This window comes from Bacteroides sp. AF29-11 (assembly GCF_003602895.1).
Taxonomy (GTDB): Bacteria; Bacteroidota; Bacteroidia; order Bacteroidales; family Bacteroidaceae; genus Bacteroides; species Bacteroides uniformis.
This window is the reverse complement of record NZ_QTLY01000008.1, coordinates 173,014-228,614: the sequence shown is the minus strand read 5'-3', so window position 1 is coordinate 228,614 and position 55,601 is coordinate 173,014. Positions and strand designations below refer to the sequence as shown.

65 protein-coding genes (2 of these 65 only partly in view) are annotated in these 55,601 nt (G+C 47.4%); 27 read left to right on the top strand and 38 right to left on the bottom strand.

From position 1 onward, the window contains the following. The 8 genes from DWZ03_RS15075 to DWZ03_RS15040 all read left to right on the top strand — a co-directional run. Positions 1–1,356: the 3' portion of a peptide chain release factor 3 gene (locus tag DWZ03_RS15075; protein ID WP_005835727.1), read on the top strand. 219 nt of this gene lie to the left of the window's left edge; the window shows 1,356 of its 1,575 coding nt (coding positions 220–1,575); its start codon lies off the left edge, out of view; the stop codon is at positions 1,354–1,356. 221 nt (positions 1,357–1,577) lie between these two features. After that, complete coding sequence (locus DWZ03_RS20395) at positions 1,578–1,712, top strand: hypothetical protein (protein ID WP_005826323.1); 135 nt, start codon at positions 1,578–1,580, stop codon at positions 1,710–1,712. Between the two features lie 451 nt (positions 1,713–2,163). Continuing rightward, a complete protein-coding gene (locus DWZ03_RS15065; protein WP_120130353.1) occupies positions 2,164–2,655 on the top strand; it encodes an HU family DNA-binding protein in 492 nt (163 codons plus the stop codon). Between the two features lie 192 nt (positions 2,656–2,847). Further along, on the top strand, positions 2,848–3,105 hold the full coding sequence (locus DWZ03_RS15060; RefSeq protein WP_005826326.1) for an OadG family protein: 258 nt from the start codon (positions 2,848–2,850) through the stop codon (positions 3,103–3,105). Between the two features lie 39 nt (positions 3,106–3,144). After that, positions 3,145–4,983 (top strand): biotin/lipoyl-containing protein, encoded by a 1,839-nt coding sequence (locus DWZ03_RS15055; protein WP_005826327.1) that lies wholly within the window; start codon positions 3,145–3,147, stop codon positions 4,981–4,983. Then, the gene (locus DWZ03_RS15050) at positions 4,983–6,218 is read left to right on the top strand and encodes a sodium ion-translocating decarboxylase subunit beta (RefSeq protein ID WP_005826328.1); all 1,236 of its coding nucleotides are present in this window, start codon (positions 4,983–4,985) and stop codon (positions 6,216–6,218) included. Before DWZ03_RS15055 ends, DWZ03_RS15050 begins: the two co-directional genes overlap by 1 nt. Before the next feature lie 417 nt (positions 6,219–6,635). Continuing rightward, on the top strand, positions 6,636–7,859 hold the full coding sequence (locus DWZ03_RS15045; RefSeq protein WP_117865891.1) for a site-specific integrase: 1,224 nt from the start codon (positions 6,636–6,638) through the stop codon (positions 7,857–7,859). Positions 7,860–7,881: 22 nt separating this feature from the next. Next, complete coding sequence (locus DWZ03_RS15040) at positions 7,882–9,183, top strand: site-specific integrase (protein WP_120130352.1); 1,302 nt, start codon at positions 7,882–7,884, stop codon at positions 9,181–9,183. Positions 9,184–9,252: 69 nt separating this feature from the next. On the opposite strand, the gene DWZ03_RS15035 is transcribed toward DWZ03_RS15040, so the two are convergent. From DWZ03_RS15035 to DWZ03_RS14890, 30 genes are all read right to left on the bottom strand, one after another. Beyond that, positions 9,253–9,564 (bottom strand): helix-turn-helix domain-containing protein, encoded by a 312-nt coding sequence (locus DWZ03_RS15035; protein WP_117865889.1) that lies wholly within the window; start codon positions 9,562–9,564, stop codon positions 9,253–9,255. Beyond that, positions 9,561–9,857, bottom strand: a complete 297-nt coding sequence (locus DWZ03_RS15030) for a helix-turn-helix domain-containing protein (RefSeq protein WP_117865888.1) — start codon at positions 9,855–9,857, stop codon at positions 9,561–9,563. The genes DWZ03_RS15035 and DWZ03_RS15030 overlap by 4 nt, the downstream gene beginning before the upstream one ends. Positions 9,858–9,877: 20 nt before the next feature. Beyond that, positions 9,878–10,195: a helix-turn-helix domain-containing protein gene (locus tag DWZ03_RS15025; protein ID WP_117865887.1), complete on the bottom strand. Its 318-nt coding sequence runs from the start codon at positions 10,193–10,195 to the stop codon at positions 9,878–9,880. 216 nt (positions 10,196–10,411) lie between these two features. Next, positions 10,412–10,828 carry a hypothetical protein gene (locus DWZ03_RS15020; protein ID WP_182012941.1) on the bottom strand — a complete coding sequence of 139 codons (417 nt, stop codon included), beginning with the start codon at positions 10,826–10,828 and terminating at the stop codon, positions 10,412–10,414. A 355-nt stretch (positions 10,829–11,183) separates the two neighbouring features. Beyond that, positions 11,184–12,500 (bottom strand): sigma-54-dependent transcriptional regulator, encoded by a 1,317-nt coding sequence (locus tag DWZ03_RS15015; protein WP_117865886.1) that lies wholly within the window; start codon positions 12,498–12,500, stop codon positions 11,184–11,186. Continuing rightward, positions 12,475–14,802, bottom strand: coding sequence for a hybrid sensor histidine kinase/response regulator (locus tag DWZ03_RS15010; RefSeq protein WP_117866018.1), 2,328 nt, complete (start codon positions 14,800–14,802; stop codon positions 12,475–12,477). The genes DWZ03_RS15015 and DWZ03_RS15010 overlap by 26 nt, the downstream gene beginning before the upstream one ends. A gap of 218 nt (positions 14,803–15,020) precedes the next feature. Continuing rightward, positions 15,021–15,932, bottom strand: coding sequence for a permease (locus tag DWZ03_RS15005; protein ID WP_117865885.1), 912 nt, complete (start codon positions 15,930–15,932; stop codon positions 15,021–15,023). 20 nt (positions 15,933–15,952) lie between these two features. Then, positions 15,953–16,483, bottom strand: coding sequence for a MerC domain-containing protein (locus DWZ03_RS20045; protein ID WP_165859867.1), 531 nt, complete (start codon positions 16,481–16,483; stop codon positions 15,953–15,955). A gap of 49 nt (positions 16,484–16,532) precedes the next feature. Then, the gene (locus tag DWZ03_RS14995; protein WP_117865883.1) at positions 16,533–16,835 is read right to left on the bottom strand and encodes an ArsR/SmtB family transcription factor; all 303 of its coding nucleotides are present in this window, start codon (positions 16,833–16,835) and stop codon (positions 16,533–16,535) included. A gap of 99 nt (positions 16,836–16,934) precedes the next feature. Further along, positions 16,935–17,276 carry a thioredoxin family protein gene (locus DWZ03_RS14990; protein ID WP_165859866.1) on the bottom strand — a complete coding sequence of 114 codons (342 nt, stop codon included), beginning with the start codon at positions 17,274–17,276 and terminating at the stop codon, positions 16,935–16,937. A gap of 126 nt (positions 17,277–17,402) precedes the next feature. After that, positions 17,403–18,437, bottom strand: coding sequence for an ACR3 family arsenite efflux transporter (gene arsB / locus DWZ03_RS14985; protein ID WP_120130349.1), 1,035 nt, complete (start codon positions 18,435–18,437; stop codon positions 17,403–17,405). Positions 18,438–18,459: 22 nt separating this feature from the next. Further along, positions 18,460–18,915, bottom strand: coding sequence for an arsenate reductase ArsC (locus DWZ03_RS14980; RefSeq protein ID WP_099290201.1), 456 nt, complete (start codon positions 18,913–18,915; stop codon positions 18,460–18,462). 21 nt (positions 18,916–18,936) lie between these two features. After that, positions 18,937–19,935, bottom strand: coding sequence for a hypothetical protein (locus DWZ03_RS14975; RefSeq protein WP_117865881.1), 999 nt, complete (start codon positions 19,933–19,935; stop codon positions 18,937–18,939). Positions 19,936–19,941: 6 nt separating this feature from the next. After that, positions 19,942–21,282: a permease gene (locus DWZ03_RS14970; protein WP_120130348.1), complete on the bottom strand. Its 1,341-nt coding sequence runs from the start codon at positions 21,280–21,282 to the stop codon at positions 19,942–19,944. 9 nt (positions 21,283–21,291) lie between these two features. After that, complete coding sequence (locus tag DWZ03_RS20260; protein ID WP_243634967.1) at positions 21,292–21,528, bottom strand: thioredoxin family protein; 237 nt, start codon at positions 21,526–21,528, stop codon at positions 21,292–21,294. 170 nt (positions 21,529–21,698) lie between these two features. After that, positions 21,699–22,406: an aromatic aminobenezylarsenical efflux permease ArsG family transporter gene (locus DWZ03_RS14960; RefSeq protein WP_117865875.1), complete on the bottom strand. Its 708-nt coding sequence runs from the start codon at positions 22,404–22,406 to the stop codon at positions 21,699–21,701. Between the two features lie 5 nt (positions 22,407–22,411). Further along, on the bottom strand, positions 22,412–22,846 hold the full coding sequence (locus DWZ03_RS14955) for a nitrophenyl compound nitroreductase subunit ArsF family protein (RefSeq protein WP_117865873.1): 435 nt from the start codon (positions 22,844–22,846) through the stop codon (positions 22,412–22,414). An 11-nt stretch (positions 22,847–22,857) separates the two neighbouring features. Continuing rightward, positions 22,858–23,364, bottom strand: coding sequence for a TlpA family protein disulfide reductase (locus DWZ03_RS14950; RefSeq protein ID WP_165859865.1), 507 nt, complete (start codon positions 23,362–23,364; stop codon positions 22,858–22,860). A 59-nt stretch (positions 23,365–23,423) separates the two neighbouring features. Further along, positions 23,424–23,750, bottom strand: a complete 327-nt coding sequence (locus tag DWZ03_RS14945) for an ArsR/SmtB family transcription factor (protein ID WP_117865869.1) — start codon at positions 23,748–23,750, stop codon at positions 23,424–23,426. 93 nt (positions 23,751–23,843) lie between these two features. Further along, on the bottom strand, positions 23,844–24,632 hold the full coding sequence (locus DWZ03_RS14940) for a PRTRC system ThiF family protein (RefSeq protein ID WP_117865867.1): 789 nt from the start codon (positions 24,630–24,632) through the stop codon (positions 23,844–23,846). Continuing rightward, entirely contained in the window at positions 24,629–25,348 is a 720-nt protein-coding gene (locus DWZ03_RS14935; RefSeq protein WP_117865865.1) for a prokaryotic E2 ligase family D protein, read from the bottom strand. The genes DWZ03_RS14940 and DWZ03_RS14935 overlap by 4 nt, the downstream gene beginning before the upstream one ends. A 7-nt stretch (positions 25,349–25,355) precedes the next feature. After that, positions 25,356–26,438 (bottom strand): hypothetical protein, encoded by a 1,083-nt coding sequence (locus DWZ03_RS14930; protein WP_120130346.1) that lies wholly within the window; start codon positions 26,436–26,438, stop codon positions 25,356–25,358. A 34-nt stretch (positions 26,439–26,472) separates the two neighbouring features. Continuing rightward, complete coding sequence (locus tag DWZ03_RS14925; protein WP_120130345.1) at positions 26,473–26,694, bottom strand: PRTRC system protein C; 222 nt, start codon at positions 26,692–26,694, stop codon at positions 26,473–26,475. Between the two features lie 4 nt (positions 26,695–26,698). Then, positions 26,699–27,634 carry a PRTRC system protein E gene (locus DWZ03_RS14920; RefSeq protein ID WP_120130344.1) on the bottom strand — a complete coding sequence of 312 codons (936 nt, stop codon included), beginning with the start codon at positions 27,632–27,634 and terminating at the stop codon, positions 26,699–26,701. Positions 27,635–27,670: 36 nt separating this feature from the next. Beyond that, a complete protein-coding gene (locus tag DWZ03_RS14915) occupies positions 27,671–27,895 on the bottom strand; it encodes a hypothetical protein (protein ID WP_120130378.1) in 225 nt (74 codons plus the stop codon). A 50-nt stretch (positions 27,896–27,945) separates the two neighbouring features. Continuing rightward, the gene (locus DWZ03_RS14910) at positions 27,946–28,245 is read right to left on the bottom strand and encodes a hypothetical protein (protein WP_207805214.1); all 300 of its coding nucleotides are present in this window, start codon (positions 28,243–28,245) and stop codon (positions 27,946–27,948) included. A 12-nt stretch (positions 28,246–28,257) separates the two neighbouring features. Then, positions 28,258–28,494, bottom strand: coding sequence for a hypothetical protein (locus DWZ03_RS14905; RefSeq protein ID WP_120130343.1), 237 nt, complete (start codon positions 28,492–28,494; stop codon positions 28,258–28,260). Positions 28,495–28,695: 201 nt separating this feature from the next. Further along, a complete protein-coding gene (locus tag DWZ03_RS14900) occupies positions 28,696–30,792 on the bottom strand; it encodes a type IA DNA topoisomerase (protein WP_207805213.1) in 2,097 nt (698 codons plus the stop codon). Between the two features lie 105 nt (positions 30,793–30,897). Beyond that, positions 30,898–31,158, bottom strand: coding sequence for a DUF4099 domain-containing protein (locus tag DWZ03_RS14895; protein ID WP_120130341.1), 261 nt, complete (start codon positions 31,156–31,158; stop codon positions 30,898–30,900). A 40-nt stretch (positions 31,159–31,198) separates the two neighbouring features. Beyond that, positions 31,199–32,968 carry a DUF3945 domain-containing protein gene (locus tag DWZ03_RS14890; RefSeq protein ID WP_117865847.1) on the bottom strand — a complete coding sequence of 590 codons (1,770 nt, stop codon included), beginning with the start codon at positions 32,966–32,968 and terminating at the stop codon, positions 31,199–31,201. Between the two features lie 1,103 nt (positions 32,969–34,071). Between DWZ03_RS14890 and DWZ03_RS14880 the strand changes: the two genes are divergently transcribed. Both DWZ03_RS14880 and DWZ03_RS14875 read left to right on the top strand, forming a co-directional pair. Beyond that, positions 34,072–35,316: an AAA family ATPase gene (locus DWZ03_RS14880; protein ID WP_117865846.1), complete on the top strand. Its 1,245-nt coding sequence runs from the start codon at positions 34,072–34,074 to the stop codon at positions 35,314–35,316. After that, positions 35,303–36,394: an RloB family protein gene (locus tag DWZ03_RS14875; RefSeq protein ID WP_120130340.1), complete on the top strand. Its 1,092-nt coding sequence runs from the start codon at positions 35,303–35,305 to the stop codon at positions 36,392–36,394. The genes DWZ03_RS14880 and DWZ03_RS14875 overlap by 14 nt, the downstream gene beginning before the upstream one ends. A gap of 190 nt (positions 36,395–36,584) precedes the next feature. On the opposite strand, the gene DWZ03_RS14870 is transcribed toward DWZ03_RS14875, so the two are convergent. The 8 genes from DWZ03_RS14870 to mobA form a co-directional block, all read right to left on the bottom strand. Continuing rightward, positions 36,585–36,875 carry a DUF4120 family protein gene (locus DWZ03_RS14870; protein ID WP_117865842.1) on the bottom strand — a complete coding sequence of 97 codons (291 nt, stop codon included), beginning with the start codon at positions 36,873–36,875 and terminating at the stop codon, positions 36,585–36,587. Between the two features lie 11 nt (positions 36,876–36,886). Then, on the bottom strand, positions 36,887–37,384 hold the full coding sequence (locus DWZ03_RS14865; protein ID WP_117866016.1) for a hypothetical protein: 498 nt from the start codon (positions 37,382–37,384) through the stop codon (positions 36,887–36,889). Positions 37,385–37,395: 11 nt separating this feature from the next. Continuing rightward, the gene (locus tag DWZ03_RS14860) at positions 37,396–37,650 is read right to left on the bottom strand and encodes a DUF6926 domain-containing protein (RefSeq protein ID WP_117865840.1); all 255 of its coding nucleotides are present in this window, start codon (positions 37,648–37,650) and stop codon (positions 37,396–37,398) included. 11 nt (positions 37,651–37,661) lie between these two features. Next, positions 37,662–37,928 (bottom strand): hypothetical protein, encoded by a 267-nt coding sequence (locus tag DWZ03_RS14855; protein ID WP_117865838.1) that lies wholly within the window; start codon positions 37,926–37,928, stop codon positions 37,662–37,664. 19 nt (positions 37,929–37,947) lie between these two features. Continuing rightward, complete coding sequence (locus tag DWZ03_RS14850; protein WP_229032167.1) at positions 37,948–38,247, bottom strand: hypothetical protein; 300 nt, start codon at positions 38,245–38,247, stop codon at positions 37,948–37,950. A gap of 225 nt (positions 38,248–38,472) precedes the next feature. Beyond that, a complete protein-coding gene (gene mobC, locus DWZ03_RS14845) occupies positions 38,473–40,494 on the bottom strand; it encodes a conjugal transfer protein MobC (protein ID WP_120130339.1) in 2,022 nt (673 codons plus the stop codon). 36 nt (positions 40,495–40,530) lie between these two features. Further along, complete coding sequence (mobB, locus tag DWZ03_RS14840; protein WP_120130338.1) at positions 40,531–41,784, bottom strand: conjugal transfer protein MobB; 1,254 nt, start codon at positions 41,782–41,784, stop codon at positions 40,531–40,533. A 1-nt stretch (position 41,785) separates the two neighbouring features. Then, positions 41,786–42,244 carry a conjugal transfer protein MobA gene (gene mobA / locus DWZ03_RS14835; protein WP_117865833.1) on the bottom strand — a complete coding sequence of 153 codons (459 nt, stop codon included), beginning with the start codon at positions 42,242–42,244 and terminating at the stop codon, positions 41,786–41,788. Between the two features lie 406 nt (positions 42,245–42,650). Here mobA and DWZ03_RS19895 point away from each other — a divergent pair, with 406 nt between their 5' ends. The 17 genes from DWZ03_RS19895 to DWZ03_RS14755 all read left to right on the top strand — a co-directional run. Then, the gene (locus tag DWZ03_RS19895) at positions 42,651–42,890 is read left to right on the top strand and encodes a hypothetical protein (RefSeq protein WP_130089231.1); all 240 of its coding nucleotides are present in this window, start codon (positions 42,651–42,653) and stop codon (positions 42,888–42,890) included. A 19-nt stretch (positions 42,891–42,909) separates the two neighbouring features. Next, positions 42,910–43,674, top strand: a complete 765-nt coding sequence (locus DWZ03_RS14830; protein WP_120130337.1) for a ParA family protein — start codon at positions 42,910–42,912, stop codon at positions 43,672–43,674. After that, the gene (locus DWZ03_RS14825; protein WP_120130336.1) at positions 43,671–44,102 is read left to right on the top strand and encodes a DUF3408 domain-containing protein; all 432 of its coding nucleotides are present in this window, start codon (positions 43,671–43,673) and stop codon (positions 44,100–44,102) included. Before DWZ03_RS14830 ends, DWZ03_RS14825 begins: the two co-directional genes overlap by 4 nt. Before the next feature lie 2 nt (positions 44,103–44,104). Then, positions 44,105–44,560, top strand: coding sequence for a DUF3408 domain-containing protein (locus DWZ03_RS14820; protein WP_120130335.1), 456 nt, complete (start codon positions 44,105–44,107; stop codon positions 44,558–44,560). A gap of 2 nt (positions 44,561–44,562) precedes the next feature. Continuing rightward, on the top strand, positions 44,563–45,336 hold the full coding sequence (locus DWZ03_RS14815) for a DUF4122 family protein (RefSeq protein ID WP_120130334.1): 774 nt from the start codon (positions 44,563–44,565) through the stop codon (positions 45,334–45,336). Between the two features lie 244 nt (positions 45,337–45,580). Further along, positions 45,581–45,877, top strand: a complete 297-nt coding sequence (locus tag DWZ03_RS14810) for a DUF4134 domain-containing protein (RefSeq protein WP_117865829.1) — start codon at positions 45,581–45,583, stop codon at positions 45,875–45,877. Between the two features lies 1 nt (position 45,878). Next, positions 45,879–46,211: a DUF4133 domain-containing protein gene (locus DWZ03_RS14805; RefSeq protein WP_120130333.1), complete on the top strand. Its 333-nt coding sequence runs from the start codon at positions 45,879–45,881 to the stop codon at positions 46,209–46,211. Next, the gene (locus tag DWZ03_RS14800; RefSeq protein WP_120130332.1) at positions 46,208–48,706 is read left to right on the top strand and encodes a TraG family conjugative transposon ATPase; all 2,499 of its coding nucleotides are present in this window, start codon (positions 46,208–46,210) and stop codon (positions 48,704–48,706) included. The genes DWZ03_RS14805 and DWZ03_RS14800 overlap by 4 nt, the downstream gene beginning before the upstream one ends. A gap of 32 nt (positions 48,707–48,738) precedes the next feature. Next, a complete protein-coding gene (locus DWZ03_RS14795) occupies positions 48,739–49,359 on the top strand; it encodes a hypothetical protein (protein ID WP_025834059.1) in 621 nt (206 codons plus the stop codon). Positions 49,360–49,397: 38 nt separating this feature from the next. Beyond that, the gene (locus DWZ03_RS14790; protein WP_025834061.1) at positions 49,398–50,027 is read left to right on the top strand and encodes a DUF4141 domain-containing protein; all 630 of its coding nucleotides are present in this window, start codon (positions 49,398–49,400) and stop codon (positions 50,025–50,027) included. An 18-nt stretch (positions 50,028–50,045) separates the two neighbouring features. Beyond that, positions 50,046–51,050 (top strand): conjugative transposon protein TraJ, encoded by a 1,005-nt coding sequence (traJ, locus tag DWZ03_RS14785; protein WP_025834064.1) that lies wholly within the window; start codon positions 50,046–50,048, stop codon positions 51,048–51,050. Positions 51,051–51,071: 21 nt separating this feature from the next. Beyond that, positions 51,072–51,695: a conjugative transposon protein TraK gene (traK, locus tag DWZ03_RS14780; RefSeq protein WP_120130331.1), complete on the top strand. Its 624-nt coding sequence runs from the start codon at positions 51,072–51,074 to the stop codon at positions 51,693–51,695. Positions 51,696–51,707: 12 nt separating this feature from the next. Further along, entirely contained in the window at positions 51,708–52,001 is a 294-nt protein-coding gene (locus DWZ03_RS14775; RefSeq protein WP_120130330.1) for a TraL conjugative transposon family protein, read from the top strand. 4 nt (positions 52,002–52,005) lie between these two features. Further along, positions 52,006–53,310, top strand: a complete 1,305-nt coding sequence (traM, locus tag DWZ03_RS14770) for a conjugative transposon protein TraM (protein ID WP_120130329.1) — start codon at positions 52,006–52,008, stop codon at positions 53,308–53,310. Positions 53,311–53,333: 23 nt separating this feature from the next. Next, a complete protein-coding gene (gene traN, locus DWZ03_RS14765; RefSeq protein WP_120130328.1) occupies positions 53,334–54,314 on the top strand; it encodes a conjugative transposon protein TraN in 981 nt (326 codons plus the stop codon). Positions 54,315–54,316: 2 nt separating this feature from the next. Then, on the top strand, positions 54,317–54,889 hold the full coding sequence (locus tag DWZ03_RS14760; protein WP_120130327.1) for a conjugal transfer protein TraO: 573 nt from the start codon (positions 54,317–54,319) through the stop codon (positions 54,887–54,889). Positions 54,890–54,901: 12 nt separating this feature from the next. Next, positions 54,902–55,601: the 5' portion of a toprim domain-containing protein gene (locus tag DWZ03_RS14755; protein ID WP_120130326.1), read on the top strand. 173 nt of this gene lie beyond the right edge of the window; the window shows 700 of its 873 coding nt (coding positions 1–700); it begins with the start codon at positions 54,902–54,904; the stop codon falls past the right edge of the window.

The window sequence follows — 55,601 nt, the reverse complement described above, 5'->3', positions numbered from 1 at the left end:
TTCGACTACCATGACTACAAGGTCAACATCCTTGATACTCCGGGTCACCAGGACTTTGCTGAAGATACCTACCGCACGCTGACGGCTGTGGACAGTGTTATCATCGTGGTGGACGGTGCGAAAGGTGTGGAAACGCAGACACGCAAGCTGATGGAGGTCTGCCGTATGCGTAATACGCCGGTGATTATCTTCATCAACAAGATGGACCGTGAAGCCAAAGACCCGTTCGACCTGTTGGACGAGCTGGAGGAGGAACTGCACATCCACGTGCGTCCCTTGACGTGGCCTATCGAGAGCGGTGTCCGTTTCAAGGGTGTCTACAATATCTACGAGCATAACCTCAACCTCTACCAGCCCAGCAAGCAGGTAGTGACGGAGAAGGTGGAAGTGGACATCCATACCGAGGAATTGGACAACCGGATTGGTGCCCAGCTGGCCGATAAGCTGCGTGGCGAACTGGAACTGATAGACGGTGTTTATCCCGAATTCGATAAGGAGGAATATCTGAAGGGTGAGCTGGCTCCTGTGTTCTTCGGTTCGGCACTGAATAATTTCGGTGTGCAGGAACTGCTGGATTGCTTTGTGGAGATTGCTCCCAGTCCCCGTTCCGTGAAGGCGGAAGAACGTGAGGTGGAGCCGGAAGAACCTAAATTTACCGGATTCATCTTCAAGATAACCGCCAATATCGACCCGAATCACCGTTCATGTATCGCTTTCTGCAAAATCTGCTCCGGGAAGTTTGTACGCAATGCCCCGTACTTGCATGTACGTCATGGCAAGACGATGCGTTTCTCGTCGCCTACGCAGTTCATGGCGCAGCGCAAGACAACTGTCGATGAGGCTTGGGCGGGAGATATTATCGGCCTGCCGGATAACGGTACGTTTAAGATTGGCGATACGCTGACCGAAGGCGAGGCGCTTCACTTCAAGGGACTTCCGAGTTTCTCTCCGGAGATGTTCAAGTACATTGAGAATGCCGACCCGATGAAGCAGAAACAGCTTGCCAAGGGTATCGACCAGTTGATGGACGAAGGTGTGGCGCAGTTGTTCGTCAACCAGTTCAACGGGCGTAAGATTATCGGTACGGTGGGGCAGTTGCAGTTCGAGGTCATCCAGTATCGTCTGGAGAACGAATACAGTGCGAAGTGCCGTTGGGAGCCGCTCAGTCTGTATAAGGCCTGCTGGATTGAGAGCGATGATGCGGCGGAGTTGGAAGCCTTCAAGAAGCGCAAATACCAGTACATGGCGAAAGACCGCGAGGGTAGGGATGTGTTCCTGGCCGACAGCGGATATGTGTTGCAGATGGCGCAGATGGACTTCAAGCATATCAAGTTCCACTTTACGAGTGAGTTCTAAGCTATATGATTTTTGCTGACTCACGGCTATAAATGATGCAAGTCGAAGAAAAAGAGGAGGTACAAAGTAATGAAAAACTTTGTACCTCTTTATTTATTGTGGGAAGAAAGTGTTACCTTTGTTTCTGCAACGATTAATATGCATTGATTATGAAAACTGTTGAAGTAAGCTCGTTCCTTACCGATTTTACACCTTACTTATTATAAACACAAAATTTCAAGATGAAACATACCTTCCTTTTTCTCCTGCTGATTCTCCTTCTGGGGCTGACAGCCTGCTCGAAACCTGCCGATAGAACTTTGGTGTATAGTGTGGTGAAAACCTATCAGGATTTGTATAATGCGGTAACAAAGTAAAATCAGCCAAACACGTAGAGAGGCACATTCTCTCTATGTGTTTATTCTTTCTTTTCACTGGCATAAACTCATAAATGATGTCATATTGCAAAGAATAACTTATAACAATTACCTTGTAGAGATAGGAAGATACAGGTGGCTTCATTATCAGGGGTTTGCGTGTGTCGCTTGTAGAGATTATCACCTTATTCCTCTTATTTAAGCTTTATTTCCCCCCTTCTTCTTGTAGAGATATGGTTTTTGTAATCCTTTGTTTTTGAGTGATTTGTGAAAATCGGTTGTAGATGCCATTTTCTTGTTTTCCCTTGTTTCCCACCCTAACTTTGCAACATCGAATTTGAGAAAAGCAGACGGCTGAATCGTTGAGGCCTCACGATGAAAACTTCTGCTTCTCGGGTGAGACAAGAGAAACAGAATATACCTATTATTAATCATTTAAAACATTACGATTATGGCATTTTTTAAAAGAGTTCAGAAAAAAGTAAACGATTTGTGGTATCCTCAATCAGTAACCTGGGGCAAGGCGGTTACTACCCGTGAAGTGGCAGACGAGCTGTCTGTTCTTTCTACCGTGACCCGTGGTGACACGTATGCGGTGATGGAGAACTTGGGACGTGTATTGAGCAATTTCATGGGGCAGGGACGTACTGTGAAGATAAATGGTGTAGGCACCTTCTACTATACTGCCACCTCTACTAAAAGAGGAGTGCCGACGGCTGCGGAGGTAAGCGCTTCGCTGATTAACGGAGTACGTGTCCGTTTTTTGCCCGAAGTGGAGCGTAATAGTGGCCGTCAGGTGATTACCCGCAGCATGGTGAATACGAAGATTGTTTGGGAAGAGTGGGGCAAGACTTCTACCTCCACCGGTACTACTCCCGGCGACAATACCTGTGGAACCCCCGGCGGCAACGACGGCGACCAGGGTGAGAATCCGTTGGGCTGATTCTCCTTCCTTGAAAGCAATTGATGACTGACACCGTTTTATGCTAAAAGTTTCCCGTACCACCTCATTGGTTGTGCGGGAAGCTTTACTTTTTAGCATCTTTTATCATTCTTCTCTGCCTTTCTTTAATGGATTATCGCTAATTTCGAGCGATTTTTCGTAAATTCGGCTGAATAACTAATAATTTATAATATGGAAAACTTGAATACAGCACTTCTGCTGATGGTGGTAGGTATGGCAACAGTCTTCGCTATCCTGCTGATTGTTATTAACTTAGGAAAAGCTCTTATTGCATTGGTGAATAAATATGCGCCCGAAGAGGTGACACCGGCTAAAGCTGCGGCAAATGGTCCCGCACCTGTCCCCGGTAATATTCTGGCAGCTATCAGTGCAGCCGTAACAGTAGTGACACAAGGTAAGGGTAAAGTTGCTAAGGTAGAAAAAATCTGAAATAATAATCTTATATAAAAACACACCGAATAATTTAGTATGAAAAAGGAAATTAAGTTCAGTTTGGTATTCAGGGACATGTGGCAGAGTGCCGGAAAATATGTACCCCGTGTTGACCAACTGGTGAAAGTAGCTCCCGCCATCATTGAGATGGGTTGTTTTGCGCGCGTGGAAACCAATGGCGGAGGTTTTGAACAAGTAAATCTGCTGTTTGGGGAGAATCCGAATAAAGCCGTGCGCGAGTGGACGAAGCCGTTCCATGAAGCCGGTATCCAGACTCACATGTTGGACCGTGCCCTGAATGGCCTCCGCATGAGTCCCGTGCCCGCCGATGTGCGCAAGCTGTTCTATAAGGTAAAGAAAGCGCAGGGTACGGACATCACGCGTACCTTCTGCGGTCTGAACGATACCCGCAATATCATCCCTTCTATTGGCTATGCACACGATGCCGGAATGATTTCCCAATGCTCGCTCTGCATCACCCATTCACCCATCCATACCGTAGAATACTACACGGAGATGGCACTGAAGCTTATCAAGGCAGGTGCCGACGAAATCTGCATCAAGGATATGGCAGGTATCGGACGTCCGGTTTCTTTGGGCAAGATTGTGGCCAATATCAAGGCGGCGCATCCCGATATTCCTATCCAGTATCATAGTCATGCGGGTCCCGGTTTCAATATGGCAAGTATTCTTGAAGTGTGCGAAGCGGGTTGCGACTATATCGACGTAGGCATGGAGCCGCTTTCCTGGGGTACGGGACATGCCGACTTGCTCAGTGTGCAGGCCATGCTGAAGGATGCAGGCTTCCAGGTGCCCGAAGTCAATATGGAGGCATATATGAAGGTACGCGCACTCATCCAGGAGTTTATGGACGACTTCCTTGGCTTGTACATCAGCCCGCGCAACCGCCTGATGAACTCCCTGCTGATTGGTCCCGGACTGCCGGGTGGCATGATGGGCAGTCTGATGGCAGACTTGGAATCCAATCTGGAGTCCATCAACAAATACAAGGCAAAACGCAACCTGCCCTTCATGAAGCAGGATGAACTGCTCATCAAGTTGTTCAACGAAGTGGCATATGTTTGGCCGCGCGTGGGTTATCCCCCGTTGGTGACTCCGTTCAGCCAGTACGTCAAGAACCTTTCCATGATGAACGTCATTGCTATGGAGAAAGGCAAGGAACGCTGGGGTATGATTGCCGATGACATTTGGGATATGCTGTTGGGCAAGGCAGGTAAGCTGCCGGGTCAGCTGGCTCCCGAAATCATAGAGAAGGCCGAACGCGAAGGACGCAAGTTCTTCACCGGCAATCCGCAGGACAACTATCCCGATGCTCTGGACAAGTACCGCAAGCTGATGAAGGAGAACAAGTGGGAACTGGGCGAGGACGACGAAGAGCTCTTCGAATACGCCATGCACCCGGCTCAATACGAGGCTTACAAGAGTGGTAAGGCCAAGCAGGACTTCCTGGAGGATGTGGAGAAACGCCGTGCCGAACGTGACAAGTCTCCGCTGGACGATGCCAAACCCAAGACGCTCACTGTGCAGGTGGACGGTCAGGCTTACCGCGTGACGGTGGCATACGGTGACATCGACCTGCCCGCTTCGGCCACCGAAAAGGTGACAGCTCCCCCCGTAGGCGAAGGTCAGGACGTTCCGGCTCCGCTCGAAGGCAAGTTCTTCCTGACAAAGAATGCGCAGGAAACCCCGTTGAAAGTGGGTGACAAGGTGAAGAGTGGCGACCTCCTCTGCTATATCGAAGCTATGAAGACATACAATGCCATCCGCGCAGACTTTGATGGAACGGTTGTTGCCATCTGTGTCAATCCGGGTGACTCTGTTTCTGAAGATGATGTATTAATGAAGATAGGATAATGGAAGATATATTTGCAAAACTCTATGATATGACGGCCTTCAGTAACATCATTGCTGATCCGTCGTTCCTCGTGATGTATGCCATCGCTTTCATCCTGCTTTATTTAGGTATCAAGAAACACTATGAACCATTGTTGTTGGTACCCATCGCTTTCGGTGTGCTCATTGCCAACTTTCCCGGCGGCGAGATGGGGGTGATTCAGGCAGATGAAAACGGAATGGTCATGGTAGGCGGGGTGATGAAGAATATTTGGGAGATGCCGTTGCACGAGATTGCGCACGACCTCGGACTGATGAACTTCATTTATTATATGCTGATTAAGACCGGCTTTCTGCCGCCTGTTATCTTTATGGGTGTGGGTGCGCTGACAGACTTCGGTCCGATGCTCCGTAACTTGCGTCTCTCCATATTCGGTGCGGCTGCGCAGTTAGGTATTTTCACCGTACTGCTTTGTGCTGTGATGATAGGGTTCACTCCGCAGGAAGCAGGTGCGTTGGGCATTATCGGTGGTGCCGATGGTCCTACGGCTATCTTTACTACCATCAAGCTGGCTCCCCATCTGTTGGGACCGATTGCCATTGCTGCTTATTCTTATATGGCGCTGGTACCGGTCATCATTCCGATGGTGGTGAAGCTGTTCTGTACCAAGAAGGAATTGATGATTAACATGAAGGAGCAGGAGAAGCTGTATCCTTCGAAAACCGAGATTAAGAATCTGCGTGTATTGAAGATTATCTTCCCGATTGCAGTGACTACGATTGTTGCTTTATTTGTGCCCACAGCAGTACCTTTGATTGGTATGTTGATGTTCGGTAACTTGATTAAGGAAATCGGTTCGGATACAAGCCGCTTGTTTGATGCTGCTGCTAATAGTATCATGAATGCAGCTACCATCTTCTTAGGATTGAGCGTTGGCGCCACGATGACCAGTGAGGCATTCCTGAATTGGACGACTATCGGTATTGTGATTGGTGGTTTCCTGGCATTTGCATTGTCCATTACGGGAGGTATTTTCTTTGTGAAGCTGTTCAACCTATTCAGCAAGAAGAAGATCAATCCGCTGATTGGTGCTACCGGCCTGAGTGCCGTACCCATGGCAAGCCGTGTCTGCAATGAAATAGCAACGAAGTATGACCCGAAAAACCATGTGCTGAATTACTGTATGTCCAGTAATATCTCCGGCGTAATCGGCTCGGCTGTTGCGGCGGGTGTGCTGATTTCATTCCTGGGATAAACGGTCAGTAGGAAAAATATAAAGAAACTCGCCCACATACGGATGGATTTCGGAGGAATAATGCAAAGTGTTTGGAATCGAATGGGATATGTAGCGTTGTACCATATTCTTCCTTTAGCGGCTTTTAGCCGTTTTTGAGGGAGTCAGGAGAACAAATCGCTACTTATCCGTTGCCTTTTCGGGATTAAAAATCGGTATGGATTTTACTTCCAAAACTGTTTTATTCTCCTGTTCGCCTCCGCAAGGAACGCTGTTTCTGTCTATCTTTTGCTAATGCAAAGTTAGTCAAAATTTTCCGTATAGGAAAAAATACAGGCTTTGCCTGCGAACCGAGGGGCTTTTTTCCATGTTCCGCTATATTTTTCATGCCTTTCATTTGCTCGCTATATAATAATTTTGCAAACAAAGGAATTGGTTATGAATCAGGCAAATGTGAAGGTGTCGTTCTACCTGAAAAAGAGCGAGGCGGATGCCAATGGGAATTGTCCCGTAATGGCCAAGTTGAACATCGGAAAATATTCCGAAGCGGCATTCAGTGTGAAGATGAAAGTGCCGCAATCTCGGTGGGCTTCGGGGCGTGCCTCTGGCAAGAGTGTGGCGGCGAAGGAAATCAATAACCGGCTGGATGAAATTCGTGCGATGGCATTGAGTATCTATAGCGAGCAGTCTGCCGTCCGTGACGGTGTGACCGCCGAGGAAGTAAAAAGCATTTTGCTTGGAATGGCAAGCGAACAGGAAACGCTTTTGAGCTATTTCAAGCAATTCATCAACAACTTTGAAAAGCGAGTCGGGGTCAACCGCACAGCCAAAAGCCTGCAAGCATACCGCAATACATACAGGCATATAGAGAACTTCCTGCAAGAAAAATACAGGCTGACGGATATTCCTTTTTCGGCATTGGACCGTTCCTTCATCGACAAATACGACCTGTACCTCCGTACCGAACGCCATCTTGCTCCCGGGACAGTCATTAACCTGACCGTCCAACTGAAAACCATCGTGGGCGAGGCCATTGCGGACGGCATCATTACCGCTTATCCGTTCATGGGTTACGAACCGATTCGTCCGAAAGCGGTACAAAAATACCTTACCGATGTGGAACTGCAACGGCTCATGACCACTCCGCTTCACAAGCAGACTCTTTACCTTGTCCGTGACATGTTCCTGTTTTCTTGCTTCACCGGTATTTCATACAGGGATATGTGCTCGCTGACAAAAGAAAACCTGTCGCTTGCGGAAGACGGTACATGGTGGATTAAAAGTGCCCGACAGAAAACCAAAATAGAATTTGAGATACCCTTATTGGACTTGCCTTTGCTGATTATTAAAAAGTATAGCGATACCGCCTCTGATAGCAGGCTGCTACCGATGTATTGTAATTCCAACATGAATCTTTACCTGAAAGAGATTGCACGCATTTGTAAGATCAATCGTCCGCTGGTATTTCACGCGGCCCGACATACCTACGCCACTGAAATCACCCTTTCACATGGGGTTCCTCTTGAAACCGTAAGTAAGATGCTTGGACACAGACAGATTGAAACCACACGTATTTACGCGAAAGTGACAGACAACAAGATTGATTCAGATACAAAGACTTTGAACCGGAAAATATCGGAACACTTCACCGTAGTAATTTGATTATCTCTTAAAAGACAAGAACATGGGAAAAAATGCAGAAAACCAGAATACCAAACGGCGTAGCACTTTTGCCGTATTATTTTATATCAACCGCACGAAAGTTCGCAAGGACGGGATGTGCCAACTCTTGTGCAAGGTAAGCATCGATGCGGAATGGGTACAGATAGGGACTAAAGTTTCCGTCAATCCCACCATCTGGAATCCAGATAAAGGCCATGCCATCGGGCGAAGTGAAAATGCTGTTATCGTGAACCGCGCCATAGATGATCTGACAAACGAGATAACCGGACATTACCATCGGATAAAGAATAGTCTGGGTTTTATCACGGCGGAACTTGTCAAGAATGCCGTCAAAGGCATAGGTCAGAAACCGCTTACGCTGCTTGCCTTGTTCAGGGAACATAACGAGGAGTTCAAGAAGCGTGTTGGGATAGACCGCATACAGGAGACATACGATTCCTACCAGCGGTCATACAAGCATCTTTCCGCTTTTATTCAGAAAAAGAAAGGCGTGGAGGATGTGACTTTGCGGAGCCTTGACCGTGTGTTTTACGATGATTTCGAGCTGTTCCTGCGCACGGACCGCAACCTGAAACCCAAGAGCGTGCATGAACACTTGTACCGTCTGAAGAAACTCACGATGCGGGCGGTCAGCCAGGGGACATTGCGCCGTGACCCATATTGCCGCCTGCATCCCGAACTGCCCAAAAGAAAGAGCCGCCACATGAAACTGGAGGATCTCAAGACATTGATGACCACACCGGTGGAGAAACCACAACTGCAATTCGTGAGGGATATGTTCATATTCTCAACTTTCACCGGACTGGCGTATGCGGATTTGAAGAAACTGTCAATAAATGATATTACGCAGGCAGAGGACGGCACCTGGTGGATTCATATCCACAGGCAGAAGACCGACACGCTTTCTTCTGTCCGTCTGCTGGATATTCCCCTCCGGATCATCGAGAAATTCCGCGGCCAAAGAACCGGGGATAAAATATTCAACATTTACACACGCGGATATTTTATCATGCTGACGCGTGAGTTGGGAAAGGCCTATGGCTTTGATTTGACCTTTCATCAGGCGAGGCATAATTTCGGCACCCATGTTACCCTCTCGCTCGGTGTGCCAATAGAGACGGTCAGCCGCATGATGGGACACACGTCCATTTCCACCACTCAACTCTATGCGCAGGTAACGGATAATAAAGTGGATGAGGACATGAAGAAATTGAGATCCACAGGCTTTGCAAGTCAGATTGACCTTTGCGAAGAGGATTTCACCGCAAAAAAGAAACGGAAAAGAAAACCACAGACCGTATGAAATGAAAAAACGGAGAAACGACTTGCAGTTCGGGCAGTCGTTTCTCCGTTTCTGTCTGAATGTACGTGGCTATACCCAGCGTTGTTCCTCCCGGCAGCGTTTGTAGGCATCGTCCAGAATCTTCATAATGTCGGATTCTTTATAAAGAGCCTTCCCTTGTACCATGTAATAGGGAATCACCCCGAAAGTACGGTATTCCTGCAATGTGCGCCTGCTTACCCGCAGTATTTTGGAAAGTTCCTCGTCCGTGAGGAAGCGTTCCCCGTTGAAGAGGGATTTGGGGACATCTTCCATTCTGGCGAGCATCTTCTCCATCTTTTCCATCCCTTGAAACATCACGTCGATGCGCGGGTCTTTCTTGTCTATAAAATGATAACTCATGATTTGTTCTTTATTAAAGGATGATAATTCAATTCCAATAATCTCTGTATATCTTCAGGCTTGTAGAAGAGTTTGTTCTTGATGCGGCTGAAAGGCAGGATGCCTTTGGCACGGTACACCTGAAGGGTCTTTTTGGATATGCGCAGCACCTCGCATACCTCTTGGTTATCCAGCCAGTTTTTCAGTCCGAGATCTTTATCCGGACGGCATACACGTGTCAACCGTTCCTCGAACTCGCAAAGGCGGACACGCAGTTCTTCAAAAGTCTGTCTGTCGATACATATGATTTCCATAATCCTTGTTCCTGTTTTAATTAAACATTTGCCTGGGGCCTGTATTTCGCCGGTAGCGACTTACCCTTCTGGTAAAGGAAGGCTTCCACTTCGGAGGCCTTGTAGTAGGTCCTCCCATCAATCATGTAATAGGTGACGAGTTTCTTCTGGCGGTAACGCGCCAGCGTGCGTTTGGTGATGCCAAGCAACTGGCACAGGTCGTAGTTGTCTAAAAGCGTGTCTCCGTCCAGACAATCCTTCAGCTTGTTCATGCGTTCCAATGTCCGGTCTATCTTGTCAAACCGTTCCATGATCTGGAAGAACATCTTGTGGGCGGTCTCATTGTTTATTTGTAACATGACTAAACTGTTTTGAGTGTAAATAATCGTTTGCTTACACCTTGTCGCGCAACAGGTTATATCATATTAAAGGGCTAACAGCATACCAATGACACCGATAGGCACCAAAAAACACTGATACAATATTGTATATCAATGAAATAAAGTTTTTATAGTGTAAAATGGTGATTTGGAGAATCTTGCATTTTGCAAGATTTCCTTGCAGGATGCAATGGACTATCGCGAGGATTTACAGTAAACCAAACGGCAGATGCCGTTACGGGTGATGGTGGATTCATGCAGCCGCCAACGGGTGGCGGGCAACTGCCGGAGGACGGCACTCCCTTTCCCGTATGTCAGGGGAAGGATATAGACTACAATTTCGTCAATGAGATGATAGATGGAAAGGCTATGCAGTAATTCAAGACTTTCCTTGTCTGAGATTTCCGCTGTATAGATACAGGAAGCGTCTTTTTCGTCCTTTTCACAAATCAGATCCAACATGGGATAGCCGATGGGCAGCATGAAAGTACTTCTCCCGCGCCAGAACGGGAAACCCCGTTTGTCCGTCTTTACCCATTTGAACAGTTCCTCGTCCTCACCGGGAAGAAAGCCGTCCAATGTCATTGCCGTTATGATTTGCACTTTTGCCATACTTCCTCCTGTTATAAAGAAAAGCGTGAAACTCACGCGGTTTCGGACGGAGGCTCTGACAAAGCCCAATACAGAAACTTGCATGAGCTCACGCTATAAAGCATAGCATAAGCTACACGCAAAAGCCTCTGTATTTTTGAATTTGTCAGATTCCCGTCCGAGACGTTTTACGACTTATGTATATAATCAGCAGGGCGATTAGACTCCGCTGTTATTTTTTTTATGTTCAGATTTTACGAGCCCATGACCCGTTCAATCTTTTGCAAAATTACGAATTTTCATCCATATAGAAAACAGTTTCAATCGTTATTGTATTCTATTTGTCCTATTAAATGTCACAATCATAAATACTTGTTCATTTTAACCTGTACTTATTCATTTTCCGGTACAGTGTTGACGGATTGATTTTCAACAGCCGTGCCGCTTGTTCACGATGTCCGTTGCAGGCTTTTAGTGCATTGATGATAGTTTCTTTTTCGTTCTCCTCATCTTTCAACGGGGATATGACAGGAGCAGGAACCAAGGCCACCTTGTCCGGCTGTCTATTCATTTCCAAATCCGCAAAATCCAGTAGCGGTCCTTCGGCAAGCAGCACGGCTCTTTTTACTATGTTCTGCAACTCTCTGACATTGCCAGGCCAGGAATAAGAACGCAACCTGCACATACCCGCATCAGAGAAACCGGTAGTATCCCGTTTCAGTTCTTTCGAGAAGCGTTTACGGAAAAATTCGGCCAAAGGTATGATGTCTTCCGGGCATTCCGCCAAGGATGGCTGCCGGATTTCAAACTCGTTTAAACGGTGATAAAGGTCTTCCCTGAACCGGCCTTCCAAAATCGCTTTTTCAATATTTTCATTCGTCGCGGCCACAATGCGCACGTCCGCGACACGCTCCTTGTTCCCACCGATGGGAATATAGGTATTTTCCTGCAATACCCTAAGCAGCATGGATTGTATCTCGAAAGGCATCGTCCCGATTTCATCTAAAAACAAAGTACCGCCTTTCGCCATGTCGAAAAAGCCTTCTTTTGCCGTGTCAGCACCGGTAAAAGCTCCTTTTGAGTGCCCGAACAACATGGAAGCCGCAAGTTCACGGGGCAGCACACCGCAGTTGACAGCCACGAAAGGCATCCCTACACGTTCGCTGCCCTCGTGAATGCTCTGTGCCACGGATTCCTTTCCCGTCCCATTTGCACCGAGTATCAGTACTGACATATCGGATGGGGCAACCAATTTTGCGCACCGTTCCACTTCAAGCATCTTGGGGCATGTACGTTTGAGCAATTCCCTTTTCTGCTCCCATCTGGTCGCGATTGGACGGAATATATCCTCAGCCAGTTCCAGCAGGTGTTCCCTGTGTACAGGCTTGGGCAGATAATCCCTTGCACCCAATTTGATGGTGCGTACCACATCGGGCACAGAGACATATTCCGTCGTGATGATGAACGGTATATCCATCTTTTCCTTTTTCAGCCATTTCAGAAGGGAAATTCCGTCCCCTTCGGGCAATCTCACATCCGATATGATGAGGTCAAAATTGTTTTTGCGTATAAGCGACCTGGCGATGGGTTCATTCATCGCCGTTATGGCATCATATCCGGCCTGTCCGAACCAGTCTTTCTGCATCTGCGACAGGCCTATGTTGTCTTCAACTATTAATATCTTCCGTTTCATTCGTCAGCTTTTTTATCTCATCCTCTGTCTCTGTGATAAGTACAGAGGCGGTATCTATTACTTTTTGGATATGAGTGGTCAACTCGTTGGCATTGTAATCGTCTTTTTTCAATAAGGAACGTAAGCCAAGCAGTACATCTTCGGTTTGCAATAACTCCCACATCGGCTGCATCCGGTGTGTAAGCTCACGCAGGCTCTGTCTGTCACCATGTCTCATGGCAACCTCAAGTTCCTTGCGGTCATTTTTCAATTGGGCAATGAAAGACCTGAGTGTCTTAGGTTTGTCGCTGACCTCCGCGAGTATCATGCTGAAGTCCGCTTTCTGTTTTTCTTCCGTTCGACCTGTTTTTATTGTAGAAAGCAGGCTGAGCAGTTCCGTTGAAGAGAACGGCTTGTAGATGCACTCTGTAAAACCAGCATTAAGGAACGCATCTTTTTCCCTGTCGCCCCGTGCGGTCATGGCTATGACCGGTATCTCACGGGAGTTCCCGACATTCGAGTTACGGAGCAGGTCCAGCAAATCGAAACCGCTGGTTCCTGGCATCAGTATATCAGACAACAATAGGTCATAATCTTTGCTTCGTATTGCTTTGACTACCTCTTTGGCTGTCCGGCATAAAGTACAGGTTATGCCGTTACGCTCCAGCATTTCCTTTATCACGTCAAGAAACATCGTGTCATCGTCGATTACAAGCACATTTTGGGGCAGATGTTCCGGGTGCGGAAGTATCTTGTTCTCGCTCTCCACCGGTTCATCTGTTATATTGAGAGGAAGGGTCACGCGGAAAGTTGTACCTTGTCCTATATCACTCGTTACGTTTATTTCCCCGCCGAGCAGTCTGACAATCCCTTTCGTGATAGGCAATCCAAGCCCGACACCATCCACGTTCGTTGCGGAAGTCAGGCGTTCAAACGGTCGGAATATGCGTGAAAGCGTTTCCGGGCTCATACCGATGCCTGAATCCTTTACCTCTAATAACAATACACCGTCATGATAGCAGGCATTCAGTTCGATGGCTCCGGATTCAGTAAACTTGACTGCATTGGTCAGCAGGTTATCCATTATTTGTTCGATGCGGTCCACATCTCCATACAGATTGACATCGGTATCTTTGAAATCCGGCCTGAACAGGATTCCCTTGTTAGTGACTACATGGGAAAAGCCCGATGCGACACGTTCGAGCAAGTCATTAAGGCTGAACGGGACATCATTCCGGGTTTCTTTTGCCTCGTTCAGACGGTACACGTCCAACAGGTTGTTGAGCAGGTGTACCACGTGCTTGCAGACAATCCTGATATTATTCAGGTGGGAGTTCCTGCGTTTCTTCTCACGGGTATCCATGGCCAGCTCGGCACTGCCGCTGATGATGTTCAGCGGGGCCCGGATATCATGGGATATGGTCAGGATAATGTTTTTGCGCATTTCCAGCAATGCTGTATTCTGCCCTATCGTTTCTTCCAGACGTTCTTTATTTCTCGCCTTTTCCCGTATATCGCGCTGAATAATCAGGTACGAGACAATCAACAGGATGATGGAGAAGATTATCAGACCAGTTATTACAAGGGTGGAATGTTCGTATGAGTCCTTCAAACGGATCTCCTTGTTCTGGAGTGCGATCAATGCCTGCTCGTCCAAACTTATAAGCAACGAGCGTAATTTCCGGTTGAGTTCACGGTTGTGTAACCGCAAACTGTCCGTGTAGGTCTCTATGTTTTTTCTACGTTCTTCCTGCAAGGAAATAAGCTCGTTACCCCGTGCTTTCATTCTTGTATTGGCAGGCGGCAGTTGTACGGTTTCCTTGCCTCCGAACCATCCGGCTATCCCTTTCTTTTTCCGGATTATTGTACGGGGTTCGTTAGCTTGTGATGTAACGAGTGAATACTGGTTGGCCAACAGGCTGTCGATGTGCTTCTGTTCCCGGTATATCCTGTTCATCTGAAACAAATGTTCCTCTTTGTTGAGCAGCAGGGTACTGAGGGAATCCACCTGTTCCGGTCGTACAAATTCCTTGCATTGTTCACGTAGGATTTGCAGCAGTGAATCCGCTTTCAAACGGCGTGTGTGATATATGTCACAATCTTCATCGCTCCACATCATAACGGACTCCCCAAGGGTCGCAAGCACTGTGATATGGCGATGCGTGGTGTTGATATTGCTTTGAGTCTGAAATATGGTTATCGACTCTTGCTCTATCTCCGCCACACGTTTGCGTTCGTGTAAAACTATGGCGACCATACAACCGATGACCACCATCAATAATAAATATCCTGTAACTATCTTATGTTGTAGCAGAATTTTCATATTCAAAATAATTGATTGCAAATAATTACAATATCATTTATTACATTTTTCATTACTACAACATCTTCAAAACAATTTTTGTCGCCACTATTAGAATTATCAGATGCTATTCCTTTAACATCCGATAATTCTTATGAAATATTTGTCCTTCAAGAACATAAATATGATTTTGGAAGAAATAATAAGGTTCAAAATTCATTCATCCCTTCCATATTGAATCACAACAAAACATTAAACAAATATCCTGATACGACCGCTGTTAGGAAAATAACAAGTACAATCATAGCGACAAGTTTTTTCTTGAATATACTTGCCAGCATGGTCATTTCTGGTATGGCCATACCTGCTCCTCCAATAATGAGCGAGATAACAGCACCTATACTCATACCCTTGCTCATCAGAGCTAATCCGATTGGAATTGCAGTCTCTGCACGAATATACAGAGGAATGCCCAAAACGGCAGCGATTGGAATAGCGAACGGATTGTTCGGTCCCGCAATTTTCATTACGAAATCCTGTGGCATATAACCGTATATGCCGGCTCCAAGAGCTACACCGATAAGTAGATATCCCATTATGGGGCGAAGACTTTCCCATGCGCTTGAAAATGCAAGTTTGATTTTCATTTTGAATGGGAGTGAACGCTTGTTAATATTCTCGTGTCCGTTTGCGGAGCAGCAAGTTGTTGTTTTTAGGCGTACATTCTTCACATATTTTTGCATTCCCATCTTTTCCATGATAAAACCGAATAGGACAGAGCAAAGGAATGCTATGACAAAATAAGCCACCATAGCCTTTATTCCAACCATTGCGCCGAGCATTCCTATAATGATTGGGTTAAGTAACGGTGACGCTATCAAAAAAGACATGGTTGAGCCAAACGGCACACCGGCATTCAGGAATCCGACAGTCATCGGGATTGTTGAGCAAGCACAAAAAGGAGTCAGGGCACCGAATCCTGCGGCTATAACATTTCCGAACACTCCAGCTCCGGACAACCTTTTACGTATTTTCTCTTCCGGTACATACATGAGAATTATTTCCACCAATGCGCTAATAAACATGAAAAGCGCAATTAATTCGATGGTTATCAGTACGAAATACTGTAAAGTTTCAATTAGTGTATTCATATTATTTATGTTTAAATAGATCAGTTATCACAGCAGCTTTCTTGAACTTTTTCTTGTTGTGTAGAGCAACATCCTCCAGAGGGTTGCTGGCTTTCTGAAGAAGATGAACAACATGCTGAATTTTCTGTATTGCATCTTGAACCGCAAGGATTTGAAACTTGCGAAGGACAACATTTAGATGTTTCTAGTCCTGCGTTTTCAGGAGTCTCCATAAACAAAACCAATAATGTGATTATTGTACCGATCCACAGAAATACTTTGGGTAAAACGGATTTCTTTTTTGCTTTTTCTTTTGTGTCAGATGAAGCACAGCAACTTTTCCCTTTTTTAAAGTATGCTTGATAGAATCCGTAAATTAGGGATACTATTGCAAAAGCAATAAACAATCCCTTGTATTCCGCAAAAAAACTTAGTTGTGAGGCTCCAATGCCCAATGCTGCCAATACTCCTGCAAGAATAGGCATACCGCAACAACTCACTATACCTAAAAATGCAAATACCGAAGATAAAATCCCGGCAATAACCGACCAAATTGTTTTCTTATCGCTCATCTTTTCTGTTATTGTATATCGTATATATACGATACTTGTGAATAAAAAATTAAATAAATAAATTATCAAAATACAATTTTGCCATATCGTAATTCACTCTATTGATGCAATACCGGACTTTGGGAGGTGTGATTTCTCCTTCAATCAACCCAGCATCTTTTAATTCCTTCAAATGTTGCGAAACAGTTGCCTGCGCGATAGGTAACTCCTGCACCAAATCGCCACAATAACAAGCGGTCTGCTTGGCAAGTAACCGCAATATTGCTACACGTGCCGGATGGCTCAACGCTTTGGCAAAACGGGCTACTACTACATCCCGTTCTTCAAAATCGCTTGCTTTACTATATGCCATTTACTCTATACGTTTAATTTATCGCAAAAATACGATGAATCGTCTAAACGACCAAACCTTTCATATAAAAAACAATTAAGCATGACAAGTTTTTCTTTTTTACTTGAAATGTTTTGATAAATCATCCGCGGACAAATACCCATTGTGCCTGAAATATTCTTTTCCTTTCTTATCGAGTAGAACCTGTGTGGGTATCGTCACGATTCCAAAGTAATCGACCAATTCCCTGTTTTCTTTTTGGCTTACATTTATAAATACCACCTTTACCCGGTTACTGTATTTTTGCTTAATTTCAGCCATAACAGATTCCATTTGGCGGCAGGAATTACAACCAACCGAACCAAATTCGAGAAATGTACATTCGTATCCTTTCGTGTTTTTGCTATAATCATATTGTTCCGAAATGATATTTTCAACAATACTCTTTTCTTCCGGTTCCATTCCATTCGTCATGATACAGGAAGCATATCGGGTCAGACTTCCCCGAAATAATATTATGGAACGGAATGATATAAGGATAAGAATTACTGGGATATAGCAACTGTATTTTCTCATGGAATATCTTTTTTACTTGAAATACTGACGTGTATTATTCGCAATCCTAACTAACAACAGCATAACGGGAACTTCGACCAGTACACCGACTACGGTTGCCAGTGCCGCTCCTGATTGTAAGCCAAACAGCGAAATCGCAACAGCAACCGCCAGCTCGAAGAAATTGCTTGCTCCAATCATTCCGGCAGGAGCGGCAACATCGTGTGGCAATTTCAGATACCGACTCCATCCGTATGCCACGAAAAAAATCAATATGGTCTGTACAATCAACGGCACGGCTATCAGTAATATATGTAACGGATTGGCAAGGATTGTTTCCCCCTGAAAAGAGAAAAGAATAACAAGCGTAAGCAGTAGTCCGATGATGGTTACTTTATTGAATTTGTGAATAAAAACATTGTTGAAATAATCAATGCCTCTTTTTCGGACTACACATATACGTGTCACGATACCTGCTGCCAGCGGAATAACTACAAACAACAAGACAGAGAGCAGCAAAGTAGCCCACGGAATAGCGACTCCGCCCACACCAAGCAACAACGCTACGATAGGGGCGAAAGCTACCAATATAATCAAATCATTCACAGCTACCTGTACCAGCGTATAGGCAGCGTCTCCTTTCGTCAGATAACTCCATACAAATACCATCGCCGTGCAAGGAGCCGCTCCAAGCAACACAGCTCCCGCCAGATATTGATCTGCGAGATCGGCAGGTATCCAGTTCTTGAAAAAGACGAAAAAGAATACCCAAGCAATAGCGAACATCGTGAAAGGTTTTATTAACCAATTCGTGATGCATGTCACGAGGATGCCTTTGGGACGTTTACCCACATTCTTTACACTCTGAAAATCCACTTTCAACATCATAGGGTAAATCATCAACCATATCAACAAGGCGATGGGAATGGAAACATTGGCGTATTCCCAGCGTCCTAATACATTGGGAAGAGCGGGGAACCATTGTCCTACTGCAATACCTGCTATAATGCACAACGCTACCCAAAGTGTCAGATAACGTTCAAAAAAACCTATACCTTCTTTTTTCATATATATATTTGGATGTCTAATATTAACAATTTCCTCCGCAGGTACATTTCGGAAGTTCCTTTTTCTGAATCTCTGTAATGTAAAACTCTGCGAATTTCTCTCGGATTTCATCTCTTACACGACGAAATTTGTCGGTTATTTGTTCATCCGTACCTGTGGCTGTTGCCGGATCATCAAAGCCGATATGCAGACGATGGCGTACATTTCCCGTAAACATCGGACATGATTCATGCGCTCCACCGCAAACGGTTATCACATAATCCCATTCCTGATGGAGGTATGTGTTTACATGTGTTGGCACATGCGAACTGATATCTATTCCGACCTCCTTCATTACTTCCACAGCTTTGGCATTTACTTGTGTTGCCGGAGCTGTTCCTCCCGAATATACGTTGATATTTTCATCAAATGATTGTAAGAAACCGTGTGCCATTTGGCTGCGGCAACTATTTCCTGTACAAAGAATCAATACTTTCATGACGTTCAAATAATATAATTTTCAAATTTTACACTCGACGCTTAAAAGCAGAAAATTCTCTCGTTTACCCTTTGAGGATTTCCAGCTTTGATAGTTCGGTGATATTCTTATCTGCTTAATGGGAGAATATTCAAATCCACAAATAATGGCGTGTCCCTCGTTATCATATTTCATATTCCCGGCGGTATCAAAATAGTCAAAGCGACCATAAATGTGCATCTTTGGCGTTATATTGATTGTAGTGTAAGCAGAGTATCCATTCGCATCCTGTTTAGAATCGAATTTATAATTAAAGACTCGGTTATACTCCGCTCCAATGGAAAAATATTGATTCTGGTAACCTACGAAAGTTGCGAGAGAATATTGATCTTTCTGAATAATATCCCCGTCAGTTAAAAACTTAGGTATATTGTATATATCTCCGTACAATCTGAATATAAGACCATCTATCGGCTTTACAGTTACACCTGCGCCATATTTGTAATGATTGTCCATATTCTTAAACTTACGACCTTCACCATTCGTCAATGCAATATCAGCAGATATAACCGGAGAAAATTCATATCCGGCTACTACACCTATATCCTCACAAAATGCAATTCCATACTCTTCCTGAAAAGACTTAAAAACATATCGGTGTCCCCAGAAATTTTCCTGTTCGGAAAATTGTTTCAAGTTTACCAAGCCGACTGACACGAAAAAACCATATCCTCTCCAATCCACCTGTGCGTTTTTCAAATATCCGTTGAATTTGGTATTCCCGTTATCATCGCTCTGGGTTTCTACGTTCATTACAACTTTAGCGGAAAAACCTTTGGCAAAAAATCCTTCATACCCGACAAAAGCACGGTCAAGATTAAATCCGGATACATTATTGACATTTCCCAATCCGGCTTTATAATTGGTAAATACCGTCAAGATAGGCTTTCCTGTAATCGGAAAGGTTTGTTCCGCCTTTTGAGCGGAACAAACCTCGAATCCAATAAATAGACTTATGATGAATAGAACTATCTTTCTCATTGCAAATCAAAAGAAATTGCCAAATACAAATCCTGAAACTGTTGCCATAACGATAACGAGAGCCACATACACAACCGTTTTCTTTGTTCCCAATACGCCACGGATCACCAGCATATTCGGCAGGGACAATGACGGACCTGCCAGCAGCAAAGCCAAAGCCGGACCTTTGCCCATACCCGAAGCCAACAGACCTTGAATAATAGGCACTTCGGTCAAAGTGGCGAAATACATGAATGCTCCGGTAAAGCTGGCGAAGAAGTTGGATAACAACGAATTACCTCCGACGGCCCATTCTATCCAACTGTTCGGGATGATACCGGCGATAGCCGTATTGTCATGCGTCGAACCGAGCAGGAAGCCCGCCGTTACCACACCGATAGCCAGCAACGGCATTATCTGTTTGGCAAATCCCCACGAAGCGAACGCCCATTCCCGGTTTTCTTCATCGCGCTTATCAAACAAGAGAATGACGGAAAGAGCGGTAATCGCTACAATCATCGGTACAAGCGGAACCAGTTTCGCATTGCCGATAAACAGATTGGCAAGGAGTGCGGACAAAGCTGTCGCTACTGCACCGAGTGCCACCCACAAAACACGAAGTTTCAAGATTTTGACAAGCGACCAGCACAGCAAAAGCGATAAAGCCCCAGTTATGTACCATTTATAAGTGAAGATACCGTACCACAGTCCTGTATCGGAAGCCGCCGGTGCGCCCCAATTCGCAAATACGAGAATGAGAACCAGTGTAAAGAAATGGAACGAAGTCTGCCACATCGGGCGTTTTTCGGGCGGCGGAACGATATTCATCTGTTCTTCTTTCTTGGCTTTCTCTTCCTTGCGGAAAATGAATGACATTGCCAATCCTATAATGACGGAAAAAAGTACAGCACCGATTATTCGCGCAACGCCCATTTCAAAGCCAAGAATCCGTGCCGTCAGGATAATCGACAGGATACTGATTGCCGGACCGGAATAGAGAAAGGCGATAGCCGGACCCAATCCCGCTCCCCGTTTGTAGATACTCGTAAAGAGCGGCAGAATGGTACATGAACATACAGCAAGAATACCACCAGAAACGGCTGCAACCGTATAGGAGATCCATTTCTTGGCGTTCGCACCGAAGTATTTAAGCACGGAGCCTTGACTGACGAATACGGCAATTACACCCGCAATAAAGAATGCGGGAAGCAGACACAACACGACGTGTTCCTGTGCATACCATTTTGCAAGGTCAAGGGTAGCATCAACGGCTGTCATAAACCGTTCGCTTCCGAGCGGGAGGAAGAAGACCGCCGCGAAAACTGCGATCATCCAAAAGAGGATTTTCAATTCTTTCCTTGTATCCATAGCCACATCTTATATGCCAAATATTTGTTTTATCTCGCTCTCTGAAGGAACGTGTCCTTTTATTTTCACGGTTCCATCCACTACGACTGCGGGGGTTCCCATGACATTATAGCTCATGATTTCTGTAATATCCTCGATTTTCGTGAGCTTCACATCGAGATTGTTCTCGTTGATTACTTTCTCGATAACCTGATAGGTTGTCTTACATTTGGCGCAGCCCGGCCCCAGTATTTTTACTTCTTTTATGCCCGTTTTTGTCGTAGCTGCATTGTCTCCGCAACAACAAGAGGCTGTCGGTTTTTCCTCTTCCTCTATAATCAGGTTGTCTCCGCATGAGCAAGAGCAAGGTTTCGGAGAGAATAACGATGCCCAAAATCCCTTTTTGTTTTCTTTCTTGTTTTCCATATTCTTACCTTTTATAAATACATAACCACACAATAATATACACCGATGGCCGTAAACACGCCTCCGACAATCCAATTCAGCCACTTTTGAATCGTCTGCATCTTACCGTAAAAGCTACCGATGTGCTGTACACTGAATGCCAATATCCAAGCCACTATCAAGACTGGCAATGCGGTAGCGACAGCGAAAAGCACAGGCAACAGATAGCCTGCGGTTGCCGTTGCGGACATTGGAATCAGCATACCGAAATAGAACACGCCGCTGGTCGGACAGAATGCCATCGCGAACAATATTCCGAGCAATAAGGCGCCCCAGCCGCCCTTGCGGGCCAGTTCCTCACCATTCCCTTTGAAACCGAAAGAGGGCAGTTTGAGTTTGCTGCCGAACAACATGAACAAGCCGATACACAGCAAAGCCGGCCCAAGAATGAGTTCTCCGTATTTTCCGATAAACTTCTGGATACCGAACAGGCTTGACCCTTCTCTCAATACCAAAATCAACACGACACCCAATACCGTATAGGCAATGACACGACCGAGCGTGTACAAGAGTCCGTTTCGGAAAATCCGGCGGCGATTTTCAATGTCTTTACTGATGAATCCGATAGCGGCTATGTTCGTAGCCAAAGGGCATGGAGATATTGCCGTGAGCAACCCCAATAGGAATGCAGTCAAAGCAGGAGTTGTGCTGCTATCCAACAATGTCTGTAACCATTCCATAAGTTCTATTTTAATGACGTTTTGACTTTTTCAATCACTCCGCTCTTGAACGTATCGGGGGCAGTTCGGGCATTGGCGAAAGCGTATTCGGTCAGATTCTCGTGCGTTTCCTTTCCGTTTTTCCATTTGCAGATGAACAAAGACGACCAAGTAACCTCATACTTTTCGGCAATCTTCTCATTCTCCGCTTTGGAAATGTCGATTGACTTGAAAACGACTGTTCCGTTTTTCAGTTCATCGGCAAATTGTGCTTCTACCGCTTCTTTGGCATTCTTTTCTATCGCCATACAGGTAGCGCAACGCTGTTTGCCGTGAAAATAGAGAACTTCCACACGATCTTTTTGTGGTTGTTCTTCTGTTGCCTTGTTACTTTTTGCATTACTGTTACCACAGGCAAACATTCCGAGGCACATAGCCATCATTAACATTACTTTTTTCATTTTTTCTTGTTTTAATTGGTTTTATTCATTTCAGTTATCAATTCGTCAAAATATATGGCAGAATCCAATGTTCCGTTCGTTACCTTGCTTCGGTATATGATTTTTCCAAAAGAATTAACAGCTACCCATTGTGGCGGCATTGTGATATGATATATTCTGGCTAAATCTCCATTTTTATCCATAACAACATCCCATACCCAGCCATTACTGCCGACTATCGGTCTGACCCGTGATGCAGTACGTTGGTCATCAACAGAAACCAATACTATTTTTATTGGTTTTTCCAGATTCTCATACTCCTGCCAGACTTCATTCAATTCATCTATCATTGTGATATTCTTAGGGCAACAGGTTTCCCAAAAAACGAATAGCGTAACTCCTTTTTCAGAAGCATAGTCCGAGAGCGAATGAGTACGACCTCTCAAATCTTGTACGGAATGTTCCGGCCAGTGATTTTGAGCCATTCCCGTAATTGTTGCCATTACCAATCCAATTGATAAATAAAATGCCTTTTTCATTGTATTATAAATATTTGTATTTCGCCAAACTACGAACATTGATTCCAAAAAAATTGCTGCTATTCGCAACAATTTCCTTTTTTATACATACGTTGCCCGAAAAAATCGGAAAAAAGCATAGACGCTACTTCCCAATTCTCCCGATTGATACAATATTTTACTTTCGGTGTTTCTATCTCTCCCTGTATCAGTCCTGCATCTTTCAACTCTTTCAGATGTTGAGAAACTGTCGCTTTCGAGATAGGCAACACTTCGTGGATGTCGCCGAAAAAACAGCAACTCTGCCCCGCTAAAAACTCAAGGATAGCCACTCTTGCCGGATGCCCCATCGCTTTGGCAAAACGTGCAAGTTGTTCCTGTCTTGTTGTATATTCTTTATTTTCCATCTTCACTGTTGTTTGTCGTTCGCAAAATTACAAACATTATTTGAAATAGACAAGAAAAAAACGTTTTTATTCGCTCGAAGAGAAGAATTGTTTTTAGACTAAAATCGGATTAACTTTCATCGTACCCAAATTCAGGTACAGCCCGTGATGTTCAATCATACCATTCCGAAACATTTTCCAAAGGATATTGCATCCGAGTTGCGCCAGCGTGGAGTTGATGAACAGATCCTGTTTTTCCAATGCCTCCGCCAACGAACAACTCGGTCCGGAATCCTCTTCCTTTACCCTCGCATATTTTACGAAGCGGGTGATGACCTTTAGGGAACCGACCGTTTCGTATAGCGTGGAAGCCGGTTGCCTGATTTTCTTCGGTACGGTTCCAAGCACAACCTGCCCGGAAGTCTGTGTGTTCCCGAAGTCCATCCAGTAGAGAGGTGTGTTATTGTCCGTGTAGGAGGATGGCGGCACTTTCCCCAGCACATTCCACAGGTCCAGTCTTGACTTGATATTGTCCGTGCAGGTGATGGTGATGTTTGTGATTTCACTCCGTTTTACTTCTTTCAATACCGATGGATAGAGCCTTGCCTCCGCTTTCCAGTCGTTGCCGAAAAAGTTGTTTATCCTCGTTACCAGGCATTGTGCCTTGTTCAGCCCCAAGTCCATCGGTCCGAAAAACTGCCGTCCGATATTCGCCTCCGTCACGATGTCAGGGTCGTAAAGTGTCACGAACAATCCCGGATGCCCAAGCGCACGGAGAGTGACGTCCAGCCTTGCCATACAGGTCAGCACTTGCGAGCCTGTGCCGCCTGCACCAATGATATTCACCGTCACCGGATGTTGTGGGTTCATCAGGTAACTGTCTGTATAATGTACTCTTTTCATTTCAATATGTCCTTTAGTTTCATTTTATTCAACGGTTTCAACTCTTCAAGGTCGAAAGGCTTGTCCTTTGCCCCTTTCGTTACCAGTACAAGATTGGATTTCGTGGGGTTTCCACCGCTGCCGAGATGGGAAAATTCCGTCAGCCAGAATTTCTTCTCCCAATACTCCAGCAGATTCATGTAAGTCAGGTCTTTCGGCTTTTCTATTTTTGCGGAACCTAAACAGACGCTTGCTCCAGTCACATTGAAGAACGGAGCTGCAAAAAGTTCCGTCTTGTCCGTAAGTTCAATATCCTTGTAGGCATAGACATTCAGACGGTTTTCTCCCGCTTCATAGATGATTCCCGGCAAGTGATACTCTGCATTCTCTATCTTGAGGGCTTCCTTGAAGAACATCATCCTCTTCCGTGGAGGATTGTACCAGATGTATTTCTCACTGCCCTTGCGCGGGTCGCACCACAACAGGTTGGACGGAATCCTGCCGTATGGTGTAGTGCTATGACTTTCTGAATATCCCCGTACCAGCTCGTTCATGAACTCCACCGTCACCGGACGGCCTTCGCCCATTCTTCCGCTTTCGTCTATGTCCCTGACCTCGATAAAATAACTGTTGTCATTCATACTATGACTATTATTCTCTTGGGTATATACAATCAATGCCGCCCTCGGATGGAGCAGCGTCCTCAGTTTTCTTGTAAGTTCATTCGTTTCTATCATATTTCTTTCAATATATAATGTTTATAAATTCATCCGCCCATTTGAAGAACCGTTCCGGGTAATCATCCATGATGAACAGGCGGTCGGTTTCAGGTGACAGAGCACAGGTGGTGATAGGGATAATATCGTATGTTTCCTGTCTGCTTGAATTGTAATAGTCAACAAGATACTCGGATACGATATCACTGGTGTCATAGACCACCCTTATCTGCTGCTCCAGACGCATCGGTTGGTAGTCCGGTTCTTCCTCGTAAAAGGCATCATAGCCGTATTGCATGATACCGTGTTCCGGGTTGAGGAACGGCAGTCCCTTTTTCATCAGTCCGACAATGGAACGCTCGAAGTCGTTTTGCGGGGCATAGTTTTCAAGTGCCCTCGGTAAATCCTTGTAATAGGACTTGTCCCCCACACGCTTGAGCAGCCTGCCAATTTTCCCCTTTCCGTATGACTGTACCAGTTTCATCCGTTTTTTTGTATCCTCCTCTTCCTCCTGCGGATCATCCTCTTGCAGCCACATGAGTACATAATCCGTATCATCTTCCTCCAAAATGGTGGAGATTCCGTTCGCCCTCATCAGGTTGTGGATAAATGTGATGGAAATCCTCCTGAGCGTGGGATTGAGGGATTCCAGAAATTTCACCGGGAAATAATACAAGGTCAGCTCTCCCCAATTGTGACACTTCCACAGATTGAAATAAAGCCTGCCGTTCTTCTGCTCGATATTCAGATTCATCCCGTCCCCGACAAGTTCATCCATCTCATTGTACAGTTTGGCGATACTTTCCCCGATGCTGTTGCCCGGAGTATGCGTCGCTTCCTTTTTCAACAAAAGAGCATAATTGAAAAAGGAATCACGCAGGAACTCGTAATTTTCCCGCGTGATCACGTTGATGCCGTTACCGTCGTATGTATCCACGACGAGGTTTCCCTGCGCGATCGGAGTCAGTGGTGTACTCAGAAAAGAATTACGGTCCCGCTTGGAGCCGCAATCCGTTCTTCCCTGTCCACCCCGTGCCGTACATCCCGTTGTGTCTGCCCGATGATGAGCATTGCCAGCTGTTCCAGCCGAAGTCCGTCCAATGGTACACATGATTTCTCTTTTTTACTGTCCTTCTTCATATATCCTATCCTTTGGTTCCGATGGTGGTCTTGAACTCGTACACCGCCTTGTCATCCTTGATGACCGGTCCGTGTACCGTTGCGGTTGTCAGTTCCGGGTAGAAATTGGAGTAATAACTCATGACCATCTCCGGGCTGTCCGACGGGTTCGGGTCATCGAGCGTGACCATCCCGTTACCTTTCTTGAATGTGAATGAGCGTGTCATTCCTTTGATTTCGAGTGCCATAATCTTAAACTGTTTGAGCGTAATGTGAATTGCGTGGTTCTAACATGGATTGGGGAAAATCAGGATATTCATCGTAATCCTCCGGCCGATAAGTTGGCTCTTCCTGTCCGTATTGCGGGTACATATCCTCCTGGTGACAGGATTGCTCCTGCCAGTGCGCATCATACTGTCCGCCGTATGCTGGTTGCGGCTGTTGCGGTGGCATCGGTGGCTGTACACCGTATTGCGGTTGTGGAGAAGCCTGACGCTGTGCCGGCCACATTGTCTGCTGCAGGTTACGCTGTCCGCTTTGAGGCTGCCCGGCCATCGGTCGTTGCTGCATTTGAGGCTGTGGCGAATACCGCGCAGCTTGTTGCGGTTGTTGCCGCGCTTGTGTTTGCTGTGGCTGAGCTTGTACCTGCGGTTGTGGTGCGGAATCTTCCATAAGGTCGAACAGGCTACCCGCATTCATCGCTTTTTTCTGTTCCGCCACCATTTCGTCAATCTTCTTCAGGTCTTGCGGCTTGGCATAAAGGCGTGTCTGCCCGAGAGCGGTGACGGCATCCTTGTGATTCTTGGCAGCGATCAGCTCCTCCGCTTTCTTGAGGTGCTTCTCGTACTTCTCCCGCTTTTCCTTCTCCTCTTTCGTCTCTTTGGCTTTTGCATCCTTTGCCGCCTTGCTTTCAGACGCGGCTTTTTCCGCCTGCGCCTCAAACTGCGCCATGTTGGTAATCAGACCTGCCGCTTTCTGTATCGGCCGGGCGATGGCTTGCAGGAATCCGGCGTCCAGTTCCTGCGGCAGTCCGCTGACGGTCAGCGGTACGATGTGGTTCTGGGCTTCGTCCTTCAGCCCGTTTGACTTCGGCAGTGTCGATACTGTCAGCTGTCCGTTCGCTTTGCGGATGACAAGCGTGAAGTCCACGCCATCGGTCATCATCTGGTAGATTGTTGTAAAAAACATAATTATATAGATTAAAAAGTGAATAATCGTATTCCGTTATTGGTTGAAGAACTCAGCCAACAGCCTGTCCCTGTCGGGATGATGGCATATTTCCAGAATCGGGTTCAACAGTGTGGAGATGTGTACCGGTCCGGTCGTTCCTCGCGGTGGGAACTTTACTGCCGGTTTCGGTTCCACTGTCCTTTTCCTTCTTGTTGCGGGCATCGGCGTATGAATATGCAACGGTGCCATCGGCGGTCTTGTGATGATTGTCTGGTTCATGACTTTATTTATTCTATTTGTGAATACTCGGGCTTTGGCAGCCCGTTGAACTACAAGGGCTTTACGGCGGACGCTTCCGGTAAGGCAAGGTTTTCGGGGAAAATACCGGAGCCGGAACGGTGAGGATGATTTTTTCCGAAACCGCAAGGCGCGACCTTGCCGTCCGAAAGAAGCGTTTGCCAACTTTGCCCGGTAGTTCTTCGGTCTGTCAATGGCTGTATTGACTTCTTTTTCTTCTCTATCCGTGTTGTTATCAGTTTCACTAAGTTCAGGATACAAAAAGAGCCGCCCGACAGGACAGCTCCGTTCTGTAAGGTTTTACAGAAATCAGTATGGTATATCCGTTTCATATTTTCATCTTGTCAGAAAACCAGATAGCTGAGGATGCAGAACAGTATCGCTGCCGCCAACAGGAAACAGGCAATCCGGTAGATGAACCTGAAGAATCCCCTGAAACAGACGATGGCGACTGCCGTCCATACCGGAGATATGCCTCTCGTGTACAGGTAACTGAACACGATGAATGCGACAACAGCCAATGATACTATCCGTATCCATCTGCTTGTCCTTGCTTTTTCGATACATTCCCTTGCTTTCATGACCTTACATTATTAATTATGAGGTGAAACATGTCATTTCCAATTTCCGGAGCCGGAGAGCGTACCGCCTCCACAGGCAAGGTTTTCGGGGAAAATACCGGAACGTAAGTGAGGATGATTTTCTCCGAAACCAAAAAGGCCAGACCTTGCAGGTGGAACAAGGCGGTGCGCTACCTTTGCCCGTGAATTGGAATGACCGTGTTATTTGCCTTTCCCGCTTTTAGGCTTCGGAAATGAGAGTTTGAGGTTGAAGCCCTCGTCAAAGGTGACTGCCGCGTCGAAAGATACGCCCTTCTTGCCCTTGAAACCCTTTATCAGCTTGGTAGAGCCTGACGAAAGCAACTGCTCCAGATGCTGGTCAGTCAGTTCCTTGTTCAGGATACGCCGGAACACCAGCAGCCCGCACCCGTCATGGTCGCACTTGGCCACTTTGGAACGGATGATGATCTTCCCTGTCTTGCATTTGGGACAGGTAAAAAACTTGCCCGGCATTGCCTGCAAGCTAAGTCGCAGTATCTCGCCGGTCGCCTTGCAGGTGTAGTCCCGGATGGAGCGCATGAATGTCTCCGTGTCAAGGGTATGCCCCTCTATCTGCAACAGGGCTTTTTCCCAACTGCCGGTCAGTTCCACATCCGCCACGCGCATATCCTTCACCGCCTCGTAGACAAGCATTCCTTTTTCGGTCGGTACGACACTTTTGCCTGATCGTGCGATGTAGTCGCGTCCCACCAGCGTGGTGATGATGGCGGCACGTGTGGCGGGCGTGCCGATACCGGAATCCTTTATAGCCTCCCTTGCCTGTTCGTCCGTGATGTGCTTGCCGCACGTCTCCATGGCTGCCAGCAAGGTGGCCTCCGTGTAAAGCGGCTTGGGCATGGTCTTTTTCTGCGCCAGCCCGTGTCCCATGACCGTGATTTTCTCTCCTTCGGCAAATTCTGCGCTTCCCTCGTTACCCTCCGGCTCGTCCTTGTCCCGGTCCTCTTTCCTGCGGAACACGACACGCCAGCCGGGGTTTACGATGACAGAAGAGCGGGAACGGAAATCCATCCCCTCGCAGGTGCATTCCATGACCAGTGACTCTTTCTCACAGGGCGGAGAGAAGGCTTCCAGCATCCTGCCGGCTATCAGTGTATAGACGGTCATTTCTGCTGCGGACAATTCCTGTGGCTCGATTCCCGTGATAATCAGGGCATGGTGGTCGGTCACTTTCGTGTCATCCACGCTTCGGGTGTTCAGAGCGGAAAAATCAGGCGTGTCCCCATATTCCTTGAAATCAGGCATGGCCGCTATTTTCTCCAATAAGGCGGGGATATGCGCCATGACATCTTCCGGTATATACCGGCTTCCCGTTCTCGGATACGATATCAACTTCTTCTCGTACAATGTCTGGGCGATGGAAAGGGTCTTGTCCGCCGTCAGGTCGTAATGGATATTGCAGTCTTTTTGCAAGGCTGTCAGGTCGTAGAGGAGCGGAGCCTGCTGGAATGTTCTCTTGCGTTCCACTCTGTTTATCGTGGCGACGGAAGCGGAAGTGATTTTCCGATATGCTGTCCCGGCCGTTTCCTTGTCCTTGAACTCTTCCGGGTGGATAAACTGGCGGTGCGCATCTCCCTGCTTCAACGTGATATGCAACTGCCAGTATGGGGTGGAAACGAAGTTGCGGTTCTCCTTGAAGCGTGCGCATATCATGGCGAGTGTCGGGGTCTGCACCCGGCCGATGGAATTGTTAGCCGAGCCGGAAGCTATCGCCAACGCACGGCTGGCGTTCATGCCCACCAGCCAGTCCGCCTTCGCCCTGCCGTCCGCGGCGGCATAGAGGCTGTCGTAGTCGCTGCCGTCCCTGAGGTTTTCCATCCCTTCGCGGATGGCTTCGTCCGTCAAAGAGGAAATCCACAGGCGTTGGAACGGCTTTGTATAGCCCAAATAGTCATATATCCAACGGAATATAAGTTCTCCTTCGCGACCCGCATCCGTTGCCACGATAATGCTGTCGCACTTGGAGAAAACCTCATCAATGGTCTTGAGCTGTTTGTTGGCGGTTATGTCTGTCACCATACCTTTGGCCGTCTTTATTTGCCTGGCGACCAGCCGGAAAGGTTCGGGAATCATCGGGAGATCGTCGGCGGCAGTTTTCGTGTAGCCGTATGTGCCGGGCAATGCCAGCGACACGAGGTGCCCTAACGCCCATGTGACCATATACCCGTTGCCGATACAATAGCCGTCCTTTTTTTCTGTAGCCCCGACTACGCGGGCTATATCCATTCCTACACTCGGTTTTTCTGCTATGATTGCTTTCATGTTCGGATAAAAATTAAGCCGTTCCCCGTTACCGGAACCGGAAAACAGGAAACGGCGGTTTGACATTTTTACTTGTTTATTTGTTGATTTGACTGTTTCCGATGGCTATGCCGAAGGCTTTACACCGAGGATTTCAATCAGCGGTTCGCCGTCCTTGCGTACCAGTTGAAGGGTGGCGTCCATCACCACGTCCACACCGAGCAGTACCAGGCTTAGGGACAGGACCTTCGTCTTTTCACCTTTAAGCAGGGTATCAAGTTCTCCCGACATTTCAAGCTCGTCCTTCAGTATACCGATGCCTGCCAGTTCGTCCCAGTTCACGTCTTCCGCCTTGAAAGGCGTGTTGTTGCCATTATTCTTGTTCATATTACTGACTTTTAATATTTTACATTCATTTGACTTTAGCTTAGGCTATACCCGCACCTTTGGATTTCCGGTTGCTCTGTTCCTGTCCCTGCTTCTGCGCGTTGGCCACCACATTACGCTGTGACGCATCGCGTTTCCGGTCCGGGTTCTCGTTGTAGAAGTCCAGCCTGCCCTGGTTGAAGTTCGCCTTGACATACTGCGAGATGGTCTTGCCGTCGTACCCCTTGATCCCCTCGACCAGAACGGCCTTCCCGTCCTGAAGGTCGGCACGCTGCTTGCGGGTAAGTTCCACGTCCCATACCTTTGCCGGTATCTTGAACTCGGCACGCTGCTCGAAGCCGTCGGGGGTGCGGGAGTAACTCAACCTGCCGGTTTCAAGGTCAGCCTTGATGAACGACGAAAACTCCTCGCCTTTGCGGTTCACCATGTCATTGAGGAAGATGGTCTTGCCCTCGCGGAGCTGCTGCTGTTCCTCGGCGGTAATTTTCACGCCGTTGATTTCCTTCGGGATATAGATTTCGCGTGCTCCTTCCGGCGAATCCGGGTTGTAGCGGGTATAGGCGGGTCTGCCGGTCGCTTCGTCCAGCTTGACATACGAGGAGAAAATCTCACCGTCCTTGCGTTCCATTCCCTCCACGAAAATGGCCTTGCCCATATTGAGGTCTTCAATCTGCTGCTTGGTCAGCTCCACCCCGCCTAATGACTGGCGGTTGAAGAGTTTGTCGTTCTCGAAGATAAATTCGACGCCCCTGCGCTCGGCATTTATCTGGATGTGGGCATCGAACTCCTTGCCGCTGTTGGAAATCATCCCCTCGATGAACACCTTCTTGCCTTCACGCAGGTCGTTCTGCTCCTGTTCGGTGAGCTGCACGCCCTTTATTTCCCTCGGGATGAAAGCGTTCTCCGCACGCATGGCGACCACCTCGTTGGTGAGCTTGTCTATGCTGACGAAAGATGGGATGTATTCGCCGTTGCGTCCCTTCAGTTCCACGACACGCCCCATGTTGCCCGTCTCAAGCAGGTTCTTCTTGTCTTCCTCGGAGAAGATGTGCCCGAAATACGGACGGTCAAGTTCGGGTTTCTGGCGGATGCCGTGGATGCCGAGGGCTATCTGGCCGCCGGCGGTCTGCTGGAACGACAGGCGCGCGTCGGTGCGCAACACGGCGGAACCGAAGTTCATGCTGATGGGCACGACCTGGTTGGTCTTGTAGCCCCTGAGCATCTGGTCGAGGAGTCCGCGTTCCTGAAGGTACTCGCGGGACAGCCCGAAATTCTTCAGCTCCTCCCAGTTGATCATGGACTCGTTGTAGCGGTGCTTGGGTTGCTGCTGGCCGCCCTCCTGGACTGCCTGCTGCGTGGTTTCATTTTTCTTTGCCATTTCTTCTTGATTTTTTTGATTGATACTTTGGTTTTCCTTGTCGCGTGGAACAATCTCGTACTTCTTTAGAAATTCCTCCACGGCTTTCGTCTGCTTTCCTGCCGCCATGTCATCTACAGCCTGCCTTACTTCCGGATTATCCAGCGTGTCCTCCTTGACGGTGAGGATGCCGAACCGTGTCGGGTCTTTGAGCTGGCTCCAGAAGTTCTTCAGGAAATTCTCGAACAGGTTGGCGTAGCGGTCGATTTTCAGAAAGGAGTTCTGGTGTTCCTTGTCTGCCGGAACCGTCTTGAACCGGCCGTTCTTGTTGATTTCGGACACCGCTTGTAAAATCAGTTCCATCTTGTCGAGGATGAACACGATGTCGCTCATCTGTTCGTTCTCGGTGACTTGAGGTTTAGGGGGATCGTCCCTTCCATTTTTCTTTGCCATAACTTTGTTTTTTAGAGTTGAAACTTAAAATTGTCAGTGCAAATATATAGGATGAATTTTGATAAATAATTAGTTTACAATGTGTTAGGCTATGCGTTTCATCACTTGTCATCACGTTTCACCGCAGGATGGAAAACAGAGGAAGAGAAAAGAGAGAAAATGGAGGGGGAAAGCGTGAAAACGCCCCGAAAATGGCGCACAACCGCAAGAGGGAAAGGCATAAAAAGGGAACGCTGGGAAAGAAAAAGCGCGAAACAGACCGAAAAGTGTAAAAACGAGTGACAAAAAGAAAGAAAACCTGTCTTATGCAGAGTTGGGAGCGAGCTGTCTTTAGTCCCCGCTTTCTTGTGGCACTCTATAAGACAGGAGGCAGTGTAAGGTTGGGAAATGATAGTATGGCATAAAGCATTGGGACAACATTAACCGATAAAATATAGCCGTCATGTTGTTTTTTAGAATTGTCCTATGCGTCGTAGGTCGCTTCGCTTGCTAAGTCCCGACCCATTCTCAACTCGGACGGCGATACCGGAGCGTTTTTTCGGGTGAAAAATTACCGCAGGGAATTTTTTGCGCGAAAACCGGAGGCCTGAACGTGGAAGGTATCGTTCCTCCGAGTTAACTTATCAATGGGACTTGACAAGGGAAGCGCACTTAGGATGGAATTTTATGGAGGAATATGGAATAAGGCGCTATCGCATTGTTGATGAGTGCCATAGATAATTGCTTTTTGATTACTTTTGTAGAGCGATGCGCTTAAGAAGTAGTTTTGTTCACTCTTGGATAATTGTTCATTAAAAATGAACACAATTAAATAATGAACAAACATTAGATTTATATTACTATCATTCAGATGCTTGCGTATTTCTATTGGAGGAATCTGGTACTTTTCCCGATTTTTTCCAATAAATGATTTGGTAAGAAATGATTTGCTTTGCAGACTTTTGGCACTATCCTGTATTAGTGCTGAAAGTTAGTAAAACAAATCCATAGAAGAACCGAAATAAATTTTAATATTTAATCCTTGCGGATTTTTCGCAAAAAATGGGAAATAAATTTGCCCATACGGAATTAAAACACTACTTTTGCAAAAAAGCAGCGGAATTATGATATTAAATCTGGAATTCAAAAATTATCGTTCGTTCAAGGGCATTTGTTCGTTTACAACGGAACCGACCTCTTCAAAAGCAAAGGCCGAAAATCTGTGTGACGTGGAAACCATTGCAGAGGGAAACAAGAAAGCATTGAAGATATCTTTAATCTTTGGTGCCAATGCTTCCGGTAAGACCAATATAATAAAGTTCCTGTATGGATTCAGACGTTGGGTTCTGAATTTGGATAATCGTGTCGGTGAAAACATAACTTTGTATCAGCCTTTCAAGTTTGACAGTGCAACCGTAAATGCTCCCATTGAATTTGCAATGGAGTTTATAGCACAAAAAGTGAGGTATAAGTATGAAGTCCGTTTTACCAGGCTGCAAATTGAAGCGGAGTCATTGATATCATACCCCAATGGCAAGCAGACACAACTTTTTGAAAGAATCTTGCTTCCTGAAGATAAAGAATCCGACACTTTGAAATTCGGAGCAAGTCTTTCTACTTTCAAGCCCTTTCAGGTATTCAAGAATCAGTTGTTGATCTCAAAATTTTTGAAAGATACCCCTTGTGAGCCGATAACCAACGCTGCAAGATATCTGGCGGATATTGTCATATCAAACGGCTTTCATGAAGATACAATGCTTGGAGAGGACAAGGAAATGCTCCGATGGCTGTATTCACATCCGGATAACAAGAAGATGCTTGCAGAATTCTTGTCCTTTGCAGATACAGGATTGGCGGATTTTCAATTGGAAAAACGTAGTGATGGCGTGGAGGTCACAAGTCTGCACGGATTGTATAAGGATGGTGAGGATTCAGGCAAAACTACTGATTTGCCGTTGAAAGAAGAATCTTTTGGTACAAGGGCCTTGTTTATCATCGGCTGTCATATATTGCAGGCATTGCAGAACGGAAGTCCATTCTTTATAGATGAAATGGATTCGGGACTTCATTCTTATATCACAAAATTGATAGTGGATATTTTCCGGAACGAAAGAATCAACAAGCACAATGCCCAGTTAGTCTTTACCACCCATGATGTGAATCTTCTTGACCAAAATACGATTCGTAAGGATCAGGTGTGGTTTACGGAAAAGGATAAATACGGTGTGTCTGAAATATTCTCCTTGTCTGATTTTGATGATGTAAGAGAAGATACCTTGTTTGCCAAATGGTATTTGAACAACAAATTTGGAGGTGTACCTTCATTGCAATCATTAGAAAAACTTTTTGTGGAGAATGGCGAGAAATAACGAAAATACGCGTCATAGCAATTATGTCATAAGAATAGTGTGCGAAGGCAATAAGACCGAACCACTATTCTTCACAAGTCTGTGCGACCTGTATTGTAAAGACAAAGGTGCTATGGACGTGCGAACCATTCCCCAACCTTATATACCGGAGGACGAAAAGCCGGAAAATTCTGCACGCGGTAATTATAAAGGTAAAAAGCGCAAAATCAAAACCAGAAATAACCCTGTTGAGGATGTAGTGATAGCTGGAGTACCTCCGTTAAAGTGGGTGCTATATGCCAGACAAATTTTATCGGAGGGAGTGGATGAATCCTGGGCGGTCTATGATAAGGACAAACATCCGAAACATGAAGAAGCCTATCTGGAAGCAAATAAAGTAATTGACGGCAAGAAAGTCAATATAGCTTTTTCAAGCCGTAGCTTTGAATACTACCTGTTATTGCATTTTGAATACATTTACCATTGTTTCAATGAAACAGAATGCGGTGAAAAAGTGCGCGGCAAAAAGCATATATTTGAATGTGGAACAGGAAAGAATCCGGGAAAGGATTGTGATGGCAAGAATTGTATAAACGGTTATGCAAGGAAAAAGGGATATTGGCAGGAAACCAAATCTTCGGAGTCCACATTCCCTCTTGTCAAAGATAATTTGGTGAAGGGTATCGTCAACGCATGTAGGCTAAGGGCGGAAAGTGATTTGAAAACAAGAGAGCCTATCTATAACAGGAATCCTTATACGAATGTAGATATCCTTGTCGGCAGACTGATTGGAAAAGTAACAATTGCTTATGGTGACGCATTTTCGTATAAAGAACGTGGATGCAATTGGTCTGTCACTTTGAATGAAGACGGTTTGACCATAACGAATCACAAGTACGGATTTGAGCATTTTGGCAAAGGGCTGTTTGTCGTATATGATTGGAAAACCAAGTCCAAAAAAGAATTGAATGTGGATACGTTTTTATTGCAAGCGAATGAGATAAAACAACTGCCTTGCAAACTTGAAGCAACACAAGTTATTTCTATTCAGGTGAATCCGGAAAAAGAGATATTGTTGTTACCTAAATTTGCCATATAAGAATTTAATCCTTGAATTTTGCAGAAAATTCGCAAAAACTAAGTCTTAATTCTCATAACAAGGATTTAATTTCCGGATTCTGTAAATTGAGTTTACGAGTCAATGTACCAAAAAGGTGCAAAAATAATCAGATATTGATTACCTCTGCACCATTTTCGCACAGTTACAGATAAAGCAGTATGATGAAAATTTAGGTATGAATGCTCCAGCCGTGGAACGGTTCCATGATTACGGCAAAGGATTCATCCGGTTTGCCATGGTATAGCAATCCACCGACAACACCCTTGCTTCCGTCCGCAGCCACTTCAGCAAAACCGAATGAATACGGAGCGAAATCCCAATAGAGTTCAATTTCATACCTGCCGTTGGAGTTCTTCTCCCATTGTTTGAGACGTTCGATACATTTCTGAAAGGTTGTGTCGCCAATGCTGTTGGCATACTCCACGACCTTATCGTAGTGTTCCTGACATTTGATTTTCATATCCGATAATTTTAAGTTGTTTGTAACAGTTCTTCATATATGCCGAAACCGAGGCACTCTGCTATGGTAAAGTCCTCCATGCTTTTATCCGCCAATGATTTCAGGTCATCTACCCCGTTGCAGTAATAGAATATCTCGTCATCCATTTTCGTATTGGAGTCCATAGACAAGGCAATCCTTACCTCTACCGTTTCCAGAGTGTCGTTCCATCGGATTGTACAATCGGCATAATGAGGTTCACGCCCCTGTCCGCTGTAGAATTTCAGATAAAGGCCGCCAATTTCCTGTCTGACTTCACCGGGCTTTTTCCATGTACTGTCATCCACGATTTCAAAGCCCATTCCTTCAACCAACAGGCACGTGCCGTTGTCATTGACCATCATGGTACGTTTGCCGATATGCCTTTCACGTTTTTCAGCCCAATCCGGCAAGTCCCAACGCTCCACAGTCCAGATTCCACGGTAGTCTTCCGGAATGGCGTTGTATTCACTTAATGTTATCTTTCTCATATTCATCTGATTTATAAATTACAAAACTTGACCGTATAAGTCTTGCACGGTTTCCCGAAAGCAGGATAACGGTCGAACTCATTGTATGATTCCCAGTCCACGCTCATCGTGTACCCGTTCGGGAAGTTTTCAGTGATAAACCGGGTTATCAAATCCTTGTCTTCATCGGTCAGGAAGAGTTCTTCTTCGATGCCGTATTCCAATGAAAAAATCGCCCATTCGGGAATGTTGTCCCAAACGAGCGTTTCCTTTTTATTGTCATCCATGGTTCCTTTATTTATTGGGGTAATGCGGTAAGTCTACTGATAATGCCTTCAAGTTCGGTTTCCCATTTCCCGTCACCGTTCCCGAAAGAGGGATAAGTCAGCTGGTGCCAGTTGTGGTAGTCAAAGAGTTTCATCCTCAGCGGATAGTAGTCAAATAGCTTCTTGCCGTTGAAGAAAATACGAATATGGTTAATTCCCACATTCATTGCGCTCAGACCATGACCGACGAGAATCTCATGGAATCTTTCCATCGGTGTAAAGTTGCTTCTCTTTTTCATGCCTTTTTATATTTATAGTTTAACAATACATTCTGTACAATTCGCTATCAGACAGTGTTCTCAGTTCTTCTTCTGTACAAAAGCCGTCAATTTCTTCACACGCTTCCATTGCCTCATATATGCCGTTACGCATATCGTTTATAAGTTCATCCCGTAGGCTCTCCACGGATACCCTGAATGTCTGTCTTTCGGTATCTATTTTCCTGACGGGATAGGCACATCCTTTCCAATGAATCTGTCCGATGACTATATTTTCCATATCCCCGGAAATTTGACTCAACAGTCCTTTTGTAGCATTGTTCACATTTGTTGTACACATGACCATCTGTTTTTTTTCAGTTGAACACTTACCGGCTCGTGAGCCGATATTTTATTTCTTGCCTGCCATACCGTTCCGTGCCGGATTGTGCAAGGCTTTACGAAAAAATACCGCAAGCGAAGCGAGGATGATTTTTGCGGAAACCCGTAAGGGCTCGGCCTTGCTCAATCCAGATGGCACGGGACGAACTTTGCAGGCTGAAATAAAAAAGCGGTCTGTCGGATATTATTCCTTGTCGTCATCCTCCTGCGGAATCAGGTGCTGCAAATCAGGGTCATTTTTGATACGCTCCATTTCATCTTCTATTATCTGCATCACATCCGCTTTGATGCGCGAATAGTTCCGGTCTATCTGCTGCCGCATGATGTCGTTGCCGTCCGCATCCTTGAACTCGTTGATGACCGGGATTTTCTTGTAGGCTTTCGTTTCCGCCGCCACCTTTTCGCTATCAACAATAATCCGTGAATGGAAAATCTTCTGGTCTATCTCCTCCCCGAAGTTGTCCGCCACGCTGCCCACGAATGTGCCCTGCGAGAGGTTGGCTATCTTGGAAGCGGGAATCAGGGAATCCAGTTGCGTGTTGATGGAGGTGGATGTATCCTGTCGGTTGATGGATATGGACTGCCGCTGTTGGAGTATCTTTCCGAAACGCTCAGAAAGCTTCTTGGCGGTTTCACCGACCACCTGGCCGCTGAAGATGTTACCGACCGTATTTTGGATTACCTTCGCCTCCTTGTCACCGTAGTCACGGGCCAACTGCGAGAAGTCCTGAAAACCGAGACAGACCGCCACCTTGTTGCTTCGGGCGGTGGCAATAAGATTGTCGATGCCGCGAAAATAAATGGTCGGAAGCTCGTCTATGATAATGGAACTCTTCAGCTGTCCCTTCTTGTTCACCAACTTCACGATACGGGAATTGTATAGTCCCAATGCCGCAGAATAGATGTTCTGGCGGTCCGGATTATTGCCCACACAAAGTATTTTCGGGTGTTCGGGATTGTTCAAATCAAGCGTAAAATCATCGCCCGTCATAACCCAGTAAAGCTGCGGTGAAATCATCCTTGAAAGCGGGATTTTCGCCGAAGCTATCTGACCCTGTAACTGGTCTTGTGCGCCCCCTTGCCAGGCATCCATGAAGGGAGAAAGGTAGTTTTCCAGCGAAGGATACGAGGTCAGAATCGTGAAAATGTCAGCATACGGCTTGTTCAGAAATTCTATCGCGTGAGGGAATGTGCAGTACTTGCCATCTTTGTAAATCCGCAAATACCAGATGATGGCAGCAAGCAGGATAATCGGTGACTCCACGAAGAAATCACCCTGTTTCTGTATCCAGGTCTTGTTCAGATTGAGCATTATCGTGTAGGCACTTTCGTAGGCATCCGATATATCCACCATGAATTTGGGGTTGATGGGATTGCACCGGTGGCTGCGGCGTGGGTCATCGAAGTTGATTACATAGAACTCCGGTTTCACCTTGTAACGCTCCCTGTGTTTAAGCAGATGATTATACGCTATCTCCGACAAATCCGGAAATTTGTAATCATAAATGTACATCGCGAAAGATTTCTCGATTTGCTGTTTGATGTAGTTGTTTACCACCGCGTAACTCTTTCCAGAACCGGGTGTACCGAGCACGATGGAGGCACGGAACGGATTGACGATATTTATCCAGCCGTCCCATTCCTTGCCCTGATACACGAACTTCGTGGGCAGGTTGACGGAATACTCGTTTTCCATAAGCCGCGTCTCCTGCATGAAACTCTCGTTGGCGGTGTTGAACACGTCCTCCATCAGATTGTGTTTCAGCATACGGCTTATCCATACACCCGACATCAGGAGAAGGATATACCCTATGGTAAGCGTTACCGTATATATGGCGGCATCCGCTATCGGACTGAACGGCAGGTCAAGCATCCACCAGTTCATGAAGAACAATACCAACCCGGATAGGAAAGCTGCGTATATCCTGTTCCATGTCATTTCCTGATTTTTTACGCCCTTTGTTCCCAAGCAGGAAAGGGCAAGGAATATGACGGCAAATACTTTTGTTGTCAGCAGGTTGCCGAACAGTCCCGCCGTCCGCTGGAAATTGAGTAGTATCTTATCGACCACTCCGATATTGATACCCATATCCACGAATGACCGGTAGCAGAACCAATAGACGTGGATGACAATAAACACGATGGATATGGCACGCATGAACTCCATGACTTTTGCCAATCCTCTCAAATCATCTTCCTGTTGCATAATGAACTGATTTTAATGTTGTTGATAAATTAGTAATTATGATATTCCGCGAGAGCGGCGTTTCTTCTTCTTTTTGCGTTGCAGCCTTCGGGCAAGTGCCTCCTCCTGCGGGTCAGGACCGTTCGCTTCCATGTTGAATATCCCGAAAGCCTGTTCGATGCCGCTTTCCATATCGGAATAGAATCCGCTTTGCAGACCATGCTCCGGCATGGGAGCATCGGGATTCGGGATGTCGTCCGGGCTGTTGAAGAGCCGTTCAAAGGCATTCGCCGAGAACTCCTTGCCGAGCCGCGAGCCGTTACAGACCTCCCGGTTCTTGTTGTCGATGAAGGTCGCGCCATAGATGCGTCCCTCGTCGTTCTCGCGAAATACCACGTCTATTCCTTTTCCTCCGAGCAGACGGATGAACTCCTCCCTGTCGCCACGGCAACCGTGCATGGCAAGGGCCACATCGTTCCGTATCTTCGGCTGCCATTTCCTGGCTTTGTACTCGCGGGCGTTGTAACCGATACGTTTTTCCAAACCCTCGTAGCCGTAGCGTTTCCCGATAAGGGAGGACTTGATGGGAGTGCACAGCGGTTTGCCTGCATCATCCGTCATGGTATAGACAATGCCGTTATAGGGAGTACCCTCGAAATCGCCCCTGACCTGTTTCGCCTCGATATTGAAGCAGGAAAGCAATGCGCTGTACTCGCCGAAAGACTGAAAACGGTAGCTGCCGAATATACTTTTTACAATGTTGGAAACCTGTTCCTTCACATCCCCGTTGCGGTAGTCCGCTTTCTTGAGGTATGGCTCCAGCAGTTCTTTCCGCTTGTCCTCGATCTGTTTCAAGCCGAACTTCCGTTCCAGTTCCCGGCAGGCTTTCATCGAACGGTTCCACTCGTAGGCATCATCAATCTTTTCCCCTTTCTCGTTCACGCAGGTGGATACAATATGGATATGCCTGCGGTCTATGTCTTCATGTACATATACAATGTAGGGCTGGTCGCCATATCCCATTTTCTGCATATACTCTTTTGCCAGTTCTGCAAACTGTCCGTCTGTCAGACGGTCATCCAAAGAGGGGTTCAGCGAGATGTGCAGTATGGGCTTTTCTGTGTTTCTGTTGGCAAGCAGATAGTTCTCGAACGCCCACATCGTCTGTCGCATGACCTGCTCCGGATTGCCGGTGACATCGGCAATCATGCGGTTCCCGTAAATGATGCGGGCAGTGTTGTCGTCCACTTTCTGCTGGTTGTAGATGATAGCCCCGTAAAGGGAAACGCCCCTGTTGATTTTCGCTACCATGTCATTCCTCCTCACTTTTCCTTTTGGTAAGGTAGGTTTCTTCAAACTCACGGGTCAGCATGATGATCCGCTTGCTCAGTACGACCAAATCAATGGTCGCCTTTTCCAGATTCCGAAGCAGGGCGTATGCCCGTTTCTCCCCGAAATTGGTCTTGACTGCCTTTACCGTCTGGTTGTAGTTGTTGCCGATACTCTGGAACTGGTGGTAGAAATTGGTCAGACGTATGTAGTAGTCCATCGTCGCCTTGTCGATTTTCACGACCTTGATTTCACGACCGAAAATCATTGTCTTGATAAATTTTGAACGTTCTTTCAATCCGGATTTCTGGAATTGGATGTCGAAACGCCCGTTCTCTTCCGAGTTCAACCGCACTACATAACGGTGTACGGCAGGGTCATTTTTAGGTTTACGCCCCACGCTCTTTGTCGATTTTTTCTTTCTGTTTTCATCCATACGCATTGATATTTTCCTGTTTCTGATCTTCCGTCCCGGATTCACGACTTTGGAGTGAATCCCTCCCGAGCCGTCAGGCGAGCGGCAAGTTGTTTTGAGTGCCCGAATTCATTTCGGGTGCCTCAAAACACAACTTGCTATGTTCGCTTGAACATGAATTTTCCTTCGTCAAATTGTGTTTGATCTTTCATCCCCATTCTTCGTCTTCGGGAAATGCTCCTTTGCGGTATCCGTTCCGTTGTCGGTGCAAAGTTATGGCGGTTTATATTGCTGTGAAATAGTGCGTTATATGCAACGCGATGACATTTGATGACACAGGTCGTCACCACCTTTGAAACATGGTGGCGGTATGAAAAAATACCCTTTTATTTGCAGCGTGAACGGATGAAACCGAGCTTCCGATAATGGAATAATGGTCATATTGTCGGATGCTTCCGTTAGCGGTCGGAATAGTGGAAACAATGTCGGATATGACGGTTATCGAAATGTCATGACCAACAGACCGGCCATCGACGGAAAGTCGGATACGATAACGGATACACTATCGGTTGGAATGATGGATAAACCCGATAACGGATGCAGCATCCGGCGGTTGGTTGGAAAGAAGCGTTCACGGATTGACGGATGGATGAAACTGACAATTATTCAATAACCATTTAAAAAGAAAAATCATGAGCAAAGAACCTTTATTCGTTGCCGTCAGCAACCAGAAAGGAGGGGTCGGGAAATCTGCCCTTACAGTAGTCCTTGCCAGCTACTTCCATTTCGAGAAAAACTTGAACGTGGCAATCATTGATTGTGATTCACCCCAGCACAGCCTTGTGCGTATGAGGGAACGTGACAAGAAGGCCGCCGCAAACAGTGCCTATTACCAGCAACTGCTGCTACAACAATGGGAGCGCGTGCAAAAGAAAGCGTATCCCATTGTCGGTTCCACCGCGGAAAAAGCAAGGGAAGCCGCGGACAAACTTGCAGCGAGCGGGGATTATGACCTGATTTTCGTGGATCTGCCCGGAACGGTGGAATCCACAGGGGTATTCCGCACCATCGTCAACATGGATTATGTCCTGACACCTACCACGCCGGATCTTATCATCATGCAGAGTACGCTCGCTTTTTCCACTACGGTACTCGATTATGTTCGGAATATGAAGGATGTGCCGCTCAAGGATATCCTATTCTTTTGGAACAGATTGAAAAAACGTTCCAACGTGGAAATTTTCAAGTCATACTCGGAAGTCATGAAGGAACTGCACCTGACCGTTCTTGACAGCACGCTTCCCGACCTGTGCCGTTACGAGAAAGAAATCACCCATTCCAAACGCGCCTTTTTCCGCTGTACCCTGCTGCCGCCTCCTGCCAGGCAGCTGGAAGGAAGCGGTATCGCGGAACTGGCGGAAGAACTTATCGTCAAACTTAAACTGGTACAGTCATGACAAAGAAAAAAGTTGAAGTGAACGAGGACGTCCTCAAGAATATCATTGTCGGGGACATACCCGTCTTCGGAAGAGAGAAGCCCAAAGAAGAAAGTACGGAACAGCCGGGAACGGAAGTGCCTCTCGCTACAGAACCTGCCGAAGCCCCTTCAGAGAAAACGGTTGCTGCAAAGCCCCGGAAAAAGAAAGAGGAAACGGGTAGCTATAGGGAAAGGTATCTGGTCAATATTCCGGCATCCAACCGTTCCCATGTCTATATAAACCGTGAGGTAGCCGAATGTATCAAGCGTTTCCTTCCGGTTATTGCCCCGAACATGAGTATATCCGGGTATATAAGCAATATCCTCGTGGAGCATATCCGACAGCATTGGGAGGAGATCAATGAATTGTACAACAACGAATATTACAAACCATTAAAACCGTTTTAGTCATGACACAGATTATTTTTCAAGTAGTATCCATAGGTTGCTGCATTTACACAGCCTACGGATTGGGATTGTTCATTTACAAGAAACTGCGTAAGAACAACAAGACAGCGAAAGCCGTTCAGGTCACCTCGTATGAAACTTCAGGCAACATGAAAACTGCAAGAGAACCGGCACGAAGTGCTTCGTCCGTCACTGAAGAGTATTCCGATATTTTTCCAAGCGAATATCCGGAAAAGGCATCGTATCAGGTTACATATCTGATAAATTATCCGCTCAGTAACCGAATACAGGTTTATATAAACAGGGACAGCTATGCCTATATCAAACGGTTTTTGTCTGTTGTCGCTCCGGATACATCCATGTCAGGTTTTATAAGCAGGATTATAGATGAGCATCTGAAAAAGCATGAGAAAGAAATGTCTGCATTATATACCGAGTGTATCACTAAACCTTTATAATTATGGAAGCGACACTTTATTTCCTTGTAAAGATCGCCTGCGCGATTTTTATATTGTGGCATTTGTGGTTATTCATTTTCGGTCAAAAAATGTACGAGGTATGGGACAGGCTTTATCATCATATGCGTATTGTCCGTATCAGGTTATGGAAATATCGTAAAAAGCGTATGGCCGAAAAAATACGGAGTGCCAGCCGTAAGACGAGGCACGGCAAAAAACAGTCCCGGAAACCGTTGTCAGATACAGTTGGACCAGGAACTAAAATGGAATCATCCTCTCCTGCCAAAGACGATGATGTAATCGGCAAAACAAAGATTGTCTATCTGGAAGATCCGGAAGTGGCAAGGAAAACTCCCACACGTTCCGAACCCATGAAAAAAGAACCCATAGAAGAAGATGAGGAAATCAATCCGGATGACGTGGCTCAGGAGGACAAGGGGCTGACCGAAAAGGAAAGGGAAGAATTGATGGCACCGGTGGACGCCGAACCTGACCCGGATTTTGACACGGCCATGACCTTTGAAGATATAAACAATGTGGCTGAGGTGCTGATGTCAGAAAATCCTGATGAACAAAAAGCCATCCGTGCTGCCAGTACCATACATTATAAAATGCAGGACACGGTTATACTCTCTTTTCTTACAGACAAATTGAGCAACCAGGAAAAAGTAAATCAATTGCTCAGTGAATGTTTGGATGATACAGGCAAACCGTTGGCAAAACGAAAGTCCACATCCAAGAAAAAGGAGGCTTTCGATATAGGTAAATTCGTTTAATTGTTTCTTTTTGTAGTCATATTTTCAGGGGCATGTCGATGTGATATCGGCGTGCCTTTTTTGATTGTATATCGCTTTGTGAAATCAGTCTTCCGAACCGTAAATATACCCTTCAAAATCCCCTCCCGGTGTAACGTGATGACATACGGTGTCATAGGTCGTAAGGTTTGTAAATCAATGAATTAAACACTATATATTCGCTGTCGAAATGATTTTTTGTCTCACTAATTAAATGTTTCGACACATGAAAAAAAGATTCTTTTTGGCAGCCATGACGCTGCTGGTTTCAATGGGGGCTTTCGCCCAGGGTAACGGTATCGGTGGCATTACCGAAGCAACCAATATGGTCACTTCGTATTTTGATCCCGGCACCAAGTTGATTTACGCAATCGGTGCCGTGGTCGGCCTTATCGGTGGCGTGAAGGTGTATTCAAAGTTCTCGTCCGGCGACCCGGACACCTCCAAGACCGCCGCGAGCTGGTTCGGGGCGTGTATCTTCCTTATCGTGGCGGCAACTATCTTACGCTCATTCTTCCTGTAATATGGTGAAGTATCCGATTAACAAGGGAATCGGCCGCAGCCCAGAGTTCAAGGGGCTCAAGAGCCAGTACCTGTTCATCTTCGCCGGAGGGCTGCTCGCCCTGTTCGTGGTGTTCGTCATCATGTACATGGCAGGCATTGACCAGTGGATATGCATCGGTTTCGGGGTCATTTCCGCATCGGTGCTGGTCTGGGCGACCTTTCGCATGAACACGAAGTACGGCGAATGGGGTCTGATGAAGCTCCAGGCGTTGCGCAGACATCCCCGCTACATCATCAACCGGAGAAAGTTCCTTCGGTTGTTCTCTTCAACCATCAAAAACAGAAAAGCATGAGAAATGTAATGAAAACAGCTACGCTGGAAAGCAAGTTCCCGTTGCTGGCCGTGGAGAATGGCTGCATCATCAGCAAGGACGCGGACATCACCGTAGCCTACAAGGTGGAACTGCCCGAACTTTTCACGCTGACCAGTGCCGAGTACGAGGCGATGCACTCCACCTGGGCGAAAGCGGTCAAGGTACTGCCGAACTACAGCATCGTGCACAAGCAGGACTTCTTCGTGGAGGAGAGCTACAAGCCGGACATCTGCAAGGACGGCATCAGTTTCCTCAGCCGCAGTTTCGAGCGGCACTTCAACGAGCGTCCGTACTTGCAGCACACCTGCTACCTGTTTCTGACCAAGACCACAAAGGAGCGCAGCCGCACGACGAGCAGCTTCAACGCCCTGACACGAGGGTTCATCATCCCCAAGGAAATGCAGGACAGGGAGACCGTCACCCGTTTCATGGAATGCTGCGGCCAGTTCGAGCGTATCGTGAACGACAGCGGCCTGCTCCGCATCACGCGCCTTACGGACGGGGAGATAACCGGAATGGAGAGTTCGGCGGGCATCATCGAGAAATACTTCTCGCTCTCGCAGGAGGACACCGCCTGCTTGCAGGACCTCTCGCTCGGGGCCGGAGAAATGAAGGTGGGCGACAACTACCTCTGCCTGCACACCCTTTCCGATCCGGAAGACCTGCCGTCAGGCGTGGCCACGGACTGCCGTTATGAACGGCTCTCCACCGACCGGAGCGACTGCCGCCTGTCATTTGCCGCACCGATAGGCATCCTGCTCACCTGCAACCACGTGGTGAACCAGTACCTGTTCATCGACGATTCGGCGGAGAACCTGCGGAAGTTCGAGCAGACCGCGAGGAACATGCACTCGCTTTCCCGTTACAGCCGTTCCAACCAGATTAACCGCGAATGGATCGAAGAATACCTGAACGAGGCGCACAGCAAGGGGTTGACCTCCATCCGTGCGCATTGCAATGTCATGGCGTGGAGCGATGACCGGGAAAAACTCAAGCGCATCAAGAACGACGTGGGCAGCCAGCTGGCATTGATGGAAGCGAAGCCGCGCCACAACACGGTGGACGTGCCGACCCTGTTCTGGGCGGCGATACCCGGCAACGCCGGTGATTTTCCGTCCGAGGAGAGTTTCTACACCTTTATCGAACAGGCCCTGTGCCTGCTCATCGGGGAAACCTCCTACAAGGACTCGCTCTCCCCGTTCGGCATCCGCATGGTGGACCGTCTGACCGGAAAACCCGTCCATCTGGACATTTCCGACCTTCCGATGAAGAACGGCACGATTACGAACCGTAACAAGTTCATACTCGGGCCTTCAGGCAGCGGAAAATCCTTCTTCACCAACCACATGGTACGCCAGTATTACGAACAGGGTACACACGTGCTATTGGTGGATACGGGAAACTCCTATCAAGGGCTGTGCAACCTTATCCACGCGCGGACGCATGGGGAGGACGGCATCTATTTTACCTACAAGGAGGAAGACCCGATAGCCTTCAATCCCTTTTATGTGGAAGACGGTGTTTTCGACATTGAGAAGAAGGAGTCCATCAAAACCCTTATCCTTACCCTGTGGAAACGTGACGATGAACCGCCGACACGTGCCGAGGAAGTGGCACTCTCCAATGCCGTCAATCTCTTTTTAGAGAAGATACGGCAGGAAAAGCAGTCCAATCCCACTTTCAACACCTTCTACGAGTTCATCCGGGACGAGTACCGGGACATCCTGAAACAGAAGCGCACCCGTGAGAAAGATTTCGACGTGTTCAATTTCCTGAACGTGCTGGAACCCTATTACCGTGGCGGCGAATATGACTACCTGCTCAACTCCGACAAGGAACTTGATTTGCTGCATAAACGCTTCATTGTCTTTGAGTTGGATAATATCAAGGACAACAAGGTCTTGTTCCCGATTGTGACCATTATCATCATGGAAACCTTCATCAACAAGATGAGGAAGCTGAAGGGTGTCCGCAAGATGATATTGTTGGAAGAAGCCTGGAAAGCCATCAGCAAGGAAGGCATGGCGGAATATCTGAAGTATCTGTTCAAAACCGTCAGGAAGTTCTTCGGCGAGGCGGTGGTCGTCACTCAGGAAGTGGAGGACATCATTTCCTCTTCCATAGTCAAAGGCACCATCATCAACAACAGCGACTGCAAGATTCTCCTTGACCAAAGGAAATACGTCAACAAGTTCGATGAGATACAGGCACTGCTCGGTCTGACGGACAAGGAACGGGCGCAGATACTCTCCATCAACATGGCGAACAACCCTTCCCGGAAATACAAGGAAGTCTGGATCGGCCTGGGCGGAACGCAGTCGGCGGTCTATGCCACAGAAGTGTCGCTTGAGGAATATGTATGCTACACCACAGAAGAGACCGAGAAACTTGAGCTTATGCGGCTTACGGAAAAACTGGGTGGCAATATCGAACTTGCCATAAAACAACTTGCCGAGAGCAAGCGGGAAAAGTGAAATCATTTATCAACCATTAAACATTAGAAATCATGTACAGTAATTTGGAATCTGACGAAAGGAAACGCGACGAGGTCGTGTCATGCCTCTACTGGTCCCTGATGCAGAACTGGAACATTCCGCGGTCGATACAGGACTGTTACGGGTTTACGGAGGACTACAGGCTGTTCCATCGGCTTGAGGAGATGAGTCCCGATGAATACCGGCAGAAAAGGCTGACGGGAGAAGTACCGGACAGTCTGGAGGTCGATGCCCGGCTGACCCACCGGGCGGAAGCACTTTTCGAGAGGCTTTGTCCCCGTCCTCCGGCCGATTACCTTGACAAACTAAACGGGGAACTGGAAAGATTGGGATGGATTGCTGCTTCACCGGATACCGTCCACGACATTATCCATATCAGTCCCTCTTTTCTTGTCAAGTACGGCATAGACAAAAACGCTTCCGCTGCGGAACGCTCGTGTCAGGCGGAAAAGGCATACCGGGAACTGGATGTCCGTTTTGTCAGGATGACCGGTCGCAGACCGTATGCCGATGAGTTCTTTTCATCGCTTAGACGTGAAACGGAAAAGGCTGCAAAGGAGAACCGTCCAAAGCAGGTTCATCGGACCATCCTGCGTAACCCGCCGTCCAAGGGACGGAAAATGTCATTCTGAAATCCAACATTCTATTCACAATTAAAAACAGAAACATCATGAAAAAGAAAATTATCATGCTGTGTATGGGCTGTTTCTTTGTCAGCCTCACGGCGAAAGCGCAATGGGTGGTGACCGACCCGACCAATCTTGCCCAAGGTATCATCAATGCCGCGAAAAACATCGTGCAGACATCCACGACGGCGACCAATATGATCAACAATTTTCAGGAAACCGTAAAGATTTACAAACAGGGAAAGGAGTTCTATGACGGGCTCCGCAAGGTCAAGAACCTCGTCCGTGACGCGCGTAAGGTGCAGCAGACCATCCTTATGGTCGGTGACATCACGGACATTTACGTGAACAGCTTCGAGCGTATGCTCAGCGACCCTTACTTCACGCCGGAGGAACTGAGTGCAATCGCTTTGGGTTACACCAAACTGCTGGAAGAGAGTGCGCATTTGCTGAACGACCTGAAGACGGTGGTCAACGAGAACGGCCTGTCGATGAACGACAAGGAACGGATGGATATAATCGACCGCTGCTACAACGACATGCTGCAATACCGCAGTCTCGTGCAGTATTACACCAACAAGAACATCGGCGTTTCCTACCTGCGTGCCAAGAAACGGAACGACCTTGACCGCGTGATGGCCCTTTACGGTTCTCCTAACGAACGTTACTGGTAATCCTAAATCCGAATGCTTATGGTATTGTTGGCAGCAAATTTTGACAACCTGCACCAGATCCTGCAAAACCTGTACACGGATATGATGCCGCTCTGTTCGCAGATGACGGGCGTGGCCAAAGGTCTTGCCGGATTGGGAGCTTTGTTTTATGTAGCATATCGTGTATGGCAGTCCCTGGCAAGAGCCGAGCCGGTCGATGTGTTCCCGCTCCTCCGTCCTTTCGCACTGGGGCTCTGCATCATGTTCTTTCCGACCCTTGTGCTGGGTACGCTGAACAGTGTCATGTCACCCATAGTAAAGGGTACGCACACGATTCTGGAAACCCAGACCTTCGATATGAACGAGTACAGGGCACAGAAGGACAGGCTGGAGCTGGAGGCGATGAAACGCAATCCCGAGACGGCCTACTTAGTGGATAAGGAAGCCTTTGACAACAAGTTGGATGAACTGGGTGTATTGGACGCAATAGAAGCCTGCGGGATGTACGTGGACCGCGCGATGTACAACATGAAGAAGGCGGTACAGAACTTTTTCCGTGAACTGCTGGAACTCATGTTCAACGCCGCCGCCCTTGTCGTCGATACGCTCAGGACATTCTTCCTTGTCGTCCTTTCGATACTCGGGCCGATTTCCTTTGCCATCTCCTGCTGGGACGGCTTCCAGGCTTCCCTCAGCCAGTGGTTCGTCCGCTATATCAGCATCTACCTGTGGCTTCCGGTCAGCGACCTGTTCAGCAGCGTGCTGGCAAGAATACAGGTGCTGATGCTCAAGCAGGACATAGAATTACTTGCTGATCCCAATTTCATCCCCGACGGCTCGAACGGTGTGTATATCACCTTCCTGATTATCGGCATCATCGGGTACTTCACCATCCCGACAGTGGCCAACTGGATCATCCAGGCAGGCGGCGGTGCGGGCAATTACGGCAAGAACGTGAGCCAGACGGCATCCAGGACCGGGTCGATCGTGGCGGGTACGGCCGGTGCGGCGGTGGGCAATATCGCCGGAAGGCTTATCAAGTAATCACATTAAAACGACATTGAAATGGAATTCAAATCATTGAAAAACATCGAGACCAGTTTCAGGCAGCTGCGTCTGTTCGGTATCGTCTATCTCTGCGCCTGCACTCTGCTCGTGGGATTCTCCGTGTGGAAGGCTTATGGCTTTGCCGAGGCGCAACGGCAGAAAATCTATGTGCTGGACGAGGGGAAATCGCTTATGCTCGCCCTCTCGCAAGACTTGGAGCAGAACCGCCCAGTGGAGGCGAGGGAGCATGTCAGGCGTTTCCACGAGCTGTTCTTCACGCTTTCGCCTGACAAGAGTGCCATCGAGGGCAACATCCAACGCGCCATGTTCCTGAGCGACCGTTCCGCATACGCCCATTACCGGGACTTGGCGGAGCAGGGCTATTACAACCGTGTCATCTCCGGCAACATGAACCAGCGTATCGGAATCGACAGCGTGAAATGCGACTTCAACACCTATCCCTACGAAGTCGTGACGTACGCACGCCTTTCCATCATCCGCGAGAAAAGCGTGACGGAGCGCAGCCTCGTCACGCGGGGCAGGCTGCTCAATTCCACGCGCAGCGACAACAACCCGCACGGCTTCATCCTCGAAGCCTTCCGCGTGGTGGAGAACAGGGATATAAGAGTGTATGACCGTTAAAATTCAGAATGTATGAAAAAGATTTTTGTAAAAATCCGGGACTTGGCCGAAGGAAAACTGTGCGGCTTGTGCGCTGGGCTGAGTCCGGAAAAGAGAGTGATAACCATCGTGGTGCTGGCAGTCCTGTTCGCCGTCGGGAATTTCTATATGATTTTCCGTGCCATTTATGACATCGGACGGGAGGATGCAAAACAGGAGATTATCAAGATAGAGCCTTTGAACATTCCGGGCTTTGTTCCGGCAGACACGCTTTCAGACAGGAAAATCCGCGAGATGGAAGAGTTTTTTAACCAATTCAACAAATAAGACAATGAGTAATGACGCAAACAAATTGAAAAAACGGCGGGAAATCAGGAAGTACCTGGTCTTTGCCGGGATGTTCCTGCTGTTCATTGGCTGCATGTGGTGGATTTTCGCCCCGTCGGAAAAGGACAGGCTGGAAAAGGAGAAGAATGCCGGATTCAACACCGAACTGCCCGACCCGAGAGGGGCGGGTATCGAGGCGGACAAGATTACGGCTTATGAGCAGGCGGACATGAGACGCAGGCAGGAAGAGAAGATGCGCACATTGGAGGAATTCTCGGCTATGGCTGACGGGGGCAGACAGGAGGTGACCACGGAACCTGTCATTGAACTTTCACCGGATACGGACTATCCAAGCAGCGGCACATCCAACCGTAACGGCGGAAGTTACCGGAGAAGCGGCTCTTTCTCATCGTCCACGGCAGCCTACAACGACATCAACGCCACGCTCGGCAGTTTCTACGAGACCCCGAAAGAAGACCCCGAGAAGGAGGCGTTGAAAGCCGAAGTCGAGCAACTGAGGCAGGCTGCCGCTATGCAGCAGCCCGCGCAGATGACCTACGAGGAGCAGGTGGCTCTGTTGGAGAAATCATACGAACTGGCTGCCAGATATACGCCGGGAAAGGATGGCGCGAGGACGGAGAGCCGGGAAGAAACGGAACCTGTTTCCAACAGCAGGAAACCGAAAGCCGTTCCCGTGGGGCAGGTATCCACGCCGGTGGTATCGTCACTTCATCAGCCAATCAGTGACTCCGTGTTGTTTGCAAGGCTGGAGCAATCCGGAAACATGGGCTTCCATACCGCTGTGGGAAACTCCGGAGAGAAGTATAGCCGGAATACCATCCGCGCCTGTGTGCATGGCGACCAGACCGTCACCAGCGGGCAGGGCGTGAGGCTGAGACTTTTAGAACCTATGCGTATCGGCAGGTACACGCTCCCGCGTAATTCCATAGTTACCGGTGAAGGGCGTATACAGGGGGAACGGCTCGGCATCGAAATCATCCAGGTAGAGCATGGCGGAGTCATTATCCCGGTGGAACTCACCGTGTATGACAACGACGGACAGGACGGAATTTTCATTCCGGGTTCCATGGAGGCGAATGCGGTCAGGGAGGTGGCCGCCAACCTGGGACAGAACCTCGGCACGAGCATCTCCATCACCAACCAGTCGGCAAAGGACCAGCTGCTGTCCGAACTCGGAAGGGGTGCCATACAGGGAGTGTCGCAATACATATCACGGAAAATGCGTGAGGAGAAGGTGCATCTCAAATCCGGCTATACCCTGATGCTTTACCAGAAAGAGAATCAATAACAACCCATTAAAATTCAAGAAGTATGAAAAAGATTTTTGTAATGCTTGCCCTTGCATTGGGCGTAACAAGTGCTTTCGCACAGAATGAGTCCGATACCGTATCGGCAGAAAAAAACAATGTGACACTGGCCAAGGATGTCTATCCGCAGCAGGAAAACGGCGACCTCTATCATGGCCTGACCCGGAAACTCACCTTTGACAGGATGGTACCTCCGTATGGGTTGGAAGTGACCTACGACAAGACGACCCACATCATCTTCCCGTCGGCTGTACGTTATGTGGATCTCGGTTCCCCGAATCTCGTGGCAGGCAAGGCTGACGGCGCGGAGAATGTCATCCGTGTGAAGGCGGTGGTGAAGAACTTTCGTGACGAGACGAATATGTCGGTCATCACTGAAAGCGGCAGCTTTTACACTTTCAATGTCAAGTACGCCGATGAGCCGCTGCTTTTGAATGTGGAGATGAAGGACTTTATCCATGACGGCAACAAGGTGAACCGCCCGAACAACGCGCTTGACATCTATTTAGAGGAGCTGGGCTGTGAATCGCCCAAATTAGTGCAGCTTATCAACAAAAGCATCCACAAGGAAAACAGACGCCATGTCAAGCACATCGGCAGCAAGGCTTTCGGCATCCAGTACCTCTTGCGCGGAATTTACACCCACAACGGGCTGCTTTATTTCCATACGCAGATCAGGAACTCTTCCAATGTGCCTTTCGAGGTGGATTTCGTGACGTTCAAGATTGTGGATAAGAAAGTGATGAAGCGTACAGCCATCCAGGAGCAGGTCATCTTTCCTCTCCGTGCCTATAACTACGCCACTGTGGTTGCCGACAACAAGGAAGAACGTACCGTATTCACTCTTGACAAGTTCACCATTCCGGCCGACAAGGTGCTGGTGGTGGAACTGAACGAGAAAAGCGGCGGTCGCCACCAGTCGTTCATCGTGGAGAACGAGGACATCGTGAGAGCCAGGGTAATCAATGAACTTAAAGTGAAGTGACCATGCGTAAAGTCGTTTGTATCATAGTAACGGTCGTGTCGCTTGCCCTGTTCTCAGGGCGGGCGCACGCCCAGCGCTGCCTCCCCGGCATGACGGGAGTGGAACTTCGCGGAGGTTTTGCCAACGGTTCAAAGAGTCCGTTGAATTATTATACCGGATTTGCGGTGTCGGGATATACCAAGAGAGCCAACCGTTGGGTGGTCGGTGCGGAATACCTGCAAAAGAATTACGGATACCGTAATGTGTCCCTTCCCCGTACGCAGTTCACGGCCGAAGGCGGATATTACCTGAAGTTCCTGTCCGATCCTTCCAAGACATTGTTCCTTTCTATCGGTGGCTCGGCAATGGTCGGTTATGAAACTGTGAACTGGGGTGACAGGATATTGTATGACGGTTCCAGACTGCTTGTCAAGGATGCCTTTGTCTATGGAGGCTCAGTAACGCTGGAACTGGAGACCTATGTCACTGACCGTATCGTGCTGTTGGCAAGTGTCCGTGAGCGTGCCCTGTGGGGCAGTTCGCTCGGGGTGTTCACGACCCAGTTCGGGATAGGACTGAAATTCATCATCAACTAAAAATCACCGCTTATGAATATAGAAGACATAAGGGCTGTTCCCATTACCGATTTCCTCGCGAGATTGGGATACGGGCCGAAAAGACAGCGCGGGGATGAATGCTGGTATCTCGCCCCTTACCGTGAGGAGCGGACAGCCTCGTTCCAGGTGAACAGCCGCAAAAATATATGGCACGACTTCGGGACCGGACATGGCGGTGATATTTTCACCCTTGCCGGGGAATTCATCGGCAGTAACGGTTTCAAGGAGCAGGCGGATTTCATCACAAGGATTTATGGCGGGCTGGCTCCGGAAAGGAAGACGGTCTTTCGTCCGAAAGAGAACGGCAAGGATAATCCAGAGGAAAGGGAATGTATGACGGATATCCGTTTCGGACCGCTTTACAATAAGGTTCTGCTCCGCTATCTGGAGGGACGGGGCATTTGCAGCGATGTGGCATTACCGAACTGCAAGGAGGTCAGGTATTCCTTGCACGGGAAACAGTATTTCGCCATCGGGTTCCGGAACCGAAGCGGCGGATATGAACTGCGCAACCGTTTCTTCAAGGGAAGCCTGTCCCCGAAGGACTTTTCGCTGACAAACAACGGATCAGATATCTGCAACCTCTTTGAAGGGTTTATCGACTACCTCTCGTGGATGGTGTTGGGATTGGGGTGCGGTGATGACTGCCTCGTGCTGAACTCGGTGGCGTTGCTGGAACGCTCGTTTCCTG

What these genes read in the sequence shown, in the direction of transcription:
- DWZ03_RS15005 (WP_117865885.1), bottom strand. Translation starts at nt 15,932, where the DNA reads ATGAATACACTAATTGAAACTTTACAGTATTTCGTACTGATAACCATC.
- DWZ03_RS15045 (WP_117865891.1), top strand. Translation starts at nt 6,636, where the DNA reads ATGAATCAGGCAAATGTGAAGGTGTCGTTCTACCTGAAAAAGAGCGAG.
- traM (WP_120130329.1), top strand. Translation starts at nt 52,006, where the DNA reads ATGAGTAATGACGCAAACAAATTGAAAAAACGGCGGGAAATCAGGAAG.
- DWZ03_RS15050 (WP_005826328.1), top strand. Translation starts at nt 4,983, where the DNA reads ATGGAAGATATATTTGCAAAACTCTATGATATGACGGCCTTCAGTAAC.
- DWZ03_RS14860 (WP_117865840.1), bottom strand. Translation starts at nt 37,650, where the DNA reads ATGGATGACAATAAAAAGGAAACGCTCGTTTGGGACAACATTCCCGAA.
- DWZ03_RS14960 (WP_117865875.1), bottom strand. Translation starts at nt 22,406, where the DNA reads ATGGAATGGTTACAGACATTGTTGGATAGCAGCACAACTCCTGCTTTG.
- DWZ03_RS14855 (WP_117865838.1), bottom strand. Translation starts at nt 37,928, where the DNA reads ATGAAAAAGAGAAGCAACTTTACACCGATGGAAAGATTCCATGAGATT.
- DWZ03_RS15040 (WP_120130352.1), top strand. Translation starts at nt 7,882, where the DNA reads ATGGGAAAAAATGCAGAAAACCAGAATACCAAACGGCGTAGCACTTTT.
- DWZ03_RS19895 (WP_130089231.1), top strand. Translation starts at nt 42,651, where the DNA reads ATGGTCATATTGTCGGATGCTTCCGTTAGCGGTCGGAATAGTGGAAAC.
- DWZ03_RS14870 (WP_117865842.1), bottom strand. Translation starts at nt 36,875, where the DNA reads ATGAAAATCAAATGTCAGGAACACTACGATAAGGTCGTGGAGTATGCC.
- DWZ03_RS15020 (WP_182012941.1), bottom strand. Translation starts at nt 10,828, where the DNA reads ATGGCAAAAGTGCAAATCATAACGGCAATGACATTGGACGGCTTTCTT.
- DWZ03_RS14990 (WP_165859866.1), bottom strand. Translation starts at nt 17,276, where the DNA reads ATGGAACCGGAAGAAAAGAGTATTGTTGAAAATATCATTTCGGAACAA.
- DWZ03_RS14995 (WP_117865883.1), bottom strand. Translation starts at nt 16,835, where the DNA reads ATGGCATATAGTAAAGCAAGCGATTTTGAAGAACGGGATGTAGTAGTA.
- DWZ03_RS14790 (WP_025834061.1), top strand. Translation starts at nt 49,398, where the DNA reads ATGAAAAAGAAAATTATCATGCTGTGTATGGGCTGTTTCTTTGTCAGC.
- DWZ03_RS14920 (WP_120130344.1), bottom strand. Translation starts at nt 27,634, where the DNA reads ATGTTTTTTACAACAATCTACCAGATGATGACCGATGGCGTGGACTTC.
- DWZ03_RS15015 (WP_117865886.1), bottom strand. Translation starts at nt 12,500, where the DNA reads ATGAAACGGAAGATATTAATAGTTGAAGACAACATAGGCCTGTCGCAG.
- DWZ03_RS15065 (WP_120130353.1), top strand. Translation starts at nt 2,164, where the DNA reads ATGGCATTTTTTAAAAGAGTTCAGAAAAAAGTAAACGATTTGTGGTAT.
- DWZ03_RS14775 (WP_120130330.1), top strand. Translation starts at nt 51,708, where the DNA reads ATGAAAAAGATTTTTGTAAAAATCCGGGACTTGGCCGAAGGAAAACTG.
- DWZ03_RS14910 (WP_207805214.1), bottom strand. Translation starts at nt 28,245, where the DNA reads ATGAAACGGATATACCATACTGATTTCTGTAAAACCTTACAGAACGGA.
- DWZ03_RS14820 (WP_120130335.1), top strand. Translation starts at nt 44,105, where the DNA reads ATGACACAGATTATTTTTCAAGTAGTATCCATAGGTTGCTGCATTTAC.
- traK (WP_120130331.1), top strand. Translation starts at nt 51,072, where the DNA reads ATGGAATTCAAATCATTGAAAAACATCGAGACCAGTTTCAGGCAGCTG.
- DWZ03_RS14930 (WP_120130346.1), bottom strand. Translation starts at nt 26,438, where the DNA reads ATGTGTACCATTGGACGGACTTCGGCTGGAACAGCTGGCAATGCTCAT.
- DWZ03_RS14945 (WP_117865869.1), bottom strand. Translation starts at nt 23,750, where the DNA reads ATGGAAAATAAAGAATATACAACAAGACAGGAACAACTTGCACGTTTT.
- DWZ03_RS14900 (WP_207805213.1), bottom strand. Translation starts at nt 30,792, where the DNA reads ATGAAAGCAATCATAGCAGAAAAACCGAGTGTAGGAATGGATATAGCC.
- DWZ03_RS15035 (WP_117865889.1), bottom strand. Translation starts at nt 9,564, where the DNA reads ATGAGTTATCATTTTATAGACAAGAAAGACCCGCGCATCGACGTGATG.
- DWZ03_RS14850 (WP_229032167.1), bottom strand. Translation starts at nt 38,247, where the DNA reads ATGTGTACAACAAATGTGAACAATGCTACAAAAGGACTGTTGAGTCAA.
- DWZ03_RS15010 (WP_117866018.1), bottom strand. Translation starts at nt 14,802, where the DNA reads ATGAAAATTCTGCTACAACATAAGATAGTTACAGGATATTTATTATTG.
- DWZ03_RS15055 (WP_005826327.1), top strand. Translation starts at nt 3,145, where the DNA reads ATGAAAAAGGAAATTAAGTTCAGTTTGGTATTCAGGGACATGTGGCAG.
- DWZ03_RS14815 (WP_120130334.1), top strand. Translation starts at nt 44,563, where the DNA reads ATGGAAGCGACACTTTATTTCCTTGTAAAGATCGCCTGCGCGATTTTT.
- DWZ03_RS15025 (WP_117865887.1), bottom strand. Translation starts at nt 10,195, where the DNA reads ATGTTACAAATAAACAATGAGACCGCCCACAAGATGTTCTTCCAGATC.
- arsB (WP_120130349.1), bottom strand. Translation starts at nt 18,437, where the DNA reads ATGAAAAAAGAAGGTATAGGTTTTTTTGAACGTTATCTGACACTTTGG.
- traJ (WP_025834064.1), top strand. Translation starts at nt 50,046, where the DNA reads ATGGTATTGTTGGCAGCAAATTTTGACAACCTGCACCAGATCCTGCAA.
- DWZ03_RS14810 (WP_117865829.1), top strand. Translation starts at nt 45,581, where the DNA reads ATGAAAAAAAGATTCTTTTTGGCAGCCATGACGCTGCTGGTTTCAATG.
- DWZ03_RS14905 (WP_120130343.1), bottom strand. Translation starts at nt 28,494, where the DNA reads ATGAAAGCAAGGGAATGTATCGAAAAAGCAAGGACAAGCAGATGGATA.
- DWZ03_RS14800 (WP_120130332.1), top strand. Translation starts at nt 46,208, where the DNA reads ATGAGAAATGTAATGAAAACAGCTACGCTGGAAAGCAAGTTCCCGTTG.
- DWZ03_RS14935 (WP_117865865.1), bottom strand. Translation starts at nt 25,348, where the DNA reads ATGATAGAAACGAATGAACTTACAAGAAAACTGAGGACGCTGCTCCAT.
- DWZ03_RS14795 (WP_025834059.1), top strand. Translation starts at nt 48,739, where the DNA reads ATGTACAGTAATTTGGAATCTGACGAAAGGAAACGCGACGAGGTCGTG.
- mobB (WP_120130338.1), bottom strand. Translation starts at nt 41,784, where the DNA reads ATGGTAGCGAAAATCAACAGGGGCGTTTCCCTTTACGGGGCTATCATC.
- DWZ03_RS14925 (WP_120130345.1), bottom strand. Translation starts at nt 26,694, where the DNA reads ATGGCACTCGAAATCAAAGGAATGACACGCTCATTCACATTCAAGAAA.
- DWZ03_RS20045 (WP_165859867.1), bottom strand. Translation starts at nt 16,483, where the DNA reads ATGAGCGATAAGAAAACAATTTGGTCGGTTATTGCCGGGATTTTATCT.
- DWZ03_RS15060 (WP_005826326.1), top strand. Translation starts at nt 2,848, where the DNA reads ATGGAAAACTTGAATACAGCACTTCTGCTGATGGTGGTAGGTATGGCA.
- DWZ03_RS15030 (WP_117865888.1), bottom strand. Translation starts at nt 9,857, where the DNA reads ATGGAAATCATATGTATCGACAGACAGACTTTTGAAGAACTGCGTGTC.
- DWZ03_RS14915 (WP_120130378.1), bottom strand. Translation starts at nt 27,895, where the DNA reads ATGAACCAGACAATCATCACAAGACCGCCGATGGCACCGTTGCATATT.
- DWZ03_RS14975 (WP_117865881.1), bottom strand. Translation starts at nt 19,935, where the DNA reads ATGAGAAAGATAGTTCTATTCATCATAAGTCTATTTATTGGATTCGAG.
- mobC (WP_120130339.1), bottom strand. Translation starts at nt 40,494, where the DNA reads ATGCAACAGGAAGATGATTTGAGAGGATTGGCAAAAGTCATGGAGTTC.
- DWZ03_RS14890 (WP_117865847.1), bottom strand. Translation starts at nt 32,968, where the DNA reads ATGGCAAAGAAAAATGGAAGGGACGATCCCCCTAAACCTCAAGTCACC.
- DWZ03_RS14980 (WP_099290201.1), bottom strand. Translation starts at nt 18,915, where the DNA reads ATGAAAGTATTGATTCTTTGTACAGGAAATAGTTGCCGCAGCCAAATG.
- DWZ03_RS14880 (WP_117865846.1), top strand. Translation starts at nt 34,072, where the DNA reads ATGATATTAAATCTGGAATTCAAAAATTATCGTTCGTTCAAGGGCATT.
- DWZ03_RS14865 (WP_117866016.1), bottom strand. Translation starts at nt 37,384, where the DNA reads ATGAGAAAGATAACATTAAGTGAATACAACGCCATTCCGGAAGACTAC.
- DWZ03_RS14760 (WP_120130327.1), top strand. Translation starts at nt 54,317, where the DNA reads ATGCGTAAAGTCGTTTGTATCATAGTAACGGTCGTGTCGCTTGCCCTG.
- mobA (WP_117865833.1), bottom strand. Translation starts at nt 42,244, where the DNA reads ATGCGTATGGATGAAAACAGAAAGAAAAAATCGACAAAGAGCGTGGGG.
- DWZ03_RS14825 (WP_120130336.1), top strand. Translation starts at nt 43,671, where the DNA reads ATGACAAAGAAAAAAGTTGAAGTGAACGAGGACGTCCTCAAGAATATC.
- DWZ03_RS14830 (WP_120130337.1), top strand. Translation starts at nt 42,910, where the DNA reads ATGAGCAAAGAACCTTTATTCGTTGCCGTCAGCAACCAGAAAGGAGGG.
- DWZ03_RS14970 (WP_120130348.1), bottom strand. Translation starts at nt 21,282, where the DNA reads ATGGATACAAGGAAAGAATTGAAAATCCTCTTTTGGATGATCGCAGTT.
- traN (WP_120130328.1), top strand. Translation starts at nt 53,334, where the DNA reads ATGAAAAAGATTTTTGTAATGCTTGCCCTTGCATTGGGCGTAACAAGT.
- DWZ03_RS14955 (WP_117865873.1), bottom strand. Translation starts at nt 22,846, where the DNA reads ATGAAAAAAGTAATGTTAATGATGGCTATGTGCCTCGGAATGTTTGCC.
- DWZ03_RS14950 (WP_165859865.1), bottom strand. Translation starts at nt 23,364, where the DNA reads ATGAAAAAGGCATTTTATTTATCAATTGGATTGGTAATGGCAACAATT.
- DWZ03_RS14895 (WP_120130341.1), bottom strand. Translation starts at nt 31,158, where the DNA reads ATGAACAAGAATAATGGCAACAACACGCCTTTCAAGGCGGAAGACGTG.
- DWZ03_RS20395 (WP_005826323.1), top strand. Translation starts at nt 1,578, where the DNA reads ATGAAACATACCTTCCTTTTTCTCCTGCTGATTCTCCTTCTGGGGCTG.
- DWZ03_RS14875 (WP_120130340.1), top strand. Translation starts at nt 35,303, where the DNA reads ATGGCGAGAAATAACGAAAATACGCGTCATAGCAATTATGTCATAAGA.
- DWZ03_RS14805 (WP_120130333.1), top strand. Translation starts at nt 45,879, where the DNA reads ATGGTGAAGTATCCGATTAACAAGGGAATCGGCCGCAGCCCAGAGTTC.
- DWZ03_RS14940 (WP_117865867.1), bottom strand. Translation starts at nt 24,632, where the DNA reads ATGAAAAGAGTACATTATACAGACAGTTACCTGATGAACCCACAACAT.